General features: G+C 61.7%; 53 protein-coding genes (1 of these 53 running past the window's edge). 33 read left to right on the top strand and 20 right to left on the bottom strand.

The window, feature by feature from the left end:
* From ACQR3T_RS23680 to ACQR3T_RS23655, 6 genes are all read left to right on the top strand, one after another.
* Positions 1 to 378 carry the final stretch of an NAD-dependent epimerase/dehydratase family protein gene (locus tag ACQR3T_RS23680; protein WP_428695029.1) on the top strand. It extends 606 nt beyond the left edge of the window, so 378 of the gene's 984 nt are visible here — the last part of the coding sequence; its start codon lies beyond the left edge, outside the window; it ends in the stop codon at positions 376 to 378.
* Complete coding sequence (locus tag ACQR3T_RS23675) at positions 375 to 1,178, top strand: alpha/beta fold hydrolase (RefSeq protein WP_428695028.1); 804 nt, start codon at positions 375 to 377, stop codon at positions 1,176 to 1,178. The genes ACQR3T_RS23680 and ACQR3T_RS23675 overlap by 4 nt, the downstream gene beginning before the upstream one ends.
* A gap of 96 nt (positions 1,179 to 1,274) precedes the next feature.
* Complete coding sequence (locus ACQR3T_RS23670; RefSeq protein WP_428695027.1) at positions 1,275 to 1,904, top strand: cysteine hydrolase family protein; 630 nt, start codon at positions 1,275 to 1,277, stop codon at positions 1,902 to 1,904.
* 33 nt (positions 1,905 to 1,937) lie between these two features.
* Positions 1,938 to 2,849 (top strand): 3-carboxyethylcatechol 2,3-dioxygenase, encoded by a 912-nt coding sequence (locus ACQR3T_RS23665; RefSeq protein ID WP_428695026.1) that lies wholly within the window; start codon positions 1,938 to 1,940, stop codon positions 2,847 to 2,849.
* Entirely contained in the window at positions 2,846 to 4,309 is a 1,464-nt protein-coding gene (locus ACQR3T_RS23660) for an aldehyde dehydrogenase (NADP(+)) (RefSeq protein ID WP_428695025.1), read from the top strand. The genes ACQR3T_RS23665 and ACQR3T_RS23660 overlap by 4 nt, the downstream gene beginning before the upstream one ends.
* 145 nt (positions 4,310 to 4,454) lie before the next feature.
* On the top strand, positions 4,455 to 5,852 hold the full coding sequence (locus ACQR3T_RS23655; protein ID WP_428695024.1) for an MFS transporter: 1,398 nt from the start codon (positions 4,455 to 4,457) through the stop codon (positions 5,850 to 5,852).
* A gap of 210 nt (positions 5,853 to 6,062) precedes the next feature.
* Here ACQR3T_RS23655 and ACQR3T_RS23650 read toward each other — a convergent pair whose 3' ends face one another.
* Together ACQR3T_RS23650 and ACQR3T_RS23645 are read right to left on the bottom strand one after the other, a co-directional pair.
* Positions 6,063 to 7,217, bottom strand: a complete 1,155-nt coding sequence (locus ACQR3T_RS23650; protein ID WP_428695235.1) for an alcohol dehydrogenase catalytic domain-containing protein — start codon at positions 7,215 to 7,217, stop codon at positions 6,063 to 6,065.
* A gap of 113 nt (positions 7,218 to 7,330) precedes the next feature.
* Complete coding sequence (locus tag ACQR3T_RS23645) at positions 7,331 to 8,254, bottom strand: LysR family transcriptional regulator (protein WP_428695023.1); 924 nt, start codon at positions 8,252 to 8,254, stop codon at positions 7,331 to 7,333.
* 117 nt (positions 8,255 to 8,371) lie between these two features.
* On the opposite strand from ACQR3T_RS23645, the gene ACQR3T_RS23640 reads away from it, so the two are divergent.
* From ACQR3T_RS23640 to ACQR3T_RS23630, 3 genes are all read left to right on the top strand, one after another.
* Positions 8,372 to 9,682 carry an aconitase X gene (locus ACQR3T_RS23640; RefSeq protein WP_428695022.1) on the top strand — a complete coding sequence of 437 codons (1,311 nt, stop codon included), beginning with the start codon at positions 8,372 to 8,374 and terminating at the stop codon, positions 9,680 to 9,682.
* Positions 9,683 to 9,732: 50 nt separating this feature from the next.
* Entirely contained in the window at positions 9,733 to 10,113 is a 381-nt protein-coding gene (locus tag ACQR3T_RS23635) for an aconitase X swivel domain-containing protein (protein WP_428695021.1), read from the top strand.
* Positions 10,114 to 10,176: 63 nt separating this feature from the next.
* Positions 10,177 to 11,532 carry an MFS transporter gene (locus tag ACQR3T_RS23630; RefSeq protein ID WP_428695020.1) on the top strand — a complete coding sequence of 452 codons (1,356 nt, stop codon included), beginning with the start codon at positions 10,177 to 10,179 and terminating at the stop codon, positions 11,530 to 11,532.
* A gap of 23 nt (positions 11,533 to 11,555) precedes the next feature.
* On the opposite strand, the gene ACQR3T_RS23625 is transcribed toward ACQR3T_RS23630, so the two are convergent.
* The 4 genes from ACQR3T_RS23625 to ACQR3T_RS23610 are packed head-to-tail and all read right to left on the bottom strand — an operon-like array spanning position 11,556 to position 16,306.
* Complete coding sequence (locus ACQR3T_RS23625) at positions 11,556 to 12,965, bottom strand: MmgE/PrpD family protein (protein WP_428695019.1); 1,410 nt, start codon at positions 12,963 to 12,965, stop codon at positions 11,556 to 11,558.
* Positions 12,962 to 14,122, bottom strand: a complete 1,161-nt coding sequence (locus ACQR3T_RS23620) for a CapA family protein (protein ID WP_428695018.1) — start codon at positions 14,120 to 14,122, stop codon at positions 12,962 to 12,964. Before ACQR3T_RS23620 ends, ACQR3T_RS23625 begins: the two co-directional genes overlap by 4 nt.
* Positions 14,123 to 14,153: 31 nt before the next feature.
* The gene (locus tag ACQR3T_RS23615; RefSeq protein ID WP_428695017.1) at positions 14,154 to 15,077 is read right to left on the bottom strand and encodes a PaaX family transcriptional regulator; all 924 of its coding nucleotides are present in this window, start codon (positions 15,075 to 15,077) and stop codon (positions 14,154 to 14,156) included.
* Complete coding sequence (locus ACQR3T_RS23610) at positions 15,074 to 16,306, bottom strand: cytochrome P450 (protein ID WP_428695016.1); 1,233 nt, start codon at positions 16,304 to 16,306, stop codon at positions 15,074 to 15,076. The genes ACQR3T_RS23615 and ACQR3T_RS23610 overlap by 4 nt, the downstream gene beginning before the upstream one ends.
* 232 nt (positions 16,307 to 16,538) lie before the next feature.
* Here ACQR3T_RS23610 and ACQR3T_RS23605 point away from each other — a divergent pair, with 232 nt between their 5' ends.
* From ACQR3T_RS23605 to ACQR3T_RS23575, 7 genes are all read left to right on the top strand, one after another.
* Positions 16,539 to 17,603: an ABC transporter substrate-binding protein gene (locus ACQR3T_RS23605; RefSeq protein WP_428695015.1), complete on the top strand. Its 1,065-nt coding sequence runs from the start codon at positions 16,539 to 16,541 to the stop codon at positions 17,601 to 17,603.
* 28 nt (positions 17,604 to 17,631) lie between these two features.
* Positions 17,632 to 18,480 carry an ABC transporter ATP-binding protein gene (locus tag ACQR3T_RS23600; protein WP_428695014.1) on the top strand — a complete coding sequence of 283 codons (849 nt, stop codon included), beginning with the start codon at positions 17,632 to 17,634 and terminating at the stop codon, positions 18,478 to 18,480.
* Entirely contained in the window at positions 18,477 to 19,289 is an 813-nt protein-coding gene (locus ACQR3T_RS23595) for an ABC transporter permease (RefSeq protein WP_428695013.1), read from the top strand. Before ACQR3T_RS23600 ends, ACQR3T_RS23595 begins: the two co-directional genes overlap by 4 nt.
* Positions 19,274 to 20,065: an ABC transporter permease gene (locus ACQR3T_RS23590; protein ID WP_428695012.1), complete on the top strand. Its 792-nt coding sequence runs from the start codon at positions 19,274 to 19,276 to the stop codon at positions 20,063 to 20,065. Before ACQR3T_RS23595 ends, ACQR3T_RS23590 begins: the two co-directional genes overlap by 16 nt.
* A 287-nt stretch (positions 20,066 to 20,352) precedes the next feature.
* Positions 20,353 to 22,278 (top strand): FAD-dependent monooxygenase, encoded by a 1,926-nt coding sequence (locus ACQR3T_RS23585; protein ID WP_428695011.1) that lies wholly within the window; start codon positions 20,353 to 20,355, stop codon positions 22,276 to 22,278.
* Positions 22,279 to 22,320: 42 nt separating this feature from the next.
* Positions 22,321 to 23,235, top strand: a complete 915-nt coding sequence (locus ACQR3T_RS23580) for an alpha/beta fold hydrolase (protein WP_428695010.1) — start codon at positions 22,321 to 22,323, stop codon at positions 23,233 to 23,235.
* Positions 23,236 to 23,237: 2 nt separating this feature from the next.
* A complete protein-coding gene (locus ACQR3T_RS23575) occupies positions 23,238 to 24,179 on the top strand; it encodes a 3-carboxyethylcatechol 2,3-dioxygenase (RefSeq protein ID WP_428695009.1) in 942 nt (313 codons plus the stop codon).
* A 139-nt stretch (positions 24,180 to 24,318) separates the two neighbouring features.
* On the opposite strand, the gene ACQR3T_RS23570 is transcribed toward ACQR3T_RS23575, so the two are convergent.
* Entirely contained in the window at positions 24,319 to 25,077 is a 759-nt protein-coding gene (locus tag ACQR3T_RS23570; RefSeq protein ID WP_428695008.1) for a GntR family transcriptional regulator, read from the bottom strand.
* Between the two features lie 668 nt (positions 25,078 to 25,745).
* Here ACQR3T_RS23570 and ACQR3T_RS23565 point away from each other — a divergent pair.
* From ACQR3T_RS23565 to ACQR3T_RS23540, 6 genes are all read left to right on the top strand, one after another.
* Positions 25,746 to 26,441: a cyclase family protein gene (locus ACQR3T_RS23565; RefSeq protein WP_428695007.1), complete on the top strand. Its 696-nt coding sequence runs from the start codon at positions 25,746 to 25,748 to the stop codon at positions 26,439 to 26,441.
* A gap of 226 nt (positions 26,442 to 26,667) precedes the next feature.
* On the top strand, positions 26,668 to 27,741 hold the full coding sequence (locus tag ACQR3T_RS23560; protein WP_428695006.1) for an LLM class flavin-dependent oxidoreductase: 1,074 nt from the start codon (positions 26,668 to 26,670) through the stop codon (positions 27,739 to 27,741).
* A 30-nt stretch (positions 27,742 to 27,771) separates the two neighbouring features.
* Complete coding sequence (locus tag ACQR3T_RS23555; protein ID WP_428695005.1) at positions 27,772 to 28,392, top strand: cysteine hydrolase family protein; 621 nt, start codon at positions 27,772 to 27,774, stop codon at positions 28,390 to 28,392.
* Between the two features lie 59 nt (positions 28,393 to 28,451).
* Entirely contained in the window at positions 28,452 to 29,558 is a 1,107-nt protein-coding gene (locus ACQR3T_RS23550) for an alcohol dehydrogenase catalytic domain-containing protein (RefSeq protein ID WP_428695234.1), read from the top strand.
* A gap of 82 nt (positions 29,559 to 29,640) precedes the next feature.
* The gene (locus ACQR3T_RS23545; RefSeq protein WP_428695004.1) at positions 29,641 to 31,029 is read left to right on the top strand and encodes an MFS transporter; all 1,389 of its coding nucleotides are present in this window, start codon (positions 29,641 to 29,643) and stop codon (positions 31,027 to 31,029) included.
* Positions 31,030 to 31,066: 37 nt separating this feature from the next.
* Complete coding sequence (locus tag ACQR3T_RS23540; protein ID WP_428695003.1) at positions 31,067 to 31,834, top strand: SDR family oxidoreductase; 768 nt, start codon at positions 31,067 to 31,069, stop codon at positions 31,832 to 31,834.
* 16 nt (positions 31,835 to 31,850) lie between these two features.
* Here the strand turns inward: ACQR3T_RS23540 and ACQR3T_RS23535 are convergent, their stop codons facing one another.
* On the bottom strand, positions 31,851 to 32,597 hold the full coding sequence (locus ACQR3T_RS23535) for an IclR family transcriptional regulator (protein ID WP_428695002.1): 747 nt from the start codon (positions 32,595 to 32,597) through the stop codon (positions 31,851 to 31,853).
* A gap of 47 nt (positions 32,598 to 32,644) precedes the next feature.
* Here ACQR3T_RS23535 and ACQR3T_RS23530 point away from each other — a divergent pair, with 47 nt between their 5' ends.
* Genes ACQR3T_RS23530 through ACQR3T_RS23515 form a run of 4 tightly spaced genes read left to right on the top strand, consistent with a single transcriptional unit; the run spans position 32,645 to position 36,381 of the window.
* Positions 32,645 to 33,436, top strand: a complete 792-nt coding sequence (locus ACQR3T_RS23530) for a 2-keto-4-pentenoate hydratase (protein WP_428695001.1) — start codon at positions 32,645 to 32,647, stop codon at positions 33,434 to 33,436.
* 40 nt (positions 33,437 to 33,476) lie between these two features.
* Positions 33,477 to 34,424, top strand: a complete 948-nt coding sequence (locus ACQR3T_RS23525) for an acetaldehyde dehydrogenase (acetylating) (RefSeq protein WP_428695000.1) — start codon at positions 33,477 to 33,479, stop codon at positions 34,422 to 34,424.
* Positions 34,421 to 35,470, top strand: coding sequence for a 4-hydroxy-2-oxovalerate aldolase (gene dmpG, locus ACQR3T_RS23520; protein WP_428694999.1), 1,050 nt, complete (start codon positions 34,421 to 34,423; stop codon positions 35,468 to 35,470). The genes ACQR3T_RS23525 and dmpG overlap by 4 nt, the downstream gene beginning before the upstream one ends.
* A 44-nt stretch (positions 35,471 to 35,514) precedes the next feature.
* Positions 35,515 to 36,381 (top strand): alpha/beta fold hydrolase, encoded by an 867-nt coding sequence (locus tag ACQR3T_RS23515; RefSeq protein WP_428694998.1) that lies wholly within the window; start codon positions 35,515 to 35,517, stop codon positions 36,379 to 36,381.
* Between the two features lie 576 nt (positions 36,382 to 36,957).
* On the opposite strand, the gene ACQR3T_RS23510 is transcribed toward ACQR3T_RS23515, so the two are convergent.
* The 7 genes from ACQR3T_RS23510 to ACQR3T_RS23480 are packed head-to-tail and all read right to left on the bottom strand — an operon-like array spanning position 36,958 to position 43,804.
* Complete coding sequence (locus ACQR3T_RS23510) at positions 36,958 to 37,536, bottom strand: (2Fe-2S)-binding protein (protein ID WP_428694997.1); 579 nt, start codon at positions 37,534 to 37,536, stop codon at positions 36,958 to 36,960.
* Entirely contained in the window at positions 37,536 to 38,375 is an 840-nt protein-coding gene (locus ACQR3T_RS23505; RefSeq protein WP_428694996.1) for an FAD binding domain-containing protein, read from the bottom strand. Before ACQR3T_RS23505 ends, ACQR3T_RS23510 begins: the two co-directional genes overlap by 1 nt.
* Before the next feature lie 6 nt (positions 38,376 to 38,381).
* Complete coding sequence (locus ACQR3T_RS23500; protein ID WP_428694995.1) at positions 38,382 to 39,113, bottom strand: enoyl-CoA hydratase; 732 nt, start codon at positions 39,111 to 39,113, stop codon at positions 38,382 to 38,384.
* Positions 39,110 to 41,452: a xanthine dehydrogenase family protein molybdopterin-binding subunit gene (locus ACQR3T_RS23495; protein WP_428694994.1), complete on the bottom strand. Its 2,343-nt coding sequence runs from the start codon at positions 41,450 to 41,452 to the stop codon at positions 39,110 to 39,112. Before ACQR3T_RS23495 ends, ACQR3T_RS23500 begins: the two co-directional genes overlap by 4 nt.
* Positions 41,449 to 42,216: an SDR family NAD(P)-dependent oxidoreductase gene (locus tag ACQR3T_RS23490; RefSeq protein ID WP_428694993.1), complete on the bottom strand. Its 768-nt coding sequence runs from the start codon at positions 42,214 to 42,216 to the stop codon at positions 41,449 to 41,451. The genes ACQR3T_RS23495 and ACQR3T_RS23490 overlap by 4 nt, the downstream gene beginning before the upstream one ends.
* A 5-nt stretch (positions 42,217 to 42,221) precedes the next feature.
* Positions 42,222 to 43,025 (bottom strand): MBL fold metallo-hydrolase, encoded by an 804-nt coding sequence (locus ACQR3T_RS23485; protein ID WP_428694992.1) that lies wholly within the window; start codon positions 43,023 to 43,025, stop codon positions 42,222 to 42,224.
* Positions 43,022 to 43,804, bottom strand: a complete 783-nt coding sequence (locus ACQR3T_RS23480; protein WP_428694991.1) for an SRPBCC family protein — start codon at positions 43,802 to 43,804, stop codon at positions 43,022 to 43,024. The genes ACQR3T_RS23485 and ACQR3T_RS23480 overlap by 4 nt, the downstream gene beginning before the upstream one ends.
* A 176-nt stretch (positions 43,805 to 43,980) precedes the next feature.
* Here ACQR3T_RS23480 and ACQR3T_RS23475 point away from each other — a divergent pair, with 176 nt between their 5' ends.
* A complete protein-coding gene (locus tag ACQR3T_RS23475; protein WP_428695233.1) occupies positions 43,981 to 44,394 on the top strand; it encodes an acyl-CoA thioesterase in 414 nt (137 codons plus the stop codon).
* 62 nt (positions 44,395 to 44,456) lie between these two features.
* Here ACQR3T_RS23475 and ACQR3T_RS23470 read toward each other — a convergent pair whose 3' ends face one another.
* Both ACQR3T_RS23470 and ACQR3T_RS23465 read right to left on the bottom strand, forming a co-directional pair.
* Positions 44,457 to 46,004: a solute symporter family protein gene (locus ACQR3T_RS23470; RefSeq protein WP_428694990.1), complete on the bottom strand. Its 1,548-nt coding sequence runs from the start codon at positions 46,002 to 46,004 to the stop codon at positions 44,457 to 44,459.
* Complete coding sequence (locus ACQR3T_RS23465) at positions 46,001 to 46,372, bottom strand: DUF485 domain-containing protein (RefSeq protein ID WP_428694989.1); 372 nt, start codon at positions 46,370 to 46,372, stop codon at positions 46,001 to 46,003. The genes ACQR3T_RS23470 and ACQR3T_RS23465 overlap by 4 nt, the downstream gene beginning before the upstream one ends.
* Before the next feature lie 204 nt (positions 46,373 to 46,576).
* Here ACQR3T_RS23465 and ACQR3T_RS23460 point away from each other — a divergent pair, with 204 nt between their 5' ends.
* The 3 genes from ACQR3T_RS23460 (at position 46,577) to ACQR3T_RS23450 (ending at position 50,833) form a co-directional block, all read left to right on the top strand.
* On the top strand, positions 46,577 to 48,157 hold the full coding sequence (locus ACQR3T_RS23460) for a class I adenylate-forming enzyme family protein (protein ID WP_428694988.1): 1,581 nt from the start codon (positions 46,577 to 46,579) through the stop codon (positions 48,155 to 48,157).
* 77 nt (positions 48,158 to 48,234) lie between these two features.
* Positions 48,235 to 49,347, top strand: a complete 1,113-nt coding sequence (locus ACQR3T_RS23455; RefSeq protein ID WP_428694987.1) for an alcohol dehydrogenase catalytic domain-containing protein — start codon at positions 48,235 to 48,237, stop codon at positions 49,345 to 49,347.
* 7 nt (positions 49,348 to 49,354) lie between these two features.
* On the top strand, positions 49,355 to 50,833 hold the full coding sequence (locus ACQR3T_RS23450) for an NAD-dependent succinate-semialdehyde dehydrogenase (protein ID WP_428694986.1): 1,479 nt from the start codon (positions 49,355 to 49,357) through the stop codon (positions 50,831 to 50,833).
* Here ACQR3T_RS23450 and ACQR3T_RS23445 read toward each other — a convergent pair.
* The gene (locus ACQR3T_RS23445; protein WP_428694985.1) at positions 50,814 to 51,488 is read right to left on the bottom strand and encodes a TetR/AcrR family transcriptional regulator; all 675 of its coding nucleotides are present in this window, start codon (positions 51,486 to 51,488) and stop codon (positions 50,814 to 50,816) included. The two genes, ACQR3T_RS23450 and ACQR3T_RS23445, sit on opposite strands and share 20 nt — an antisense overlap.
* Positions 51,489 to 51,592: 104 nt before the next feature.
* Between ACQR3T_RS23445 and ACQR3T_RS23440 the strand changes: the two genes are divergently transcribed.
* Complete coding sequence (locus ACQR3T_RS23440; RefSeq protein ID WP_428694984.1) at positions 51,593 to 52,702, top strand: XdhC family protein; 1,110 nt, start codon at positions 51,593 to 51,595, stop codon at positions 52,700 to 52,702.
* A 771-nt stretch (positions 52,703 to 53,473) separates the two neighbouring features.
* Here ACQR3T_RS23440 and ACQR3T_RS23435 read toward each other — a convergent pair.
* Entirely contained in the window at positions 53,474 to 54,841 is a 1,368-nt protein-coding gene (locus tag ACQR3T_RS23435) for a cytochrome P450 (RefSeq protein WP_428694983.1), read from the bottom strand.
* A gap of 212 nt (positions 54,842 to 55,053) precedes the next feature.
* The gene (locus tag ACQR3T_RS23430; RefSeq protein ID WP_428694982.1) at positions 55,054 to 56,307 is read right to left on the bottom strand and encodes a PucR family transcriptional regulator; all 1,254 of its coding nucleotides are present in this window, start codon (positions 56,305 to 56,307) and stop codon (positions 55,054 to 55,056) included.
* Between the two features lie 238 nt (positions 56,308 to 56,545).
* On the opposite strand from ACQR3T_RS23430, the gene ACQR3T_RS23425 reads away from it, so the two are divergent.
* A complete protein-coding gene (locus tag ACQR3T_RS23425; protein WP_428694981.1) occupies positions 56,546 to 57,373 on the top strand; it encodes an SDR family oxidoreductase in 828 nt (275 codons plus the stop codon).
* A 103-nt stretch (positions 57,374 to 57,476) separates the two neighbouring features.
* A partial coding sequence (locus ACQR3T_RS23420; protein ID WP_428694980.1) for an FAD/NAD(P)-binding protein occupies positions 57,477 to 57,671 on the top strand: 195 nt, incomplete at its 3' end.

Here is a 57,671-nt window from a genome sequence, read left to right as displayed (position 1 = left end):
CTGACCGGAAGCGGCTTCGACGTCTACAACGTCGCATCCAAGAGGTGCAACACCTCGCTCCAAGGGTTCGTCGATGTGTGCGCCGAAGTCGTCGGCCGCTCGGCCGACACCCGAACCGTCGGTGGTGGACCGACCGGCGAAGACCGCGACACGTTCAACAACGTCGACTGTGTCTTCCCATTCAGCAACGAGAACACTATTCTTGCGATCGACAAGGCCGAGCGTGCTGGACTCCTCTCTCCGTTTCTCGACATCAGGGAAATGATCTCTGCCGCGTACCAGGCGTTGCTCGAAAATCCAGAACGCCGCAAGTGGGAACGTACACCTGCTGAAACTCGCGTTCTGGCCAGGCTGGAGAACACCGGAGCACGCCGGTGACGAACCATGTACTTGTCGGTGGGCGCACACTTGCAGTCGCCGACTCGGGCACAGGGGCGCCGGTGCTGCTACTGCACGGAGCAGCACCCGGAGCGTCGTCGGAGGGAACGTGGGCTTCCCTGACACCCCAGCTCGCACGCACTCACAGGGTCGTAGCTCCGGACTTTCTCGGTTTCGGCGGTTCGGACAAGCCCGAAGGCGAAGACTACGGTATCGGACTGTGGACCACTCAAATGGTAGCTCTCGCAGACGAACTGGGGCTCGAACGGTTCAGTGTCATCGGGAATTCCTTGGGTGGCAGGGTAGGGCTACAGCTCGCACTCGACGCGCCTGAACGAATCGACAGCTTGGTCCTGATGAGTACCCGGGTGGCACCGTCGACGTCGCCGGCACAGACTCTGCTGCGCAACTATCGGCCGGACCGATCGTTGATGCGGGAGCTGTTGCACGAGTGCTTCGCCTACGACTCCGACACTGTGACTGCCGATCTCGTCGAAAAGCGCTACGCCCTCAGTGCGCTTCCGGGTGCGCACGAGGCGATCCAGGCCTTCTTTCGCGACGGTTCGCGTGTGCCGCGGACCCCTCTCCAGGAGCAACTCCCTCGGATCGATCATCGCACACTGGTTCTGCATGGCCGGCACGACAAGGTTGTTCCTGTTTCCAACGCCATCACGTTGGCCGAACTGATACCCCACGCGGAACTTCACGTGTTCGCCGACACCGGACACTGGTTTCCGCAGGAACGAGCCGACGAATTCAACGCAGCGGTTTCGACTTTCCTTTCCCATCGGCTCCCCTGAACGTGGAGCCCCGTATTGTGGCGACGTTCTGTCTTGTGGTGACGTTCTGTCGCACAACAGGACTCGCTTCTTCAACCCTATGCACAGGAGTCTGAGATGGAGCTCGATCCCCGCACTACCGCGATCGTCGCAGTTCATTGCCAGGGCGACGTAGTCGGTCCGAACGGCGCGCTCGCCGGAGCGTTCTACGAGCAAGTACAGCTCCGAAACATTGTCGGGCGAATCGCCGATCTGCTCGACGCAGGCCGTGAGGCGGGGTGCACAACGATTTTCACCCGCATCGCGTTCGCGCCGGACTACTCGGACCTCCTTGCCAATTCTCCCATCCTTGCCGACATCCCGGTCCTCGGGTGCATGAAAGACGGTTCGGAAGCAGCGAAGATAGTCGACGACGTTCGGATGCAGCCCACCGACATCGTTCTCACGCACCAGAGGGTCGGAGGCTTCACGGAGCGGATGAGTCTCGAACTCACCGCACGCGGCATCACCACGATCCTGTTCTGCGGCGTCGCAACGAACGTTTCGTTGGAGAGCACCGCCCGCGCAGCCACTGATCTCGGGTATCGAGTCGTCGTCGTCGAGGACGCGTGTTCGGCGGCCACTCTCGAGATTCACAATGCAGCCGTCGCCTCGCTCGGGGCTCTGGCCACCATTACCACTATCGACGAGGTGACTGGTGCCCTGAAAAAACCTGCCGGACTGCGGTCCGTGCATCAGACCAACTGAGCCACATCGATATTCACGAGCCCAAGGAAGCACATGACAACACTAGAATCAGGTGCGCGACTGGCAGGTGTCGCACTCTCCCACAGTCCCCAGATGCTGGCCGACGTCGAACACACTCAGGGAGTGCACTTCCGTGCCGCGGTGGAGGCCGCAGCGCTGGCGGTGCGTGCCTACGACCCGACTCTGGTCGTGTACTTCGGCCCCGACCACATGCGTGCACTCGCCGGCATCGCGCCCGCATTCACAGCGGTCGAGGCCGCAACCGGATACGGCGATTGGAACACCGCGAGCTCCCGTTACGACATCCCCTCCCAGCTGGTACGTGACTATGTTCGATTCACGACCGAGAACGGCGTCGAAGTAGCGCTTGCTCCCGAGCTCAAGCTCGATCACGGATTCGGACAGTCGACCACCGATCTGTTCGGGCGACTCGATGCGGTGCCGATGCTTCCGGTCGTCGTCAACTGCATCGATCGTCCACTCGCAACCACAGCACGGGTGATCGAACTGGGCCGAATCACCCGTCGCTTTCTCGACACGTCCACGTCCTCGGACGATCGAGTGCTGGTGATCGGATCCGGGGGACTGTCGCACTCGCCGCCGTCGCTCATCCCAGGTGCACACAAGCTTCCGGAGGCGGAACGTCAGGCGCTGATCACCGACAACATGGGCAAGGCGATCGATGCCATCCGGCCGAAGTGGGACGCACGGATGCTGCAGCTTCTGGCTGACGGTGACCTCGATTCGATCTCCCGGATGTCCCACGAAGACATCCAGACCGCCGGAACGGGTGCGCACGAGGTCCGCACCTGGATCGCAGTGGCGGCCACGGTCGGCGAACCACTGGGAACCGTCGGTTACGAGACTGTCCCCGAGTGGATCACCGGTATGGGCATCGCGGCCAACAGCGAGCTCGGTATCGAGACGTCGAGGGTGACGGTATGACGGGGGCAGATCGGGTTCTGGAGTCCTCGTCCGAGGACGTGGCCGTCGCCGTCGACGCGGCAGTGAGTGCGTCGTCGGCGTGGGCGGCTACCTCGCGATCAGCACGAGCGTCTGCACTTCGCGCGGTCGCGGACGCGCTGCACGCGTCGTCGGCAGACCTCATTCCGGTTGTCGACTCCGAAACATCGCTCGGCACAGTCCGATTGACGGGTGAGCTGGCTCGAACGGTGCACCAGTTGCGAATGTTCGCGGACGTGGTCGAGGAGGGTGCCTATCTGGAGGTGGCGATCGACCATGCGAACCCGGATTCGCCTGTCCCCATCAGCGGCGACATTCGCCGATGGCTCATCGCCATCGGGCCGGTCGCGGTCTTCTCGGCGAGTAACTTCCCGCTTGCGTTCTCAGTCCTCGGTGGCGATACCGCCTCGGCGTTGGCGGCGGGCTGCACGGTGGTTGTCAAGGCGCACCAAGGACATCCCAGAACGTCTGACATGGTGCTCGGCATCGCGCGCAACGCTCTTCGTGCCTGTGGTGTGGCAGAGGATGTCATCGGTCTGGTTCACGGCCGAGAGGCCGGTCGGTTGCTTGTTTCCCATCCGGCGATTGCCGCGGCCGGGTTCACCGGCTCGGTGGCAGGCGGACGAGCGCTTGCCGATCTCGCTCACGCCCGCCCGCACCCGATTCCGTTCTTCGGCGAATTGGGTAGCCAGAACACCTTTGTCGTGTCAGCGGGAGCCGCGGACGCACGAAGTGAAGCAATTGCCGAAGGACTGGCGAACTCTGTTCTGCTCGGCAACGGTCAGTTCTGTACCAAGCCGGGGTTGGTATTTCTTCCCGACTCGGCATCGGGCCAGCAGATCGTGGACGCGCTGTCGGACCTCATCGGACAACGTCCTGAGTCGCCATTTCTGACCCAGGCGGTTCGTGACGGCTTTGTCGTCGGAACAGAGCGTTTGGGTGACGCGAGTGGCGTAACACAGCTGAGCCCAGCAAGAACCGCGACGGCTCCTTCCTTGTGGGAGTGCGATCCGGGAAAGCTCGGCAGCGCCGTTCTCGAAGAATGCTTCGGGCCGACTGCAGTCGTCGTTCGCTACCGCGACCAGGACGAATTGTCAGGGCTGCTCGACCGTGTGGATCCTGCGCTCACCGCCACCTTCCACACCGAGCCGAACGAAAAGGACTTCACTACCTGGCTTCTCGGCACTCTGAGCTCCAAGGCAGGGCGAATTGTCGCGAATCAGTACCCCACCGGAGTGGCGGTGACGGCCAGCATGCACCACGGCGGACCGTCCCCGTCCACCACCAACTCGCAACACACTTCGGTGGGCGCGACCGCCATCCGGCGGTTTCTGCGTCCGATCGCGTACCAGAACGTCGCGCAGGAGCTCCTTCCGGCCGAACTTCAGGATGGAGCCGGTGCCGGAGTGATCCGCCGAATCGATGGTTCCCTGTTCTTCTAGTGCTACCAGCTTGGACCTCACATTCTCGGTGCGGCCGCCCCGGCACAACCGCGATGCGGCCGCACTCGAGGCGGGTGCGAACCCGCGAACCGTTGACACCCACCTTCGCGGATCCAGAACGACCCGCGCCTCGAAACGAGACAACATGACAGAACCGACAGCCACTGCACCGCCGGCGAGCCCACACAAGACCTCGCCGTTGCGTGTGGCGGTGGCCAGCTTCATCGGCACCACGGTGGAGTACTACGACTTCTTCATCTACGGAACTGCAGCGGCCCTGGTGTTTCCGAAGTTGTTCTTCCCCGACGTCGATGCAGCGTTGGGAATCCTGTTGTCCTTCGCGACGTTCGGCGTGGGCTTCCTGGCCCGCCCGCTGGGCGGCGTGGTGTTCGGGCACTTCGGAGATCGAGTCGGACGCAAGAAAATGTTGGTGCTGTCTCTTGTAGGGATGGGTCTCGCGACCATGCTGATGGGCCTGCTTCCGGGATACGAGCAGATTGGGATTGCCGCACCGATCCTCCTGACCGTGCTCCGGTTGCTGCAAGGCTTTGCCGTCGGAGGTGAATGGGGTGGTGCCACCCTGATGGCCGTCGAGCATGCCCCGCAGGCCAGAAAGGGATTCTTCGGTGCGTTTTCACAAATGGGCGCGCCCGCGGGTACCAGCGTCGCGACACTTGCCTTTCTGCTGGTCGCCCAACTCCCGGACGACGACTTCATCGCTTGGGGTTGGCGGCTCCCGTTCTTGTTCAGCGCGGTCCTGATCGGTATCGGTCTCTTCATTCGGCTCTCGCTAGCCGAGAGTCCTGATTTCGCTGCGGTTCGTGATCGGAACGCCGTTGTCGCTCTACCGGTGGTGACTGCGGTGCGCCGGCACTGGAGAGAGATCCTGCTCGTTGCCGGAACTTTTCTGAGTCAGGGAGTTTTCGCATACATCTGCAGCGCGTATTTGATCTCCTACGCGACCACCAACACGGGAATCAGCCGCACCTTCGCGCTGACAGGGGTGTTTCTGGCAGGCGTCGTCGCAGTGATCCTCTACCCGATCTTCGGATCGCTCTCCGACACCTTCGGGCGTAAGACGCTGTATCTGATCGGCGCAACGTCTATGGCGGTGGTTATCTGGCCGGCATTCGCATTGATCAACACGGGAAACCCCTGGAATTTTGTGCTCGCGTTGATCCTGATCTTCGGGATCGCGATGGCTCCCGCTGCCGGCGTCACTGGTTCCCTGTTCACGATGATTTTCGACTCCGACGTGAGATACAGCGGAGTTTCCCTGGGATACACCCTTTCTCAGGTACTCGGATCTGCCTTCGCCCCGACCATCGCGACAGCGCTGTATGCCTCGACGAAGTCCAGTGATTCCATTGTTCTGTACCTCTTGGGGGTCTCTGCTGTGTCGATCGTGTCGGTCGTCCTCCTGCCGGGCGGGTGGGGTCGAAAGGGTGCCGCTCGTCAGCTGGTCACCGACCAGGAGAACAACACCATGAAAGGCTCCGATACAGCTGTTGTTCAGTCTGTTCCGGTAGCACCCGAAGGCTGACAACGAGAGAGTTATGTCCTTGCACCTCGGTCACCGTGACCGAGGTGCAAGTCGTGTGTGTGGGAGCGGTCTCCGCCCGCTGGCCGAAGCGGAATTGCGCACGGCGCGTGTCCGACCATCGGACCGAGCAGTACTCAATCGGCACAGCGTGAAAAGGGTGGCTCGGGCATGTCGCCCGAGCCACCCTGCACCTGACGGAGTGTGGCGTGGTCAGCCAGCCGTCGACGAGGCTGTGGCCAGCTGCGAGGCCGAATCGGGCTCGGCCATGGACGGATTCACCACGACATTGGTGAATCCACCTTTTCTGTTTTCGACAGCGTCGAGGGCCTCGTTCACTGCTGAGAGAGGGAATACCTCGTTCTCGAATACCGATAGATCGAGTGTCCCGGCTTCGGCCATGCGCGCCATGTCCTGACCGTCGGCAACACTGAACCAGTTCGATCCGATCACACTGATCTGGAAGCACATGAGTTTGAACATGTTCAGCGGCAACGTCTCCGACATACCACCGATGTCGACCATCCGTCCACCGCGACGTAGCGCGTCGATTCCGGCCAGGGTGATCTCGTGTGGTGCACCTGGGCCGACAGCGTCCACGAACGCATCCGCCCCGAGCCCGTCGGTGTGATGCCGAACCCATTCGCCCACGTCTCCGTCACCATGGGAATGCACTTGTACACGTCGTGGGTCGAGCTGTCGAACGCGCTCGAGTAGCGCGCGGTCTCGTGCCATCACCAGCACACGGGTGGCACCCATCGCCAGCGCATTGAGCACCGCTCCGACCCCGAGGGTTCCCGTGCCGCCGTTGATCAATACCGACGTTCCCGCCTTCACATCGGCCTTGCGAAGCGCGGCGTAGGAAGTGCCCAGATAGCCGAAGCGGCAAGCCTGCTCGAACGATACGGAGTCGGGCAAGGTGACCAACGCGTCGACCGGTGTCGTGATATATTCACCGAAGCCACCGTGCGGGTAGTCCTCGTAGATTTGGTGCGAGTCGGGACCGAATCCGAAGTAGCCCTGAAAGGTGAAGCTCGGATCGTTCAGTGGATCACCACCTCTCGACGCATATGAATCTCCGGAATGACGACCGGGATTGACGTAGACACGTTCGCCGACCTTCACGTTGCGAACCTGCGAACCCACGCGGCTGACCACGCCTGCGGCATCGAGACCGAAGATTGCAGGGAGCGCCGGCAAGGGCAGGTACGGAAACCACTCCGGCCACGAGGTCACTACATTCCGCAGGTTTGGAATCACGTTGCAGGCCCGCACCTCGACGAGCACATCCCGCGGTCCTGGTTCGGGGATCTCCACCTGATCGATCCGAAACGGTTGACCCACCTCGTGCAAGCGGGCGGCACGCATGAAATTCATTTCTGCTCCTTCTTCGATCATGGAGCCCAATTGTGTGACGCGCGCCTCATGCTCGTCCAATAGTGATCCGGCAGCCGGCGATAGGCTTTTGCTATCGCCACTTCCTATCGAGGATCGGTAGGTATGAGTCCGAGTGACGCGTCTCGGCCGAACTCGCTCCAGAATGCCGTCATCAGAGGCGAAACTCGCTCCCTATGGCGGGCGATGGCGATGGACCAGGTCAGTGCCTCGCCCCTGACGTTCAAGATCCGCACATCATCTCGCGCCGCAGCGATGAAGTCCGGCACTATGGCAATGCCGATTCCGGCGGCAACGTAATTGGGAACCTTCGAGGGTTCGGCGACTTCCAGGTTCACGATTCGCTCCAAGCCCGCGCGGTCGAAGGCCTCGTCAGTGATAGTCCGATTCGTCTGTCCTGCAGGGGATTCGATCCAGGTTTGGGTTGCGACCTCGGGAAGCGTCAGAGCGGTTCGCTGTGAGAGTGGATGGTCGGGTGATGCGATGAAGACGAGTACTCCTTCGGCGAGGATCGTCATTGTCAGCCAATCTGTCTCGGTCCGGACCCGATCGGGTAATCGGCTGGCGATGAACGCAATGTCGATCTCGGAGCGGCGTAGGCGTTCTACGAGCCCCGCTGTACCGACGGAGTCCGACAGGACCTCCAGAGTGGCGTAGGGGTTGGCATCGCCGAACCGCTTCAGGACGGCCGGAAGTGCGATCGGCTCGATCGAGCCGATCGTGCCTACTCGAAGCTTGCCCCCGAGACTGTTGTCCACGTCGTGCAGATGTTCGCGAGTGAGCGCCAAGTCGTCGAGAAGCTTGCGTGCTCGGGGAACCAGGGCGTGGCCTGCCGAGGTCAAGACCGCGGTACGGGCGGAGCGATCGAAGAGTCGAACGCCGAGTTCTTTCTCCAGTGTCTTGATGGTGGTGCTGACGGTCGACTGCACGGTGTTCATTTCCTCGGCAGCGGCGGCAAAAGTCCCCGCCTGCACAACGCTCGCGAATGTCTGAAGGTGTCTGAAGTCCACCCACAAATCATCGCATAATCCGATGAATCATTTCGGAAAACATCGTTGGACGAAATCATGGGTACCGGCCATGCTGTGTGTGTGAAGAGAGACTTGGATCACAGTCCCATGACATCTATGACGCTCACTGCGGAGGAACGCGCGATGCTGGAGGGCCGTTCGGGCGAGGCCATGAGCAAGGTCATGGAAACGCTCGTGCGGTACGGCGAGCTGTTCGGTGCGCAACGTCTCGTTCCGCTCGATGGCCCGACGCACGTGGTTACCTCGATGGGCATGGCAGGCCTCGAAGCCGCGTTCGACCTCCTCGACAGGCTCATTGCGGCGGGCGCGACAACGGTCGAACCGTTCACCGTCGATCCGCGCCCGTACGATTTCGACGCGGTCCCGTACACCGACGACGAGGTACGCGACATTCGCGCGTTGTATCCGCACCAGGACCGGTACGAAACGCAGTTACGAGCGCTCGGGCTGAAAGACGAGGACGCGTTCTCGTGCACCGCATATCTACCCGAGACGGGCAACACGCCACGAGAGGGAGACGTACTGTCCTGGGCCGAGTCCTCCGCCGTGGTGTTCGTAAATTCCGTACTGGGCGCGCGTACCAACCGAAATTCCGGTCTGATCGAGTTGATGGGGGCGATCGCCGGGCGCGCACCGGAATTCGGACTGCTGCTCGACAGCGGCCGGGCCGCCACGTGGAAGATCGATGTGCGGACCACAACGCTGCCACCGGCCACTGTCCTGGGCTCGGAGATCGGCCGTCGCGTCGTCGAAGGCGTTCCCTACATCACCGGCCTCGACAGATTGTTGGCCGACCTGTCTCCCGCGGCGGCCCGCGACTATCTGAAGGACTTCGGTGCTGCGACAGCATCGAGCGGTGCCGTCGGGTTGTTTCACGTCGAGAAGGTGACACCGGAAGCGATCCGCTTGGGGGCCACGCTCATGGCAGACGGGTTCTCTTCGGTCGTGATCGACGACGACATTCTCGCGCCCCCTGTTGTGCCCGGTCGGCCGGCGGAAGCGGAGGTGGACATCGAAGCGGACACAGCGCTGATCGGATGTCCGCACCTGTCGCGCGAGCAGCTGGGCTCTGTGGTCGATTCGATCCTCGACTCCTTGGAACGAGCAGGGCGAGAGCGAGTTTCGATGCGCACCATACTCAGCACCGCTCCGCGTGCCGTGTGCGCGTTTCGCGCCGAGCAGCCAACGCAATACGAACGAGCGATCGCTGCGGGCATTTCGATTTCCACGTTCTGCCCTGCTCTGCACATGAACTGCCCGTCCTCGGCGGGAAGCGCTGTCATCACCAATTCCAACAAATTGCGCACCTACACCACCAGTCGATTCTTCGAAGACGACATCGTTCTTCGCCGAATAGTGCACGGCCACAACCCAACGATGCAAAGTGAGCGGGAACCCACATCATGAAGACCTTCACAGGAAGGGTGGTCACTGCAGGCTCCACTCGAGGAGAATGCGTGGTCACCAGGCAGGGGTTCAACACTCTTGCAACGTATTTCAAGGGAATTGCTGCATCCGACCCGTTCTGTCACGACCGGAACAATCCCGATCTCTACCGCAAACACATCGGCGGCAAAGTCCTGTGCCTGACGCAGTCCATCGGGTCCACCACCGGCGGAATGATTCTCCAATGCGCGGCTCAGCTCGGTATCGCACCCAAGGCGATGCTGTACTCGGGCCACATCGACTCGATCTCCGCGGCCGGAATTCTGCTTGCCGACATCTGGGACGGAAATCGGATAGTGGCCATCGATCAACTCGGCGACGAATTTCTCGACTCAGTACGCGATGGCGACAACGTCGAGATCGGATCAGACGGTTCGGTCGTCGTCGGTTAGCACGACCTTGCGTTTCACGGCCCGCCGTTCGGCAGCCGAACCCATCAAGACAAAGGATGCTCGATGACAACTCGATCACCACACGTTCACGAGGCCAACGACGCAGACTCGAAACGGACCTCGCCACTTCGGGTCGCACTTGCCAGTTTCATCGGAACCACGGTGGAGTACTACGACTTCTTCATCTACGGCACAGCCTCCGCACTGGTGTTCCCGAAACTCTTCTTTCCTGACGCCTCTCCGCTGATGGGCGTGCTGCTGTCGTTCGCAACGTTCGGTGTCGGTTTCCTCGCAAGACCGATCGGCGGCGTCGTCTTCGGTCATTACGGCGACCGTCTGGGCCGAAAGAAGATGCTCATCATTTCCCTGGTGGGGATGGGCGCGGCCACGATTCTGATGGGGCTTTTGCCCGGCTATGCGCAGATCGGTGTCGCAGCACCGATTCTTCTCACAGTGCTCCGTTTGGCGCAGGGCTTCGCTGTAGGCGGTGAATGGGGAGGTGCCACCTTGATGGCCGTCGAACACGCACCGACAGCACGCAAGGGGTTTTACGGATCGTTCGCGCAAATGGGTGCACCAGCCGGAACTGCGACCGCGACGATGGCATTTCTGGCAGTTTCGCAGCTTCCCGACGAGCAGTTCCTTTCGTGGGGATGGCGGATTCCCTTTCTCTTCAGCGGGGTGTTGATCGTGGTCGGACTGATCATCCGACTATCGCTGTCCGAGAGCCCCGACTTTGCCGCGGTGCGGGCAAAGAACGCCGTTGTGAAAATCCCTGCAGCCGAGGCCTGGCGAACTCACCGACGGGAGATCCTGCTCGTGGCGGGCACTTTCCTGAGCCAGGGAGTGTTTTCCTACATTTGTATGGCCTACCTGGTCTCGTACGGAACGACGGTGGCGGGTATCGATCGGACGTTCACACTGCTGGGTGTGTTTGTGGCCGGAGTCGTGGCGGTCGTGCTCTATCCAGTGTTCGGATCTCTGTCGGATCGGCTGAGCCGCAAGTCGATGTACCTGACCGGTGCGATCGCAATGGCAGTGACGATCTGGCCCGCATTTGTGTTGATCGAGACCGGCAACCGGTGGCTGTTCATGCTTGCGCTCGCGCTGGTCTTCGGTGTTGCCATGGCTCCGGCGGCGGGGGTGACCGGATCGCTGTTCTCGATGGTGTTCCGATCGGACGTTCGGTACTCGGGTGTGTCCATCGGCTATACGCTCTCGCAGCTGATCGGGTCAGCATTCGCACCGACCGTTGCAACTGCGTTGTATGCCTACTCCGGATCGAGCTCCTCGGTCGTGGCGTACCTGCTGCTCGTATCAGCGATCTCGATCGTGTGCGTCATCAAGCTGCCAGGTGGATGGGGCCGGGCCGGTGCGCGTGCGCAGCTGGCCAGTGACGACGCGCTGAACGGCCGTTGACGTCGTGTCGAGGCTGCAGACCTTCAGTCGCCGACGCCTGCAGGCCCGTGCAAGATGCTCTTGCCCTGTCGGACTTGGACATCCGACGATCGCCACCGTGCGACTGTGTTCAGAATCGACTCGATGGTCACGGTGTCGACGGAACCCGCGGTACTGCGGCGAAGTTTGTCTGCAACGTCGTTCCACTGGTACGGCTCGGTCGGTCCGCCGGAGGCGCTTCGGGTGGCCTCGATCGTCGAGCCGTCACGGCGTGTCACCACCACGCGAGCCGACGGTGCCGTTGTGAAAGTCGATTCCTGTTCTGCGCCGACAACGACAGTGATGCGCTCAGCGATCTTCGTGACGGCGGGTAGCTCGAAGTTCGCCGACTCGAACCGGTGGTAATGGAGGGGATCGTTTCCTCCGAGCACCAGGCTCATCGCAAGCGATACATGCAGGCTGAACTGCGCGCCGGTGAGGTCGGAAACTCTTGGACCGATGTGTCCGCAGTGTTCGGCGGTCGTGCGGTCGGTGTAGACGGTGATCGCCTCGACGTCGGACGGATCCAATCGCTGCTCCCGCAGCGCCGTCATCGCGGCGATCGGGGCATGGTTCCCGGTACACGTACTCCATGCTTTGATGCCCAAACCCGCCGTGTTCCATATTGTTCCGAGTCCGTCGGTGAGCGAGTGCAGATCGATTCTGGATCCGCCGAAAGCCGTGGCAAATCCCCGCGGTCCTTCGATAGCCTGTGCTGGGCCGGAAACTCCTCGCCGTGCGAGGTCTGCGGCGCGGATTCCGCTCGCTGCGGCGAATCCGGCGTGGAGTCTTTTCACTTCGCCGCCGGATCGTGTGTATTCCGTGGTGCCGCCGGCCTGGGATGCGGCCAGGCCGAGTGCCCAGGAGGTCTGTGCGGGCGTCATCCGATACAGATTGGCGGCTGCGGCAGCGGCACCGAACGGTCCGAAAGCGCTGGTGACGTGAAAGCTGCTGTCGAGCGTCATTTCCGGCGACATCGCCAGGCCCAGTCGAATGATGGTTTCGTACCCGACCGCCATCGCGGTCAAAAGCTGCCGAGACGTGAGGTCGAGATGTTCACTGATTGCGATCGCCGTCGGCACCGTCACACAACCGGCGTGCACTGCGGCCGGTACGTGGTAATCGTCCAGTTCCAGACCGTGCATCGCGGTGGCATTGACGAACGCTGCCATCGTGGGGCGGGCGCGCTGTCTATCACCGACGACAGAGGCCAGACCGGGTGGTCCTTCCTCTCGGGCGTAATCGCGAGCTGCGACGGTCCACGTTCTGTCTTGGCCTGCAAGCATGGCTCCGATGCCGTCGATCGTGTGCAGCGCGAGCTTGTCCAGCACCACGTCCGGGATGTCGGAGAATGTCGTCTCGGAGATGAACGAACTGAGCTCGGCCGTGACGGTGTTCGGCCGCACGGAAGTCATACGACGAGGTCTTCGTCGCGTGCAACCGGGCGGACCAGGTCGCCGTCGGGTTCGTAGGTGGTGGTCAAGCCGGCTTCGAGGGAGATTCTCTGCATGTAGCGCACGACCGTGTCGTATCGCGGATCGACATTGTCCAGGACTTCCGTCTGCGAATTGTCGTTGATCCAACCGGGTCGAAATCCGTAATCCACCAGTCGGCCGTCTTCCACCGTCAGCTGCGCCAGAATTGTCATCCTCGAGTCGGGCGGAAAGTTGAACGTGGACTCGAAGTTGGGTATCCAGTCCGGATTCAGGCTCATGATCTCCTGAAAGCCTTTGGTTTTCACGTGTTCGGGTGTGACGCGGGTGTCCATCGCGAAGTTGGCCAGGCTGTAGTAGACGGGAACCCCTCGGTAGATCTCGATACCTTTGAGGATGTGGGAGTGGTGCCCCAGAATCACGTCTGCTCCCGCGTCGATCAGAGCGTGTGCGATGTCGCGTTGATAGTCCGCGATCTCGGCAGGGATGAAGTGGATTCCCCAGTGCACGGACACCGCAACGAAGTCTCCGGCGGCCTTGAGTCGGCGGACGTCCGAGACGAGTCGAGCCAGGTCTTCGCGATGAGCGAAGGTATGGATGCGCGGTGGGGTACCCGGCTGGTCGTGTTCGATCTGCTCGTACACGGTGAAGGCCCGCATCGGGGCGCACCCTGGTCGGTTCTCGGTAGCCCAGAAGCTGTGCGGCAGAATCGAACTGCAGGAGAGGAAGCTGATGCGTGTCCCGCGTACGTCCAGCGAGGTCGGTCGACGCGCGTCGGCCAGGTTCGCCCCGACTCCGACCGCGAGCATCCCTGCTGCGGTGATGTTGTCGATCGTGTCGAGCATGGCAGCGGCACCGAAGTCCATGCAATGGTTGCCGGCAAAGGAGATCACGTCGAAACCCGCGTCGGCGATCTCGGCCGCATCTGCAGGCTTGGCGCGGACGGTATGGCGAACCTGGGGGAGTCGTGAACCTTGTTCGGAGAGAACGAATTCGAGTTGGCCGAAGGTCACGTCGGAATCCTGTAGCACCGTCCGATTGATCTCGAACAGCTCACTAGCGTCGTCGCGGTCGGGGCCGATATCTCCTACGGCTGTGATCGTGATCGGGCCTGCGTCACGTTGGGTGGGGTCGTTCACGGTGAGTCTCTCGTTTCGATGTGGCAGAGCGTCACGGCATCCCGGTCAACGGACCCATGCCCTTGGCTGGAATGTTCATTCCTGCAATCTGGGCGCTGGTCGGGGACCGGACGTCGTCTGCGAGGTCGGGTGCGAATTCGGTGAGCAGGCTTCGCAGCCTCATGTCGGCCAGCTCTGCGAGTCCGTCGTAGATGCTGATGAACATCTTTCGTGCCTGTTCCAGCGGCCACGGTTCTGGCCGAATACCTTTGGGTAATGCAGGGTCGTGGTCGGGGAAGTACCGCCACCTGTCCATCACAGATGTGCGTTGCAACAGCGCGTCCGCTGCGCCGATCTCGCCGGCCTCCATACGCTGTTTCAACGGTGCGAAGTCGGCAACGAACTCCTCGTAGTGTTCGCGCAGCTTCTCGGTCGAGAAGGCGTGGACCGGATCGCCGGAACCGAAGACGCTGGCGACGTCGGCGTGGGTGAGGACTGTCGCCTTCTGCAGTTCCAAGATTTTCAGCGCAGCCGCAGCGTGCTCGGGTAACGCACCTGGTTTCACCCACACCCCGTCGTACAACATGGCGAAGCGCATGCTGGCCAGCCGATGTCGAACCAAGTGACGTTGTGCACGGTCTTTCTCCGCCACCGAGAACAGCACCATTGTCCAGGTGCCGTCCCATCCTGGTTCGGTGTCACCGAAGTTGACGATTTCGCTGAGGCGTTCGGCATGGTGGTCGTGTGCGTCGTCGCTCAGTCTGTAGAAGGTGTTTCGTCCTGGTTTGCTGACTTCGAGCAGGCCACGTTTCGCAACTCGGCTCAGACCGTTTCGAGCACCGACTTCGGTGACATCGAACTCCTGCAGTAGACGGACCAGAAATGCCGACGGGATAGGCGCGCGCTGACCGTAGAAGTAGGTACCGAGGAGTGTGATGAGCAGATTTTGAGAGCTCGGCTGCGGCGGCGAGCTCACGCCGACTCTCTGGTCGTCGACCGGACGGGAACCGAGACGGGTCCGAATTCGAGCCAGTTCATCATCTCTACCTCTCCTGCGAGCGAAAATTCCTCGATTCCGCGAACAAGCTCTTCGATGGCGATGCGAAGCTCCATTCGTGCGAAGAAAGCGGCGGGGCAAGTATGGACCCCGACCCCGAACGCGATGTGCTGATTCGGCATGCGGTCGAGCTTGAACTCGTGTGGATCGTCGAAGACGTCGGCATCCCGGTTCGCGGAGGGAAAGATCATCGCAATCGGTTCACCTTCCGTAATTTCGCGGCCGCCTATCACCACGTCCTCCACCGGCGTTCGTGAGAACACTCGGTAAGGAGAATACAAGCGTAAGAACTCCTCGACCGCTGCTGGGATGAGTTCCGTGTGCTCACGAAGCCGTTTGTGCAGCTGCGCATCGCGCGCCAAGTGAACCGCGGCGCTGCTCATCACCGCATGCGGCGCGGCCATTGCTGCGACGAGCATCTGACGAATGGACGCCACGACCATCTCTTCGGTGATCGGGTCGACTTCGGCCTCGCAGGCGGCGAGCAAACCGGACACCATGTCGGCGTTGCTGTCGAGTGGTTCGGCTTTGCGTCCTTCCACGATCTCGCGTGCGACGTCGTACAACTCGAGCGAGAGACGGCGGACTTCGACGTGGTTCATGGCTTGCACCTCGAAGTTGTATGCGACGGAGAGCTTTCTGACACGCAAGACCAATTCGTCGGGCAGTGAGAGCAGGCGTGAGAATCCGTGTGCAGCGAACGGGAGTGCGAAGTCGGTTGCGAAATCGAACGAGTTTTTGCCGCGTAGCTCCGCGATGAGATCACGCGCGTAGCTGCGCATATCGCCCTCGAGTTTGGAGGTCTGCGCCGATCGAAGCGGACCACCGAGGGGGCGTCGGTAGTACTTGTGCTCGGGCGGATCGAAGTGAAGGGGTGGGCGACGGCCGGTGAAGGAAATTTTCGGAACGACATTCTGCACCGTGGTGGTGAATGTCGTGTGATCCGAGGCCATGTCCACAACATCCTGGTACTTGAACAGCGCCCAGAAGCCGCCGAACTGCTCACTGTGAGCCACTGGGCACTCACTGCGAAACCGTTCGTACACCTCATGTGAACTGTCGAATGTCTCCGGCTGTAGCGGGTCGAATTCGAGATCCTTGCCCACTGGACAGCGGTCGCGGTCGTTACCTGCCGAATGCGGGGTCATGTGATGCTCCTCTCAATGTATGGATGGCTTGAAGCATCGCACTAGTAAAGACGACCGTCAAGCTTGATGAGGAATGAATCGAATCCGACCTCCGCTACGACTGCTCTTGGGGCCTGTGTTTTCACCTAATTACGAAAAATAGTCGTCGGTAAGGTTGACGTACGTCACTGTGATTGCGAGTATATTGGCATCGCACCGTAATGTGCATCACATCTTCGATCTAGGGGTCCCCATGCACCTCCGTTCCACAATTGCCGCCGCGGGCGTCGCGTGTGTTGCCGCCGCAACACTGACGTCTTGTTCGGGAGGGTCTGCCGAGGAGCTCACCGACTTCCGTGTGGGCGTGTTCTCCGCCGACGTGACGTTCGGGGCGTTCTACTCGGCGATCGGCGAGGGCGGGGCATTGTCGAAAGTCCTCGACGACGCCGGCGTCGAGCTCAGCATCGAGACCATTCCGTCCGGATCCAACTTGGTAGCCGCATTAGCGGGTGGATCGGTGGACGCCGCCATAGTGCCCGGTGCCTCCGTGCTCGGGGTCGACGCACAAGGTGGTGATCTGGTGCCACTGATGAACATGTTCGACGGCCCCTCTCAGCAGGTCATCGCCAACTCCGCCTCGCAAGCGGCGAACGGTGACGACGTCCGGGCATTCGACGGGCAGCGCTGGGCTTTCACCAGGCTCGGATCGATTTCTGAGATCAGCGCCCGTCTGACGGCGGAGAACGCGGGGTTGAATTGGTCCGATCAAGAGCAACTGCCACTGGGTAGCGGTTCGGAAACCCAGGCCGTTCTCGAATCCGGCCGGGCCGACATCCTCTCGACATCGCCTGTGAACGCCTCGCAGGCGGTGGCCTCGGGCAAGGCCTACTTGATTTCCAACCCACAAGCAGACGAGACGCTCCCCATCGCCGACCAGCTCAATTCCGTGTTCACCACCTCGACGAAGTTCGCCGAACAGCATCCCGACTTCGTCCAGCAGGTTGTCACTGCGTTGGTCGGTGAACTGTCCGGACTCGCGACGACGCCCTCCGCCGCCGAGGCGCTGGAAACGATGTCTCCCGCATTCGTCGACGCTGTCGGAGACACATGGGAACTGCAGTGGGACTATTCGATCACTGGATTCGCCAGAGCCTCGGGTGGGTTCTCGCCCGCCGAAATCGAGCAAACTCTGACCGGGGCAACACTTGTCGACGTAGTCGAGGACGGCTACGAACCCAGTGGCGACCTCTTCGACAACAAATACGTATTGGCTGCGTACGACGAGCTCGGCGTGACCGTGCCTGCCGCGCTCTCCTGAGTTACGACTTTCGATGAAAAGGATCGACATGACACCTTCTCAGCTGACAACCTCCGAGGATCTCACCGGCACGCGCATCACACATGCGGTTCAACTGTCCGCAGTGGCTCAGACGTACACGAGCAAACGTGGAACGCATACTGCGGTGTCCGGCGTGGACCTCGTCATCGACGAGGGCCAGTTCGTCTCCGTCGTCGGCCCATCGGGATGCGGGAAGTCGACGTTGCTTTACATGATTGCGGGGCTGCGTCCGCCGACCTCGGGGCAGGTCTCGGTTCTCGGAAGGACGGTCGACGCCCGGAGTGGGCCACACCCGGATGTCGGCTTCGTCTTCCAGCGCGACGCGCTGCTCCCATGGCGCACAGCGCTTCAGAACGTGGCGCTCGGCCTAAGGTACCGTGGCGAATCCAAGACCGATGCCGCGGCGGAGGCGAAGGATTGGTTGGCTCGCGTCGGCCTGGCCGGCTTCGAGGATTCCTATCCGCACCAGCTCTCCGGTGGCATGCGCAAACGCGTGTCCATCGCAGCCAGTTTGGTCCTCAAGCCACGCATACTTCTGATGGACGAACCTTTCAGCGCCCTCGACGCGCAGACCCGAAACCTCATGGAGAACGACCTACTCGAATTGTGGGCCGAAACCCGTCAGACCGTCGTGTTCGTCACGCACGATCTGGAAGAAGCTGTCGGACTCTCGGATCGTGTCGTCACGCTCACGCGCGGACCGGGCACCGTCCTCACCGATCGAATCGTCCCGATCTCACGGCCGCGCAATCTCCTGGAACTGCGTTTCGACAGCGAGTTCACCCGCATGCACGAACAGCTGTGGAGCGATCTACGCGACCAGGTGACGCCGATAGCACCGGGAAGTGAACGATGACGGTCGTAGAAGAGGCTGTCCTGGCACCCGATCGCTCGACGCACGGGACCTCCAGACGATCCTGGCTCGTTCCGATCGCGCAAATTGCTCTGTGGGTCTCACTGCTCGGAGCATGGCAGCTCGCTGCTGCGTTCGGCACCAGTGTGGAAACACTGATCGGATCGCCGGTCCTGGTGTTCGAGCAGCTGGTCGAGTGGATACCCGACCCCGGCTTCTGGACCGACGTCCTCGTGACGTTGCGAAGCGCACTGCTGGGGTTTGTAATCGGAACAGTCGCGGCCTGCGTGGCTGTGACTTTGTCCTGGCCGTTCGAGTTGGTGCGCCGGTTTCTCGCACCGTTCCTGGTCGTAGCAAACGCAATTCCGCGAATTGCACTCGCTCCGCTGTTCATCTTGTGGTTCGGCATCGGAACAACGTCCGCTGCTGTGTTCGTGTCCTCGTTGATCTTTCTCATCGTGTACCTCAACGTCTTCAACGGGTTGTCCTCTATCGACCCGGTGTATGCCCAGAACGCACGAGTGCTCGGTGCCGGTGCCGGGTGGTTGGCGTCCTCGGTCTACGTACCGGCTGTCGCTGGTTGGCTGGTTACAAGCCTTCGCCTCGCTGTGATCTGGTCGGTCCTGGGTGCCGCACTCGCGGAGTACCTCGCGGGGTCGTCCGGGTTGGGGTCGTACCTGTCGCGGGGAAACATACTCGGTGAGCCGGCATTGCTGGTGGGTGCCGCAATAGTCATAGCCCTGATTTCTTTGGTCGCAGATCGACTTCTCGCATCGATAGAACGGAGATACTCCCAATGGCGACTGTTCTGAGTTCTCGTCGGCGCGGCACCTATCGCGACTTCGCCATGGTGGTCTGCCAGATCGGCTTCGTAGCTGTGGTGCTGATCGGCTGGGAGCTGATGTCGACCGCGGGAATCATCAACTCGTTCGTGGTCGGGACACCATCGAAAATTCTCGATTACCTCGGCACTTGGCTCGTCGACGGCACGCTGCTCGACAACACTCTCACCACGGTCTTGGTCACCACAGTCGGGTATGCGTCCGCCCTCGCGCTCGGCATCGTCATCGGTACCGTCGCCGGAACCTACGACACGTTCGGAAAGATCATCTCGCCGTTCGTCTCGTTCTGGCAGGGCTTTCCGCGCTTGGTCTTCTATCCGTTCTTCGCTGTGGCTCTGGGATACTCGCTCGGATCGAAGATGATCCACGTGGCCTTCGTGATCGTATTCATGATTATCACCAGTACTGCGGCGGGGGTGGCCAACGTCGATCCCGATGTCAAGAACCACGTCCGAATTCTGGGTGCGAACAGGTGGGAAACAATCCGGGACACGCGATTGCCCGCCGCAGTGCTGTGGGTGGGCACATCGGCACGGATCACGTTCGGGTTCGCCATTCAAGCCGCCATCGTCGCCGAGTTCACCGGCTCCAGCTCCGGCCTCGGATACTTGATGGTTCTGGGGCAGAACAGCTTCAACGTCAATATCGTGTGGGCTGCGACGTTCGCCGCCGTGGTGGTAGCCGTCATCGTGGATCTGCTGCTCACGCGCGTGCAGTCACACTTCTCGCGATGGGAAGCGGGCTGACCGACGGGTTGCGTGCTCGGCCCGGCTCCTGAGTAGCGGAGCAGACGTCCGCGCCTTCTGGCGTTCTAGAGTTCCTCTTTCGGCTCTGCCGCGTGATCTGAATCACTGATAGAGATGAAGGCGTGTACAGCCGTGGGCGTCTGACCAGGACTGGATCGACCGAATCAATTCAAGTTCCGCGAAACCCTTTCTTTGTGCTCATGCAACTGGCATGCTAGTTGTAGTGATGCCGATCACCCACGGAGGCCGATGTGGCCTCGGGTCCATCAACGTTCTGAGAAGGTGCCATGCAGACTTCAGACTTGCCAGCCCCGGGATTCCTACCGTTTCCCGATGACGGCAGCGGTTATGACACGGACGTCGTCATAGTCGGGCTCGGCCCGGCGGGCGGTACGGCCGCCCTCGCACTCGCGACCTACGGGGTCCGCGTTCACGCCGTGTCGATGTTCCCTTGGGTCGCGAACTCGCCTCGTGCACACATCACGAACCAGCGGGCGGCCGAGGTGCTACGCGATCTCGGTGTCGAAGAAGAAGCGCGTCGCTACGCAACTCCGTGGGATCAGATGGGCGATACCCTCTTCACCACCAGCTTGGCAGGAGAGGAGATTGTCCGCCTGCAGACCTGGGGGACGGGCGATCTGCGCTACGGCGATTACCTGAACGGTAGCCCCTGCGCGATGCTGGACATTCCGCAGCCGCTGATGGAACCGGTGATGGTCAAGAATGCTGCCGAGCGTGGCGCGATCATCAGTTTTCACACGGAGTACATCGACCACGTCCAGGACGACAACGGTGTGACCGTTCGGCTCCGAGACGTGCGATCCGGTCACGTCTTCGAACAACGAGCCCGTTACCTGCTCGGCTTCGACGGTGCCCGGTCGAAAATTGCCGAGGAGCTGGAGCTGCCCTTCCAGGGAGAGCTCGCGCGGGCGGGAACTGCGTACATCCTGTTCAATGCCGATCTGAGCAAATACGTAGCCCACCGCCCCAGCATCCTGCACTGGATCATGAACTCCAAGGCCGGATTCGGTGAAATCGGCATGGGCCTACTGCGAGCGATCAAGCCTTGGAACCAGTGGATTGCAGGCTGGGGATTCGACATGGCCGACGGTCAGCCCGACGTTTCCGACGAGACCGTCGTCGAGCAGATCCGAACCTTGGTCGGTGACCCGGAACTCGACATCGAAATCGAGGCGCGTTCGTTCTGGTACGTCAATCAGCAGTACGCCGAGCACTACCAGTCGGGCCGCGTCATTTGCGGCGGCGACGCCGTTCACCGCCACCCACCGAGTAGCGGACTGGGCTCCAACACCTCCGTCCAGGACGCGTTCAATATCGCCTGGAAGCTGGCGTTCGTCGTGAAGGGGTATGCCGGGACGGATTTGCTCGAGACCTACTCACCGGAAAGGGTGCCCGTCGGCAAGCAAATCGTGGCCCGGGCGAATCAGTCACGCAAGGACTACGCGGGCCTGCGTGAATGGTTCGCGAACGACAGCGCCGACCCCGTACTCGACGGACTGGCCAAGCTCAAGGAGCCGACACCGGAAGGAGTCGCACTTCGCGAACGCCTCTACGAGGCACTCGAGCACAAGAACACCGAGTTCAACGCCCATGGCGTGGAGCTCAACCAGCGGTACGAGTCCACGGCTGTCGTCCCGGGTCCAGACCTCGCTGAGGAGCAGTGGCCGAGAGATCGGGAGCTCTACTTGCAGGCGACGACGCGCCCCGGTGCCAAGTTCCCGCACGCATGGCTGGTCGGCAGCGACGGCTGCAGGATCTCCACTCTCGACGTGGTCGGCAAGGGCATGATGACCCTCGTGACTGGCATTGGCGGGCAGGCGTGGAAGCACGCCGCAGCCGGACTCGATCTGCCGTACCTGCGCACCGTCGTGATCGGCGAACCGGGAACCATCGACCCGTACGGCTACTGGCGTCGAATCCAGGAGGTCCACGAGGCGGGCGCGATCTTGGTGCGGCCCGACGGCTATGTCGCTTGGCGACACGTCGAGCCCATCTGGGACGACGCCGAGGCGCGCACGAATCTGGAAGATGCCTTGAGCAGCATTTTGAGTAGCCCTGTCGGGAAGGCCGGCATCGGTGACTCGTCGGACGGCACGGCTTCGACGGCTCCGCAGTACGACACCACTCCTGCGCCGATCACCGTTCCTCAGGCAACGCCCGAGGACGCTATGGCCAACGCACAGGGAAGCTGATTTGTTCAGCGTCGGAACACAATCGAAAGTAGACGAATTCACATGACGCATCCGTACACCAGCGTGTGGAACGACCTGAATCAGGTCGAGTTCTCGCAGGGATTTCTCCAGGCCGGGCCCTACCGGACCCGTTACCTGCATGCAGGCGACAGCTCGAAGCCCACACTGCTTCTGCTGCACGGCATTACCGGCCACACCGAAGCGTACGTCCGAAATCTCCAGGTGCATGCCGAGCACTTCGATGTCTGGGCTATCGACTTCATCGGCCACGGCTACTCGAGCAAGCCGGATCATCCGTTGGAGATCAAGCACTACATCGATCAGGTGCAGCACGTCTTGGACGAGCTCGGCACGGAGAAGGCTTACTTCAGTGGCGAGTCGCTCGGCGGCTGGGTCACGGCGCGTCTGGCAGCTTCTCATCCCGATCGCGTCGAGCGGATCGCCCTGAACACCATGGGCGGCACCATGGCCAATCCCAAGGTGATGGAACGGCTGTACACGCTGTCGATGGAAGCGGCGAAGGATCCGAGCTGGGAGCGAGTGAAGGCTCGACTCGAATGGCTCATGGCCGACCCGACGATGGTGACAGACGACCTGATCAGGACTCGACAGGCGATCTTTCAGCAGCCGGACTGGCTCGAAGCGTGCAAGATGAACATGGCACTGCAAGATCCCGAGGTGCGTGCCCGCAACATGGTCACGGACGACGAGCTGCGGTCCATTCAGGCAGAAGCCCTCGTGATCTGGACGACCAAGGACCCCTCCGGTCCGGTGGACGAGGGCCGGAGAATTGCCTCGCTGCTCCCGAACGGGCACCTGGAGGTCATCGAAAACTGTGGCCACTGGCCGCAATACGAAGACGCAGCCACCTTCAATCGAATCCATCTCGATTTTCTACTGGGACGCGCCGAGAACACCACCGCCGGTGACATTCGCGTCTCGGCCGGGCGGGAGTGACTGTGGCACTAGCACTATTGGCCATGAGCCACAGTCCGCTGCTCGAGCACGCAGTACTCCCCGCCGATGTCGCGGCAGAGCTGGAAGCCGCGTTCGACACGGCGCGTACATTCGTGCACGATTTCGATCCCGACATCGTCGTGAACTTCGCACCCGACCACTACAACGGCTTCTTCTACACGCTGATGCCGGCGTTCTGTATCGGGTACGCAGCCGAAAGCATCGGCGATTACGGTAGTCAGGCCGGCCGACTGGACGTTCCCGAGGATTTCGCCCGTAGCATCGCCGAACACGTCTTGGCTGACGGAATCGATCTCACCGTGTCACTGGACATGCAGGTCGATCACGGCGCAGTGCAACCGATGGAGTTGATGTACAAAGATATCGCGGCCAAGCCGGTCGTTCCGGTGTTCATCAATTCCGTTGCACCTCCGTTCACTCCTGTCGAGCGAATCCGGCTGTTGGGTGAATCCATAGGTCGCTACCTGTCGACTGTCGACAAGAAGGTGCTGCTCATCTCGTCCGGCGGTCTCTCGCACGATCCACCCGTCCCGAGGCTGACGACGGCAACACCGGAACAGCGAAAGGCGTTGCTGGGCAAAGGAGGACCGATCTCTGCCGAGGCCCGCGACGCGCGTCAACAACGGGTGATCGATGCGGCGCGAAACTTTGCAGCCGGCACCGCGGACATCCAGGAACTGGCACCGGAATGGGATCGAGAACTGATGCGAATCCTGGCCTCCGGCGATCTGACACCGCTCGACAGTTGGTCGCCGATGGAGATGACCGAGATCGCCGGAAACTCGTCTCACGAGGTGCGCACGTGGATCGCCGGTTACGCTGCGCTCTCGGCAGCAGGCGGTTACGAGGTCGAGTACAGCTACTACCGGCCCATCAAAGAGTTGATCGCAGGATTCGGATTGACCACGGTCGTCCAACGCTGAGCTGAGCGCGGCACGCTGTCGTCCGATCGGTGTCATTCGAGAGCGATACCGATCGGACGAGATCCGATCCGATCATGACACGGTCTTGCAGCGAAAGCCGTTGCCGCCCATGCGCCACAACCTACAGCGCGGTCGCGGATCAACCTGCGACGTTTCGATTCTCCGATTCGTTTCGGATCACCTCGACGGTACCCACGATGTGGTGCTCCATTGCCTCACGGGCCCACCGCTCGTTGCCGGCGCGGATGGCGTCCGAGATGCTGCGGTGGTCGTGCTGGCGGTCGTTCAACGCAGTCGAGAGTGGGTTGTCGACTCCCGTGGTGTTGATCAGGAAGTCCGACAGATCCCACATTCGCTGTGATGTCTCGGCCATGATGCGCGAGTGCGCCATCCTGTGAATGACGGCATGGAACTCACGGTTCTGCAGTCGGTAGCCGTGTGCGCGCACTGCCGCGTCATCGGATGAGATCAGGCCGTCGACGTTGGCGGAGACGGCATCGAGGTCTCGAAGTTGGGCGTCGGTGCGCCTGAGGGCAGCGACGCCGGCGATAGTGCCCTCGAAGCCGCCGAACAGTGTGAAGAAGTCCTCGACTTCCTGACGCGTGTACGAGACGACCTGTACGCCGACTTGAGGAACGATATCGACCAGCTTGTCGCTCGACAGGTGCCGTAATGCATCCATGACCGGTTGTTTACTGACACCGAATTCTTGTCGGATCGACTCCACGACGATCTTCTCGCCGGCGGCGTAAGCGCCCTCGAGTAGGCGTCCCTTGAGCGTGTCGTAGAGCACGGCGGAAAGCCTGGCACCGGTCAGTCGAACATTCACATGACCTGGCGTGCCGGGGTTGTCGGTCAGATCCCATGCCGTACTCGCTGTCCTGACGTGATCGGTCATGCAGACGACCTTCTCTCTCTAGGCCGATGGCGGACTCGATTTTAGCCGTTGTGGTTCGGGTCACTTTCGCCTAGGTTCGCTAACAGGCTAGCATTCCACCCCAGCGTGGTGTGGATCTTTCTCGCTCTCTCGGGTCATCGTCCCGTTCCACATTCAGGAGTCGCACATGCGCGCAATCACAGTCGCTCAGGCCCTCTCGCGTCGAGAGATGCTCGTCAGGGCCGGCCTCGTGCCGACCGCTCTCGCACTGGGCGGACTCACCGCGGCCTGCTCGACGACGCAAGACACGCCTCCGTTCCCTGGGCAAGCGACTGGACCCCAACCGATCGGCACAGTCGAGGAGCTGGATTTCGACGACACCGTGATCGATGCCGCATTCGTCCGAGGGGGTGGGTGGGGGCCGTCGAGATACGGATCGGGCGACGAGCGAGGGACGCTGAACGAAGTGACTCCGGAAAGACTGCCTCCGCACTCGCGATGCTCGGCGGATCGGCGGTGCGGACCTACGATCTGTCCGAGCGGCTGTTCAGTGGGTTCCCGGCACTCGCCACCCCGGCTGCGCCCCGAATCTACGAACAGCGTTTGTTCGTCAGCGGATTCGACCCCGGCCCTGGCTTCGAGGGGATCCTCGGCCGACGACACCGAGAGATTCGAACGAGTTCAGTTCGGTGGAAGAGCGATTCCCGCTGGGAGGTACCTATCAAATAGGTACTCAGCTCGACAATCTGAACCACATTGCGGTGGGGGACTACTTCTACAACGGGTTTCGAGGTTCCGACATCGCCGTCACTTCGGGTACTACCAAGCTGGGCGCTGAACATATCGGTCCGGTCATCACTCGCGGAATTCTGCTCGATGTCCTCACCGACAAGCAGGAGCGCTCCAGTAGTGGCGATCTCGTCCAAGCACCCAACGGCCGGTTCGCCCTTCGCGACGACTACCGCATCACCGTCGAGGACCTGAAGAAGGCTCTGGATCGATCCGGAGTCGAACGAATCGAACCGGGGGACGTGGTGCTGATCCGAACAGGGTGGAATCAGATGCTCTACAGCGATCCGACGCGTTTCACAGGGTTTCATCCGGGCCTGTACCTCCGCGAGACGCGCTGGTTGTCCCAGTTCCGGCCTGCGATCGTCGGAGCCGATACCTGGGGCGTGGGGCTGCTGGCGGGCGCGGATGTGGAGGGATTCGCCCAATGCCACCAAGAGTTCATCGTGCACAACGGGATTCGACTGCAGGAAAGCGTGATGCTCGATGAATTGGCACGGGACCGGGTGTACCGATTCGTGTATGTCCTGACCCCGCCCAAGGCGTCCGGGGCCACAGCGATCAATGCCGGTCCGGCAGCGCTGACGCCTGCATGACGGCAGGAGTAGTGCCGCATCACCGATTCGTGGTCGTCGTGCTCGAGCCTGGTGTGTTGCGCCGTACTGCAGCCCCTCCTTGTGGTCCAGATCACCGTCGGTTATGGTGATCTGGAACGCTAGCATTCCAGGTTCCCGAGTCTGAGTGACTCGCACGTGCTGTCGGAGCGGGCGTCCCTATCTCGAACCCATTCGGCAGAGCCGCCGAGTCGCAAGGAGAGCCATCATGGAATTCAGCATCGGAACCTGCGCCAAGATCGACCAAGTATCGATGGTCAAGCAGGCAGAGGACCTCGGCGTCACCCACTTCGGAGTAGGCGAGGGGCCACTGTTGTTCAGTGACCCGTACCAGTTCCTGGCGTTGGCCGCCCGCGAGACGAGCACCATTCAGCTCGGCACCATGGTCACCAACCCACTCACCAGGATTGCCCCCGTCACCGCGAATTCGATGGCAACTCTCAACGCACTGGCACCGGGTAGGACCTATCTCGGTATAGGCACCGCCAACAACGCGCTGCGTTCAATGGGCAATCGCACCGCCAAGATCTCGGAGCTCATGCACGCCATCGAGGTCTCCCGAGATCTCATGGCAGGAAAGCGAACAGTCCACAAGTGGCTTGGGCAGGACCGCGAGGTCGAGTTTCTCGACAAAGAAAGTGGTTTCTACAACGTCAAGGACCACATCCCGATCTGGGTTGCGGCAGGCGGGCCGAGGGGATTGGCAGAGGCCGTCAAATACGCCGACGCCATCGTCTACTGCCTCGGCCCCAACCCCGACATGATCAAACTGATTCGGACCCGTCTCGACGAGGCGGTCGCCAACGCGGGCCGCGCACCGGGGTCGGTGAAACTGGTGTCTCTGTCGTGGTTCTACCAGCTCGAGAACGGCGAGACCTGGGAAGACGGCGTCACCAACGGTTTCGGCTCCGGACCGATCAGCTCGTGCATCACCAACTCCGGCCTGATGAACGAACACCGGGACGTACTCGGCGACGCCATCGTCGACGCGTCCATCACCGCCGCCCAGCAGTACCTCGGCGACCCGACAGCTGCGGACCAGCCGCACTATCTCGACACCTGGGCGAAGTACCTGCGCGGACTCGACCCCAAGCACCGCCCGATCATCACCAAGGAACTCGTCGACTACTGGTGCCTCTACGGCTCGCCCGCCGAACTGCGGGAGAAGACGGCGTTGATGCTCGAGTCAGGGGTCGACATCACTCAGGTGTTCTTGTCGAACCCATTTACCGCGCAACGGGATATCGACAACATCGGCCGTTCCATCCTCGCTCACGCCTGAACCCCATCCGACCGAACACAGGAGACCCTCATGGAGCTCGATCCCAGCACCACCGCTCTGATAGTCGTACACGCCCAAGGCGACGTCGTCGGGCCCGACGGCGCGTTCGCGGACTTCTTCTACAACCAGGTCGTCGAGCGTGATGTCATCGCCAAGATCGCCGGTCTGGCCGGCGATGTCCGCAATGCGGGCGGCACCGTCATCTTCACCCGTGTCGCCTGGAAGCCGGATCTGTCGGACCTCGAGGTCAATTCACCGATCCTCGGCATCGTGCAGCAATCCGGTTGCCTGCAGGAAGGCGCTCCGCTCGCCGAGATCGTCGAACCGCTCGCTCCGAAAGACGACGACATCGTCGTGACGCACCAGCGTGTCGGCGGCTTCCAGAACAGCAATCTAGACGAGACCCTTCGCGCGAAGGGCATCACTACAACGGTATTCGCCGGCGTCGCGACCAACTTCTCCGTCGAAGGAACCGCCCGAAACGCAAGCGATCTCGGGTATCGCGTCGTCGTCGTCGACGACGCCTGCTCGGCCGCCACGCCCGAGTCGCACTCAGCCAGCATCGAATCGCTCGGACTGTTGGCAGAGATCGTCACCATCGCGGACGTCACCTCCGCACTCACCACCCACTCCGTGAGCGGTTCCGTATGACCGTCACGACCGAACCCGCTACCGCAGTATCCACCGACGACACAGGAGAAAGCCCCGTGATGACCAACATGCTGGTAGCTCGGCTGCACGACATCGGTGAGCCGATGAAACTCGAGTATCTGCCGGTGCCGACCCCTCGACCGACCGACGTCGTCGTTCAGGTGAAGGCGTGCAACGTCGTTCCCAACCTGGGAAATGTTCTGGCCACCTACGCAGAGTGGTTCCCGTACCTGCCGCTACCGAAGTTGCCCGCCGTATTCGGTCTCGACTCGGCCGGCGTCGTCTCCGCAGTAGGAGAGCACGTCACCGATGTCGCCGTCGGTGATCGCGTGTACGTCAACCCGGGCCTGTCCTGCGGAGGGTGCCGCGCCTGCCGTGAGGGCAAAGACCAGAACTGCGACAAGTACACGTTCATGGGCTATTTCGCTTTCGGGCAGGACGGCCAGAAACTGTTCGATGCATACCCGTACGGCGGGTTGGGTGAGTACCTGACCGCACCTCAGCGAAACCTGGTGAAACTGCCGGATTCGGTGAGTTTCGAGGAAGGGGCGCGCTTCGGCTACCTGGGCACGTCGTTCTCGGCGCTCCGTAAGGCGGGGGCCGGACCGGGCAAAACTGTTCTGATCGACGGCATCTCGGGCACCCTCGGCCTCGGTACGTGTCTGAACGCCCTGGCCCTCGGTGTCACGAAGATCTTCGGAACCGGCCGCAACGCCGAACTTCTGGCGGACGTCCGAGCCATCGCTCCCGAGCGAATCGAAGTCCTGCCCATCGGCGAAGGAAACCTCAGCGACTGGCTCCGCGCACACAACGACGGCGACGGCGCCGACATCGTCATCAGCTCGGTCGGCCCGGGTGCTCCGGCCGAGTCGATCACCGACGCACTGGCAACACTGCGCCGCGGGGGAATCGCGGTCGACATCGGCGGAATGATGGAAAAGCCTGCACTCGATCTGTTTTCGATGATGTGCTCGCAGATCTCGGTGCTCGGCAGTCTGTGGTTCTCGACGGGCGAGGCACAGGACATGGCAGACCTGGCCGCTACCGGCATGCTCGATCTGTCTGTGCTCGAACATCATTCTTTCCCGCTGGAGAAGATCAACGAAGCTCTCAGCAGCCTTCCTGAGCGACACGGTGGGTTCACCAATTTCATCAGTGTTCCCTGACCCCCGTGCCGAGCACTTACCTCGAACTGCACACCGCCCACCGGCCAGATAGATGAGCCGGAATCTCCAGAACGGAACGACAATGACCGAACGGTCGACCACCCCGTCAGCAAAGCCGAAAGCCAGCTCGCCGCTGCGCGTCGCGATGGCCAGCTTCATCGGCACAACCGTCGAGTACTACGACTTCTTCATCTACGGCACGGCAGCCGCTCTCGTCTTCCCCAAGTTGTTCTTCCCCGACGCATCCCCGCTCATGGGTGTGTTGCTGTCGTTCGCCACGTTCGGTGTCGGTTTCCTCGCCCGACCGCTGGGCGGAGTGGTGTTCGGCCACTACGGTGACCGTCTCGGGCGAAAGAAAATGCTGGTTCTATCTCTGGTCGGAATGGGAGTCGCCACCTTCCTGATGGGCTTGCTACCCGGTTACGCGAGCATCGGAATTGCCGCACCGATCCTGCTCACGCTGTTGCGACTGCTCCAAGGCTTCGCGGTGGGCGGAGAGTGGGGTGGTGCCACCCTGATGGCAGTCGAACACGCCCCGAAGGCACGAAAGGGCTTCTTCGGATCGTTCTCCATGATGGGCGCACCGGCCGGGGTCAGTCTGGCGACCCTGGCATTCTTCGCCGTCTCACAGCTGCCGGACGATCAATTCCTCAGCTGGGGTTGGCGCATCCCGTTCCTGGTCAGTTCGATTCTCATCGTCGTCGGACTCGTCATCCGGCTCACCCTCGAGGAAAGCCCGGATTTCGAGAAAGTCAAAGACACCAACGCAGTCTCACGCATGCCGATCGTCGAAGCCTTCCGTAAGCACCGCAAAGAAATCCTTCTGATCGCAGGCACCTACCTGAGCCAGGGTGTGTTCGCCTACATCTGCATGGCGTACCTCGTCTCGTACGGAACGAGCGTCGCCGAGATCACCCGTACGCAGGCACTGGCGGGCGTATTCGTCGCGGGAATTGTTGCCGTGGTGCTGTATCCGGTCTTCGGATCGATGTCAGACACGTTCGGCCGTAAGACGATGTACCTCGTCGGTGCCGTGGCCATGGGCGTCGTCATCGGACCCGCATTTCTGCTCATCAACACCGGCAACCCATGGTTGTTCATGACAGCGCTGGTACTGGTGTTCGGCATCGCAATGGCACCCGCAGCCGGCGTCACCGGATCTCTGTTCTCGATGATCTTCGACGCAGACGTGCGCTACTCCGGTGTGTCGATCGGCTACACCATCTCCCAGGTCGTGGGCTCTGCATTCGCACCGACCATAGCTACTGCCCTATACGCGGCCACGGGTTCGAGCGTCTCGATCGTCGTCTACCTCGTCGTCGTCTCCCTCATCTCGATCGTCTCGGTGATTCTGCTGCCGGGAGGGTGGGGCAGAAACGGTGCCGCGATGCAGTTGGTGGCAGACGGGGCCCATTCGAATACCGCCGTTGCTTCTACGAGGAACAACTCTTCGGAGATGGACACTGTATGAAGGCCGGACGGAGGCCCCGTTCCGAGAGTCGGTCGAGGTGACCGCACTGGACGGCAAAGTCGCGCTGGTGACCGGTGCGAGTAGGGGATTGGGTGCCGCAATCGCCAACGCCCTCGCCGCCGACGGTGCGCTCGTCCTGGTCCACTATGCCGTCGACCATCAGGCAGCGGTAGGCGTCGTCCTCGACATTCAGCACAGGGGCGGCAGGGCAGCAGCGATCCGAGCTGACCTTGCCGCCCCGGACGGCCCGGGGCAACTGTGGGCCGCTGCAGACGAGGCTCTGCGACATTTCGATCTCGACAACCGCGTGGACATCATTGTCAACAATGCCGGGATCAACGAGCGTGGCTCCATCGATCAGGCGACCCCGGCGAACTTCGATCGACTCGTCGCGCTCAACCAGCGGGCACCGGTGTTCGTGACGCAGCTCGGGTTACGGCGTATGAGCGATCGTGGGCGCGTCATCAATATCTCTTCGGGTACAGCGCGCTATGCACGACCGGACGTTCTGGTCTACTCGATGACCAAAGGTGCTCTCGACGTGTTCACTCGCACTCTCGCTGCCGAGGTGGGCAGTCGTGGCATCACCGTGAATGCGGTTGCACCGAGTGCCCTCGACACGGATATGAACGCGTCTTGGTTACGGGGCAACATCGACGCACATGCCGGTGCTACCAGGAAGGCAGCACTGGGGGAGTTGGCAAGTCCGGCTGATATCGCCGCAATAGTGAGGTTTCTTGCGTCGCCGGACTCCCAATGGATCACCGGTCAGATTGTCGATGCGACAGGGGGCAACAGTCTGTAGCACGGCCGAATCGAGGTCACTCGGTCGAAGCACGCGCGAGCAGTCGTCCCAACGCCAGAGCGGCGGTACGAACTGCGGGGGCGAGCAACTCGGGTGCGAATCGGTCCTTGGGTACCGAGACCGACAGCGCAGCAATCGGTTCACCGGCAAGGAGCACCGGTGAAGCGAGGCAGCATCCACCGAGTGCGGCTTCTTCGCGTTCGATCGCGATACCGGTTCGTCGTATCGAATCGAGTTCGCGAGCAAGGGTTTTTGGATCCGTGATGGACTGGGGAGTGTAGCGGCGCAACGGCCGCGCCAGTATCTCGTTCCGGATCGTTGGATCTTCCAGGGCCAGCAGCGCTTTTCCGACTGCAGTACACGTCAGAGGCAGCCGTCCGCCGATCGACGAGGGTAAGGGAAGTGATGAGTGTCCGTGAATTTTTTCCACGTACACCGCGTCGTGACCGTCTCGCACTGCGAGGTGCACGGTTTGTTCGGTCACCGCGAACAGGTCCTGCATGAATGGGAGTGCTGCCGAACGCAACCGGTGTTTGAGACCCACACGTTCTCCGAGCTCGAACAGCGCCATCCCGAGCTCGAAGGTGTTCCCTCGGCGAGTGAGCCAGCCGAGCTCCGCCAGATCGACCAGCAATCGGTGCGATGTGGACCGGGGTAAGCCCGTGCGGGTCGCTACCTCGGCCAGGGTCAACGCCGATCCGCCGGGAAACGCGTCCAGGATCAACGCGGATCGCTGCAGTACAGACAGTGCGTCCCGTTTCATGGGACAGATCCTATACACCCCGACATGCCGATAATAACGTGAGGAACATGACCACAGTGGATCAGCACACGATCAGCGAAGCAGCCGACCGTCTCGCCAATGCGGCCAGGACGAGCACGCCTTGTGCCCCGGTCCGCGATCTCATCGGGCGTGAAGACATCGATGCCGCCTACCGCATTCAATCCCGAAACATCGAGGCGCAACTCGCGTCCGGTCGGACTGTAGTAGGCCGAAAGATCGGCCTGACGTCGCCGGCAGTGCAGAAGCAGTTGGGTGTCGACCAGCCCGATTTCGGAGTGCTGATGGACGATTTCGACGTCTCCGGGGAGGGCCCGGTCGATTCCGCACGACTGCTGCAACCGCGCATCGAAGCCGAGATCGCGTTCGTGCTGTCCGCCGATATCGACGAGACGATCACTGCCGATCAGGCGCCGTCGTTCGTGAACCAAGTGTTCGCATCGTTCGAGATCGTCGACAGCCGGATCGCCGGCTGGGATATCAGCTTGGCCGATACCGTCGCCGACAACGCATCGTCGGGCCTGTACGTGTTGGGGGAGAGCATCTCTCGCGCCGATGCACCCGATCTCGCCGAGGTCACCATGACCATGACCGCGGATGGTGAACAAGTTTCTGTCGGCAAAGGCTCGGACTGCCTGGGAAGCCCGTGGGAGGCGCTGGTGTGGTTGGCCAACACCAGCATGTCCTACGGATCTCCGCTGCGGGCAGGCGAAGTGGTCCTCTCCGGTGCCCTCGGCCCGATGGTCGCCGTCACGCCCGGCTCGACCTACAAGGCCTCGATCTCCGGAATCGGCGACGTCACAGCAACATTCACGGCCTGATTGACCCGAGAAGAACCTCGAAACAGAATCGAAGGACATCATGAGCAAAACCAAAGTAGCGGTGATCGGGTCCGGAAACATCGGTACCGACCTCGTCATCAAACTGAAGCGCGTAGCCAAGAATGTCGAAATCGCGGTGCTGGTCGGTATCGATCCCGCCTCCGACGGGCTCGCTCGTGCTCGGCGCCTCGGAATCAGTACGGTCGATTCCGGTGTGCAGGGCTTGATCGAGCACCCCGAGTTCGCAGACATCGACATCATCTTCGACTCGACCTCCGCCAAGGCACACGTCGCCAACGAGGAGGCCCTGCGACCGCACGGTAAACGGCTCATCGATCTCACCCCCGCAGCCATCGGGCCGTACGTCGTCCCCGCGGTCAACCTGGACGAGCACCTCGGTGCAGCAGATGTGAACATGGTGACCTGCGGCGGACAGGCGACCATCCCGATCGTCGCCGCGATCTCGCAGGTGACGCCGGTTCACTATGCAGAGATCGTCGCGTCGATCGCGTCGAAATCGGCTGGTCCCGGTACTAGGGCGAACATCGACGAGTTCACCGAAACCACCTCCGAGGCAATCGAAAAGGTGGGCGGTGCTGCGCGAGGAAAAGCGATCATCGTGCTCAATCCTGCGGAGCCGCCGTTGATCATGCGCGATACTGTCCTCGCTTTGGTGTCGAATCCCGATCAGGATGCAATTCGCCAGTCCGTTCTGGATATGGTCGACAAGGTTTCGGCCTACGTCCCCGGCTACCGGCTCAAGCAAGAAGTGCAATTCACCCAGCTCGACGACGCCGAATCCGTCGCCACCTTGACCGGCGGCGTCGACAAAGGGCCCGGCCTGTGGAAGGTCTCGGTCTTTCTCGAAGTCGAAGGTGCCGCGCACTACCTTCCCGCGTATGCCGGCAACCTCGACATCATGACTTCCGCTGCCCTACAGGTAGCGGAGAAAATCGCTGAGAACAAGACTCTGGAGGCGGCACGATGAGCGACACGACGACCACTCGCCCGAACGCGGCCGACGGTGCAGCTCTGTACATTCAGGACGTCACCCTCCGCGACGGCATGCATGCCATGCGGCACCGCATCAGCCCCGACAATGTCGCTCGCATCGCCAGCGCCCTCGACAGTGCAGGTGTGGACGCCATCGAGGTGACCCACGGTGACGGGTTGGCCGGCCACAGCCTGACGTATGGGCCGGGGAGCAACACCGACTGGGAATGGATCGAAGCAGCCGCCTCGGTGGTGCACCGCGCCAAGCTCACCACGCTGCTGCTGCCGGGGGTGGGGACGGTGAAGGAACTCGAGCATGCGTTCAAGCTCGGTGTCACCTCCGTCCGAGTGGCGACACACTGCACTGAAGCCGACGTCTCCGCCCAGCACATCGGCAAAGCCCGCGAGCTCGGCATGGACGTGTCGGGATTTCTGATGATGTCGCACCTCGCAGAGCCCGAACAGCTTGCTGCGCAAGCAAAGTTGATGGAGTCCTATGGCGCACACTGCGTCTACGTCACCGATTCGGGCGGCCGACTGACGATGAACGGCGTCCGCGATCGAGTGCGTGCCTACCGAGACGTCCTCGACGCCGACACCCAGATCGGTATCCACGCTCATCAGAATCTTTCTCTGTCGGTTGCGAATTCTGTTGTGGCGGTGGAAGAGGGTGTGATGCGAGTGGATGCGTCGCTCGCCGGTCACGGTGCCGGTGCGGGTAATTGCCCGATCGAGCCGTTCGTAGCGGTAGCAGATCTGCACGGATGGAAGCACAATTGTGATCTGTTCGGTTTACAGGACGCGGCCGACGACATCGTTCGCCCGCTGCAGGACCGGCCTGTTCAGGTCGATCGCGAGACACTGACCCTTGGGTACGCAGGGGTGTATTCGAGTTTCCTACGTCATGCCGAGGCTGCCGCCAAGCAGTACGGATTGGACACGCGCGCAATTCTGCTCGCCGTCGGAGAACGCGGATTGGTTGGGGGACAAGAAGATCTGATCACCGACATCGCGCTCGATCTGGTGGCATCGAAGAACTGAATCTTCGAGTCGAGCACATCCGCCATACAAGCACAGGAGCAGCAGTGACCAGCACAGTCGAGACCCCGGATTACACGACAGACAGCTTCTTCGGCCTGGAAGACAAGTGGCTTCCCACAGCGGAGGGAGAGCTCACTCACTACCACGAACTCGGCGAAGGAACTCCGATTCTGTTCTTGCATGGCTCTGGAACCGGCGTGACCGCTGCTGCGAACTGGTGGTTGAACTTGCCGGAACTGAGCCAGTACGGTCGCTGTATAGCGATCGATTCGATCGGCTACGGCCAGAGCGTCGTCGCCGACGGAACGAAATACGGGATCCGCGAATGGGTTCGGCACGCCGTACGCGTCCTCGACGCACTCGGAATCGAGAAGACCTGGATCGTCGGCAATTCTCTCGGAGGTTGGCTCGCATTCCAGTTCGCGATCGACTTCCCGGAACGGTTGCTCGGGGTCGTCTCCATGGGTACCGGTGGCGCTCAGTTGACGAGCGCGCTGAAGGGGCACTCCAATCCGACATTGTCGGAGGAGGGCGTGCGAAAGACGCTCGAGCAATTCGTCGTCGACAAATCGCTCGTTACCGACACCTTGGTGTCGCTTCGCTACGCGTCGGCGCTGAACGACACCGCCACAGACAGATTGGCGCAGGTAGTAGAAGCTCGCGATCGAGACCGAAACGAACTGCCTCTCGACTTCGACGTCCTGGCGAAACTCGAGATCCCGGTCCTGTTGATTCACGGAGTCCAGGACGTGGTCATTCCCGTCTCGCGCACGTGGGAATTGCTGAATGTCATTCCCCATGCCGATGCACACATCTTCAGTCAGTGTGGACACTGGTCGCAGGTGGAGCGAGCCGACGAGTTCAACGAGGTCCTTGGGCGCTATCTGAGTCGGCACATCGCCAAATCCTGATGTGCTGCGGGTAATGTGCGAGCCAACGGGGATGGACGGTTCTGTCGACGCGAGGCGGTCGCTGACTCGGTGTCCTGATCGTCAGGGACGCGAGTGTCTCAATACGCCGCCTCTATTGTGGCCCGCGGCCGCGCGTTCGACAGGTCGGGGCCATGCGTTGCTGACAACAGGCTCGGCCATGACATACCCACCCAAAACCGGGTTTCGAGGAGAACGATGATCAAACGTCCACCGGCTGAACCGAGCAGGGCTGATATTGCACTGACGACGATGTTTATTCTCAGCTGTGGATATGTCTCGATCAGCCGGTTTGTCTTCGGTGCTACGTGGGATCGATCGCTTTTGGTTGGGGCCGCAGTTGCCGCAATCGTATATACCGCAGTGCGATTTCAGCCTCGTGGTTAAGATTCGACCGCTTTGCGCGCAGTTTTCGCCGGTGCGGCGACTGTTGTTCTGGACCGATCAATCTCATTGGGCAAGCTCCGTAACAGCATGGCTCGCCGCGAGCCAACGCGATGATCCGCGAGGTATTGAAAAATCGCACATCCGGTTCGAGCTACGACGATCACTCGTCGTTCATACGGTTGGATCTGCCGGTTCGCGGGACCTTGGTGTCAGGAGGGTTTCATTGGTCGGTACGTCGAAAATCGACCCGGTCGGTGTGTCATGGTTCTGTACCGTCGAGTCCAACGAGTGAAGTTCCGCAGCTGCCTCCTCGACTGCATCGACGATGCCGACGTACCCGGTGCAGCGACAGATGTTGCCGGACATCTCTTCGCGAATCCGTTCGCGGCTCGGCTTGACTTCGCGATGCAACAGATCGAGTGCCGTCATCAACATTCCGGGGGTGCAGAAACCGCACTGGAGGCCATGGCGGTCGCAGAAGGCGCGTTGGAGCGGATGCAAAGTGCCATCGTCTCCGGCCATACCTTCGACAGTGGTGATCGAGGATCCATCGGCCTGGACGGCAAACATGAGGCACGCGCGTACCGGCCCTCCGTCGACCAGGATGGTGCACGCGCCGCACACCCCGTGTTCGCAACCCAGATGAGTCCCGGTCTGCCCGAGATCTTCACGGAGAGCATCGGCGAGTGTCTTGCGGGGCTCGACGTCGATCGACGTCCGGTTGCCGTTAAGGGTGAATTCGACATGCATCAGGATGCTCCTACTGTGGTGCCGATGGCGCGGGTGAGAGCGCGATACGTGTACTCCTCGGTCATAGCGATCCGGTAGCGCGCGGAGGCGTGGATATCCGAGGAGGTGGTGATCGCTTCCGATGCCGCCCGCGCAGCGCGCGAGAGGGTGGTGTCGGTGAGCTCGCTGTCGGCGAGAATGGCCTCGGCTTCGAGCGGGCGAACCGGAATGCTTCCGACCCCACCGATCGCGATCCGGATGTGTCCCCGAACTTGCGCGACGGCGACCGTCACCAACCCGAAATCGCCGTGTCTGCGTGCGAACTCGGCAAATCCCGCCACTTCGGGAATCGGGAAATCGATGGCCGTGACAATTTCGCTGTCGCACAGAGACGTTTCCAGCGCTCCCACGAAGAGGTCTTCCGCGGTGATCGTCCGCGGTCCCACTGGCCCTCGGGCATGCACGACTGCTCCGAGAGCAACCGCGACGACAGGCAGTTCCGCGGACGGATCCGCGTGAGCGATGCTGCCCCCTGTCGTCCCTCTGGTCCTGATCGCGCTGTGTCCGATCCATCCGGCGGCCTCGGCGAGCAGAGGTAGTTGCGTCTGCCGCGTCAGTGCGACATGCCTGACGAGAGCACCGACTCGAACAGTGTTCTCGTCGAGGGTCTCGATGGAGTGCAGGCCGGGCACGCGGTTGATGTCGACGAGGATCGACGGCCGCCCCAGTCGCATTGCCATCACCGGAACCAAGCTCTGGCCGCCCGCGATGACTTTGCCGTCGCCTTCTGCCGACTCCAGGGCGTCGATCGCCTCGGCAATGCTCGATGGGCGAACGTAATCGAACGGTGCGGCTTTCACGGGTTCCTACTTTCCAACGAATCTTGGTGCCCGGTTCTCTGCTCGGGCAATCTGGCTCTCGGCGAAGTCCGCACTGTTCCAGCACCGCTCGAACTGTTCGTCGAGCTGGCCGTCCCAGGATGCGGGTTCGGTCAGCATTCGGATCGCGGTCTTCGAGTACTGCAAGGAAAGCGGTGCGAACGTGGCGATCTCGAGGGCGAGCACGCGGGCATCCTCCACAGACCCGATGCGATCCGCGAGGCCACGACTGTGCGCGTCGAGGGCATCGAGGGTGTCGCATCCGAGCAGGAGTGCTCGGGTTGTTGCTCCTCCCGCGAGGCCGTTCAGTCGTTGGATCGTCCATGGGTCCACGGCCAGGCCGTTACGAGCGGTCGGGACGGCGAACACCGCCGTCGGCGCTGCCACACGGAGGTCGCACGCGATTGCGAGCTGCGTGCCGGCTCCGATGGCCGGTCCGTTGACCGCCGCGATCACCGGGATCGGGGCATGAGTGATGGCGTCGATCGCGGCGTAGAGGGCGCGCCGGAATCCGTCACCGTAAACCCCGTCCAGATCGGCGCCTGCGCTGAAAGCCGAGCCCGATCCTGTGATGAGGACAGCGCGTGCACCGGAGGCAACGGACGCCTCGACAGCCGAGGCGATCTCGTCGAGATGCGCTACGTCGAGTGCGTTGCGTTTGTGGTGACGATCGATGGTTATCTCGGCGAATTCCGCACCACCGATTTCCACGGTGATCATTGCATGGCCTCCCACAATGTGGCGGGTGTGATGGGCAGGTTCAGGATTTCGATACCGACCGCGTCGTGTACCGCTCCGGCGAGAACCGCGTTCGGGCCGAGCGTGCCGCCCTCACCGACGCCGCGGACACCGAGGGGGTTGTCTGCGGGAATCGAGATGTGTTCGATGATCATCTCGGGCACTTCGTGACTCGTGGGCATCAGGTAGTCGAGCAGGCTGCCGGTGGAGAGGTTCCCGTCGTCGTCGTAGATCAGGTGCTCGTACATCGCTCCGCCGATCCCTTGCGCGATCGACCCTACGATCTGTCCCTCCACGATCATCGGGTTGATCACTGTTCCGGCGTCCTCGGTGCAGACCCACTTCAAAATCTTCAGATCCCCGGTTCGGCGGTCGATCTCGATCGTCGCAGCTTGCGCACCTGCGGCGAAGGCCCCCCTGATCGGGTCGTAGAAACGCGTGGCCTGTAGCCCCGGCTCGATTCCTTCGGGCAGCTTGTTCGACTCGAGATACGCGATGCGCGCCAACTCGGCTAGGGTCGCAAGGGGTTTCGTGTCGTCAGGACCCCATACTTCACCGTCACGACAAGCCAGATCACCCTCGTCGAAATTGTGGAGAGCTGCAGCGAGGCGCAGGATCTTCGCCTTGACGGCTTCGCCTGTGCGGTGAGCAGCACCACCACCTATGACCGCTTGACGTGAGGAGAAGGCACCGAAGCCCCACAGGGATTCGTTGGTGTCTCCGATGCGAACGTTGACGTCGTCATACGCGACTCCGACCGCATCCGCCACGATCTGCGCAATGGTCGTCTCGGATCCCTGTCCCTGACTGGTCACTCCGCTGAGCACGGTGACCTTGCCGTCGGGGTCGACTCGGACGGTGCACGCGTCATGGCCGGTTCGAAACGGCATTCGAGGGCCCGCTGCCGCGGCGCGGCCGAGTCCGGTCAGCTCGTTGTAACACGCGAAGCCGATGCCGATCGGATTCTCTCCCGTCTCACGGCGTCGACGTTGTTCCGCGAGGAATCTGGGATAGTCGATCGCGTCGACGCATTTGTCCAGGCAGGCTCCGTACCAACCGGAGTCGTCCACCAGACGGCTGGGCATGCGGTACGGGATCTCCTCGGGCGTCACCAGGTTCTTCCGCCTGATTTCGAGGTCGCTCATTCCCAGTTCGGCGGCTGCGGCTGTCATGACCGACTCCATCGCGAAGACTGTCGCGGGTCGGGCTACTCCACGGTAGGGGCCGGCGTAAGCGGTGTTGGTGGTGACACCGCGGGTTATGCAACGGTAGTTCTCCAACCGGTATGGTCCGGACAGCAACCCGCCGGCCATGAGGGGTTCGATGCCCGCAGTCCACGGATACACCGAGTACGCGCCGACGTTGCAGGTGATGTCGGCATCGAGTGCCAGCAGGGTCCCATCGTCGGCGAAACCAGCTTTCATGAGGTAGCGATGGTCTCGCGCATGAGCGGCTGCGAGCAGATGCTCGGCGCGGTCCTCGACCCATTTGATGGGGTAGCCACGCATCTCACGGGCCATGACGCACAGTGCGAGATCCTCCGGATACAGCACAGCTTTGGTGCCGAAGCCACCCCCGACGTCCGGCGCGATGACGCGAACATTCGATTCGGCCAGCCCTAGCAGTTCCGCAAGCATATTGCGCACGAGGTGAGGAATTTGAGTCCCGGACCAGAAGGTCAGTTTGTCGTCGGCCGGATCCCAAAGCGCAACTCCCGCGCGGCATTCCATCGGATTGCCGGCATGCCTGTTGGTGGTCAGTTCACGTTCGACGACAACGTGAGAACGCGCGAACGCATCCGCCACGTCGCCGGCGTCGAAGGTCCGTTCGAGCAGGACATTGTCCGGAGCCTCCGCATGGACGGGAACTACCGGTTTCTTCCATGCGGAGACGGTGGCCGGCAACTGCTCGTAGTCGATATCGATGCGTTCGATGGCGTCCTCGGCGACGTATCGGCTCTCCGCGACCACGGCCGCGACCGCTTCGCCCGCGAAACGAACCTTTTCCCACGCCAGGATGGGCTGTGCTGTTTCGACGTACGACGGCAACGCCGATTGGGCGCGGAGCGCGATGGACCGGAATGCCGGCATGGCACCAGTGAAGACGCCGTGCACTCCGTGTACCGAGTTCGCCTCCGCGCCGTCGACCTTCAACAACGTGGCATGCCCATAGGAGCTTCGGAGGAAGGCAACATGCCGCATCCGCGGTAGCTCGAGATCGGAGACGTAGCGGCCATTGCCGGTGATGAGGCGGGCATCTTCCTTCCGCCGAACCGACCGGCCGATCGCGCCGCGGGGCGCTTCCCCATGTGCGGCCGTCATGGCATCGCGTATCCGCCGTTGACCGACACGATCTGGCCGGTGGTCCACGACGACAACGGTGAGGCCAATAGAAGGATCGTGGGCGTGACATCTGCGGGGGTGCCCAGTCTGCGAAGCGGGTACGCCGACAGAATTTTCTTCATCTTCGTGTCGTCGGCGTTACCGGTGTGCGCTTCGAGGCTTCCGGTCTGCACCAGCGCGATCGACACGGCGTTCGCGCGGATCTTGTATCGTGCCAACTCCTTGGCGAGAGACTTGGTGAGACCGACCGTTGTGGCTCGAGTGGTGGCGGTGACGAGAAGGCGAGATTCCCCGACACGGCCCGAGTCGCCCATGAGGTTGATGATGGCACCCTCGACGTTGCAGTCGACCATCTGTTTGGACACCGCGTGGGTGACCCGCAAGGTTCCCGTGACGGTGATCTCGATCTGCGGTGCCCAGTCCTCTTCTGTCGTTTCCAGGAACGGCTTACTCTGGGTAACGGCTGAATTGTTGATCAAGACGTCGATCGGGCCCAGCTCGGCCTTGACTGCGTCCACGGCCGCGGTGACGGCTTGGCCATCTGCGAGGTCGGCACCCACAGCCATGGCGCGCACTCCGAGGGCCGCCGCCTCCTTAGCCGCCTCCTCGGCACCTTTGGCAGAGGAGTTGTAGTGGAACGCAACGTTGGCACCCTCATTGGCGAACGCCATACCGATGGCACGTCCGAGGCCCTTACCGGCACCGGTGACGAGGATTGTCTTGTTGGTCAGGTCGAGTTTCACAATTACTACTCCTTGTTGTAGGTCCAGCGCGGCGCGCCGGCTCTGGTCTGCAGACGCCCCGCACGCAAGTCGGGAAAATGAGCGGCGAAAATGTCGGTATCGGTGTCGGTGAACTCGTCGACGAACGCCGCGCGTACTGCCGCGGCCCCGGTCGAGTCGAAGTCGTGAACGAAGTGCCAATCCGGTTCCACGAGCTCGACGGGCGTATGAGCCAGATCCCCGATGAGCGCAGCCCTGTGGCCCTCACTCGACACGATGATCGCCGTGTGTCCCGGGGTGTGCCCCGGCGTGTGGCGGGCATCGACTCCGGGTGCCAACGTCGGGTCGCCCGAAAAGAGTTCGAGTTGGTCCCGCAGCGGGTTCAACTTGCGGACCGCTCCTGCCTCCGCTGACTGACTATCAACGAAATACGCCCAATCCTGTTCGTGCACGAAGTACGTCGCGTTCTCGAAAACGACTGCACCCTTTTTCGTCGTCCATCCGACGTGATCGAAATGAAGATGGGTGAGGACGACATCGGTGATGTCCGCAGGTTCGAGCCCGTTCAGCCTGAGGCTCTCCAAGAACTGTCCGCCGCGATACTTACCGTTGTCGATCGTTCCGACACCGGCATCGATCAGGATGTTGCGGTCGCCGGAACGGATCAGATACCCGCCGACCGCGAGCTCCAGCTCGCCGTTCACACCAAGCACATCCGAGTGCTCCTCCCATGGGTCGCTTTCCGCGCCGGGACGAAACAGCACCTCACGGGGATCTTCCCGCCCGGACCCATCCGGGAGTGCAATCAATTGAAGTGCGCCTACCCTCATCGCGCATCTCCTGTCGCTGCGTCGACAATCACACCGAGACCTCGATCGCTGGAAAGCGATGCTGGACGGCGTTCACCGGAAAGCACGATGTTGATCACGATCGGCAGCCCGGTGCCATGACCGGTGCCGAAAACGTTCGACGGCGCAGCCTTGACTCCGCCGCGTCCGAGGCGAGCGACAACGACACCGAATGTGACGACGGCCGCGAGCACTCCCACTCCGGGAAGAGCCCACTTGAGCACCGTTCCGCTCATGCTCCCCATGACGTCGAGAGGCTCGACCTCGTCGATCGTCTTGGGTCGCGCCTGCGAACCGCTTCCCGAGGCATCGGAGCCAGACCCCACAATCTCGGCTTCGAGGTTCTTGGCGAACTGTCCGAGGATTTTGCCCGACACGTCGGCGATCACACCTCGCCCGAAACTGGCAGCACGGCCGGAGAGGGCGAGGTCGGTCAGTACGTGTACCGCTGTTCCCGATCCCTGGCCGGTGAGAGTGGCCGTGATCGTCGCCTTCGCACCGCCCTGCCCCCCGACGTCCTTACCCTCGGCTTTGATGACAGCTCGGTAGTTCTCTCGGTCTTTCTCCACGAACTGCCCCGCACCCCTGTACTGCGCGGAGACTGGTCCGACCTTGATCTTGACGGCTCCTTCGAACTCGTCGCCGTCCAGGCTCAACACAGCTGCGCCGGGCAAGCAGGGGATCACTCGTCCCAGATCGAGCAGCGCGGACCATGTCTGATCGACGGGCAGATCGACGGTGAACGTATTGGTCAGTTCCACAACATCATTCCTAACTAATATTCGTTAGCCGTAGGGTAGGTGGGTGTGATAGTCAGTGTCAACAGGGTGGCTGCCCTTCTCGCCGAACACGTTCTTACCGGTTACACCCGGCCGAGCCCAGGAGGACATTCTTGAACAGCACTACCAGCGACCGACCCCGTCCGAGCACTGTCGCGATGTACGTCGAGCGTCGAGACGCCACAACGCGATGGTCGGACAACGATATGTATGGCCACCTCAACAATGCGGTGTATTACCAACTGTTCGATGCCGCGATCAACGGTTGGCTCATCGAGCGAACCGGCGTCGACCCGTCGACCTCACAAGAGCTGGCGGTGGTGGTGGAGTCCGGGTGTCGTTTCCATCACCAGTTGGCTTTCCCGGACCGGTTGCAGGTCGGCCTGAGGGTCGTACGCCTCGGTCGGACGAGTGTGACGTACGAGCTCGGGTTGTTTTCAGCGAGTGCTTCGGAATCCACCAGTGTCGCGGCGGTGGGAACGTGGGTGCACGTCTACGTCGACCGCGCCACCCGTCGTCCGACCGACATCCCGAAAGACACAAGGGCGCTGTTCGAGTCCGCGTTCGGGTGAATCCGGCGTCGCGACACCGGTTCAGTAGCCCGCAGGATCACGCGGGCTACTGAACCGGATCGTCAGGACGTCTCTGCGCCCAACCCCACCTGAGATCGGACCCGAAGCTCAGTGAATGCTTCGGCTTGGCGGCGGTCGGGTTTGCCAATCATCGTTCCGAGCCAGCACGCCAGGAATCCGGCAGGAATCGAAACCAGTACCGGGAAGGTCAGGGGGAACGGTGCGGCCCCCGCGCCTCCCGGCCACACCTGCGGGCCCAGGACGATCAGCACGACCGAGGTCACCAACCCGACACCAATACCGATCACTGCCCCTGTCGTGTTGAAGCGCTTCCAGCTCAGGCTCAATGCGAGTGCGGGGAAGTTGGCACTGGCGGCGATGGACAACGCGAGCCCTACCAGGATGGCGACATTGATGCCCGGGCCGAGCATGAGCGTCAGCACTATTGCCACAACACCGACTCCGCCGGCTGCCATGCGGGCCACCACCGCGCCCTCCCGCTCGGTTGCGGCACGCTTTTTGACGACGTTGAACCACAGGTCGTGTGAGAGTGCACCCGAAGCGGACAACACCAGACCGGCCACCACGGCGAGAATCGTCGCGAACGCGACCGCACTGACCAGGGCGATGAAGACGTCTCCACCGAAGGTCCCCTCGCCACCTCCGAGATGTTGAGCGAGCAGCGGCGCGGTCAGGTTGCCTCCTGCGGTGGCTTTCTCGGAGCCGACCGGTAGCAACGCTCGCGCGCCGTATCCGATGATCGAGGTCATGATGAAGAAGATCCCGATGATTCCCACGGCCCATCCCACCGATTTACGCGCGGCCCGCGCGTCGGGCACGGTGAAGAACCTGATCAGAATATGGGGAAGAGCGGCCGTTCCGATCGCATAAGCGACAGCCGAGGACAGGGTGTTGAGCGGGTTCGCACTCGCGCCGCCCGGTGCCAGGTACGCGTCGCCCTTGGGATGGTTGTCGGCGGCCGCCTGAAACAGCGACAGCGGATTGAAGTCGAATTTCCACAGCACACCGACGCACATCGCACCGCCGACGATTAGCAACAACACTGCCTTGATGATCTGCACCCACGTGGTGGCGAGCATTCCGCCGAAGACTACATAGATGAGCATGGCCACACCGGTGATGATGACTGCTGGGGTGAAGCTCATTCCGGTCAGCGCGCGAATGAGCACCCCGGCACCGACCAGCTGAGCGATCAGATAAAAGACCACGACGACAAGGGTCGCCACCGACGTTGCGGCTCGTACCGGACGTTTGCTGAAGCGGAAAGACAGGACGTCGGCGATGGTGTATTGACCGGCGTTACGCATCTTCTCAGCGAACAACAGCAGGATGAGCAGGAACGCGAATATCGCCGCCGTCGCGAGGACCCAGCCGTCGAAACCGGTCAGGAAGATCAGGCCCGTGAAGCCGAGGAACGTCGCAGCCGACATGAGGTCACCCGAGATCGCGAACCCGTTCTGTGCGCCGGTGACGCTTCGTCCTGCGGCGTAGAAATCGGATTGGGTGCTGGTCCGTCGTGCGGCCCAGAAGGTCACGACGATCGTGATGGCGAGTACAGCTGCAAAGAAGAACAAACGAGTTAGGTTCATGCCCGCTCTCCTGCCGGCGTGCCGTCGACGAGTACCGCCAGCGCTCGATCCTCCAGTGGCGCGAAGGTTCGTGTCGAGGTACGCAGATACGCCGCGGTCACTACCCAGACGAGTACGAACTGTGACAGTCCCAGCGCGTAGGCGACCGTCAACCCCGGAACCAAGGCATGAGCCATGAAGTCGTGGGCATATGCGGTCAACAACAGAAAGGTACCGAACCACAGGCCGGCGACGATCAGAGCCGTGCGGACAAATCGTGTTCGGCGATACTCCAATTGGACGAAGTCGTCGGAACTCGCGACCGTCTGGACGGCTGGTTCCACCGGTGCCTCGTGCGAGTGCCCTTGGCTGGGCCGGACGAATGACATGAAATTCCTCTCGTGGAACGCCGCGGACCGGCGAGTATATGAACTAACTAATATACGTTAGTATCAACTGTGATCGACCTCACGTCAAGCGGTGCCATTTCGGCCTCGCTGGGCGGTCGTCGTCAGCCTCCGCGTCTGAGCAGGCTTCCGTTGGCGCACCGCGGGGAGTACGCTAACTAACGATCATTAGTACAAGGAGGAACCGTGCTTCACGCCGATGTGATTGTGCCCATTCCCGAGCTCCTGGCCAGGCACAGCGCCGAGCGACCCGACACGATCGCCTTCAGGGATCAGTTCAACGCGGTGACCTACGCCGAGCTGGATGTACGTACGCGGCGTCTGGCGGGCCATCTACTCGAGTCGGGCCTCGCGTCCGGGGACCGGCTCCTGATGTATCTCGACAATTGCGTCGAGGTGGCAGAGGGCTACCTCGTCGCGCCGCGATCGGGCCTGATTACTGTGTGTGCCAACCCAGGTGGTACCGCATCCGAGTTCGAGCACATTCTCGAGGACTCGGGCGCTAGGGCGATCCTCACCGACCACGCACACGTGGAGGCGGTACTGGACCTGATCGGCCGGACGTCGATCGAGGAGTCGGCAGTCGAGCTCGTCATCGTGACCGGCCTCCCTTCTCAGCCCCTCTTGAACACAAGCTCCGTCCGCGTGGTCGCCTACGCCGATCTCGTGTCGACGGAGTCGTCAGTGGCCGCACCCGATCACCTCGGTCTCGACTCGTGGTGCTGGATGCTCTACACCTCCGGTACCACCGGGAGACCGAAAGGCGTACACCTGACCCAGCGCGGGTGCCTGTGGGTGGTCGCTGCATGTTGGTCGCCCATCGCTGGCCTGAGCAGTTCCGACGTGGTCTTGTCGGCGCTACCGCTCTTTCATTCTTACGCACTCGTGCTGTGTGTCGTGGGTGTCGCCGCAACCGGAGCGACCGAACACCTGTTGCCGCGATTCTCTCCGACACAAGTCCTACGGATGCTCGCCGACGACGAGATCACCGTTCTCCCTGGTGTTCCGACCATGTTCCGCTACCTTCTCGACACCGCAACAGAGCCGAGACTCGATGCACCGGCATTACGGCTGTGCGTCTCGGCAGGCGCTTTGATGGCGACCGCCCTCAACGACGCTTTCGAGGAGTTCGCACAGGTTCCGTTGCTGGACGGATACGGCATCACCGAGACATCGACCATGGTGACCATGAACTCCCCCGAGGGAAGCCGAGTCGCAGGATCGTGCGGACTGCCCCTACCAGGGCTCACCGTAAGACTGATCGACCCGGCGTCCGGAACCGACGCCGCCGCCGGCGGAGAAGGCGAATTGTGGGTACAGGGCCCCAATGTCATGCAGGGCTACCACAACCTCGTCGCGGCCACCGATGACGTGCTGACCAACGGCTGGTACCACACCGGAGACCTGGCACGGCGTGACCCCAACGGCTTCATCCGCATCACCGGCCGTATCAAAGAGCTCATTATCCGCGGCGGAGAGAACATCTATCCCGCGGAGATAGAGGACGTCCTCATCGAGCACGACGGCATCGCGGATGCAGCTGTCGTTGCAGCACCACACGACGCCCTCGGCGAGGTTCCGATCGCGTTCATCGTCTCGGCACATGGCCATGTCGACATCGAATCCGTGCGCACGCATTGCGCAATACTGTTGTCTCACTTCAAGATCCCCGATGATTTCATCATCGTTCCAGAAATTCCCCGCACCGGGTCGGGAAAAATTCAGCGTCACCGCTTGCACCGTCCTTCGGCTGCAGCAGTCGAATGATCCGCTAGGGGACGGCTCTGCGCGACGAATTGGCACCCGGAGCACCCCTGGCCGATCAGGAACATCGAAAGGAAAGTATGAACATCATCGGTGCTGTTTTGGAATCAAGCGGATCCACACGTCCGTACAGGAATTCCGCACCCATCTCGATCAGCGAACTGAGCCTCGACCCACCTGGGCCCGGTGAAGTTCTCGTACGGATCGAAGCCGCCGGCGTCTGCCATTCCGATCTGTCCGTCGTCGACGGCAACAGGCCCCGTCCCACCCCGATGCTGCTCGGACACGAGGCCGCGGGACGCATCGCGGCGCTCGGGGACAACGTGGACGATCTCAGTGTGGGTCAGCGAGTGGTCATGACCTTTCTTCCCCGGTGCGGGAAGTGCACTCAGTGTATGACCGATGGCAAACTGCCCTGTTCGCAAGGAAGTGCGGCCAACAACGCCGGACACCTCCTGAACGGAGATATTCGGCTGCACCGCAACGGACTCGACATCAAGCACCACCTCGGCGTCTCGGCGTTTGCCACACACGCGGTAGTCGATCGCCACTCCATCGTTCCTATCGGCGACGACGTACCGCCCGACGTGGCCGCTGTGCTGGGTTGTGCGGTACTGACCGGTGGGGGAGCGATCCTCAACGTTGCGCCCCCGCAACCCGGCGACACCGTCATCGTCGTCGGGCTCGGTGGCGTCGGCATGGCAGCACTCATCACTGCGCTCTCACTCGGGCAGGGCGACGTCATCGGTGTCGACTCCAATTCCGACAAGGTCTCACAAGCGATCGAGCTGGGTGCCTCAGCGGGATATTCGCCCGACGACGCGGTTCGACTCGCCATCAAGGCACCCATCGTCATCGAAGCCGCAGGACATCCGGTGGCATTCGAAACGGCTGTCACCGTGACCGCCCCCGGCGGCATCACCGTCACTGTCGGACTACCCCCACCCCATGTACGTTCGTCCATCTCCCCGCTCGGAATGGTGGCGGAAGCGCGCACGATCGTCGGCAGCTATCTGGGATCAGCCGTCCCGGCCCGAGACATTCCCGTGTATGCCCAGCTGTGGCGCGAAGGCAAGCTGCCGGTCGAGAAACTGATCTCCTCACGCATCGACCTCGCCGGCATCAACGCGGCAATGGACCAACTCGCCGACGGCAACGCCGTCCGGCAAGTCATCATGTTCGATCAGAATTGAGGCAGAAGTGTCCACGAAGAACGAATCGACCCTCGACATCCTGCGCGGCGTCCCGACCGGGGTGTTCATCAACGGAGGTTGGCGTGATGCTGAAACGAACGCAACCTTTCAAGTGCACGATCCTGCTACCGGACAGACAATTGCCGACGTAGCCGATGCAACCCCGGCCGACGGACTCGAGGCCCTGGATGCATCAGTGGCAGCCCAGAAAGGTTGGGCTGCCACGGCCCCACGCGATCGCGCGGAACTTCTCAGAGCTGCGTTCGATGCCGTCATCGCCCGCACCGACGACTTCGCCGCGCTGATGACACTGGAGATGGGCAAGCCACTGGCTGAGGCCCGCGGTGAAGTCGCCTATGGTGCCGAATTCCTGCGGTGGTTCTCAGAAGAGACGGTACGGATCTCGGGTCGGTACGCCACTGCGCCGGATGGTAAGACTCGCCTGCTGGTTCACAAGCGCCCGGTCGGACCGTGTTTGTTCATCACCCCATGGAATTTCCCCTTGGCCATGGCAACCCGAAAGATTGCTCCCGCAATCGCTGCCGGGTGCACCATGACGATCAAGCCCGCGAAGCTGACGCCCCTGACAACCCTTCTGCTCGCGCACGTTCTCGATGAGGTTGGCCTGCCCCCCGGCGTCCTCAACGTGCTGCCGACTTCGAACGCAGAAGCGGTAACCGGGCCACTTATTGCGGACCCCAGGCTGAGGAAGCTTTCCTTCACCGGATCTACGGACATCGGAAAAAGGCTCCTCGCGGACTCGGCCCAGAGCGTCTTGCGTACGTCCATGGAGCTTGGGGGCAACGCCCCGTTCGTCGTGTTCGCCGACGCCGACGTAGACGCCGCGGTCGCCGGTGCCATGACCGCGAAGATGCGCAACATGGGAGAAGCCTGCACGGCGGCGAACCGCTTTATCGTCCATCGGTCCCTCGCCACGGAGTTCGCAACGAAGCTCGCCGACACTATGGCAAAGCTGACGTTGGGTCCGGGCAACGAGACGGGCGTCGAGGTTGGGCCACTCATCGACCAACAATCCCGCGACAAGGTCCACGAACTCGTCGAAGATGCACGCCGAGCAGGGGCGACTGTCCTCACCGGAGGTCACCAACTGGATCGAGACGGGTATTTCTACGCCCCGACCGTGTTGTTCGACGTTCCCGAGGATGCTCGAATTCTACGGGAGGAAGTCTTCGGACCCGTCGCCCCGGTCATCACCTTCGAGGATGAGGCGGAGGCAATCCGGCTCGCCAATGACACCGAGTACGGTCTGGTCGCGTACGTCTTCACTCGAGACACTGCTCGCACACTGCGTCTGAGTGAGGAACTGGAGACCGGAATGTTGGGAATCAACGTCGGTGTCGTCTCGAACCCAGCAGCCCCGTTCGGCGGGGTCAAGCAGTCCGGACTCGGACGTGAAGGCGGAATCGAGGGTATCGAGGAATACCTCGATACGCGTTACGTCGGGATCAGCGATCCGTATTCGTGATCGTCGTCATCGCTCGCTCACGCGCTGTGGACCGCCGCGCCGACGGGAGGATCTGCACACCGACCATTTCCAACGCATAATTGCTGTACTGGCGGGCGACATCCCCAGCTGTCAATTCGCCACCCTCGTGGAACCACCGAGCGATGCTGACACACATCTCACGAATAGCGAACGACGCCAGCTTCGGGGTTTCGACCACGAAGTCGCCGGTCCTCTCCCCATCGATGATGATCTGCCGGAAGGCCCGCTCGTGCTCACGTCTGATGCGCTGGACTGTCGTCCGGTCAGGCTCATCGAGATGCACCGAGTCCTGGTTGACCACCAATGCCTCGCGCGGATGGGTGGCATGATGCAGCGCATACACCTCGGTTGCTCGCTGAAGCCGCTCGACGGGCTCGTGAACCTCAGCGACCACCTGGTCGAAATCCGACACCACCTTGCCGAGCGTGGAGAGGACGATCTCGGTCAGGAGAGCGCTTTTGGACTCCATATGGTTGTAGAGGCTCGGGGTCCTGATTTCGAGCCGTTCGGCGACGTGCTTGAGCGAGGTGCCGTGGTACCCGCGCTCCGCGAACAAACTCAGCGCGCTGTCGAGTACGTCGGCCCTCGTCACAGACGGTCCGGGGGCAGAGCGCCTATCTGTGTGTGCAGCCATGATCCTCATGATTCCCAACGGGGCCAGCGCCCCCACCGACAAGGCTGATTTTTCGCGATTTACTAGTGTTAATTAGTCTACGATACAGGGCTCAAGGAGGCAGGATGCGCGAGATCCTCGACCATCTCGTCCGATGGCAGCGAGACCACGTCAAGTACGCCCTTGCCACCGTCATCGACACCCACGGCAGCGCACCTCTCGGTGCCGGTACCACCATGGCGATTTCCGACGACGGCGTCATTGTCGGCAGCATCTCGGGAGGGTGCATCGAAGGAGCCGTAATAGACATCGCCCTCGATGTGATCGCTACCGGTCACGCCTCTCGTCAACGCTTCACCATCTCGGATGACGACGCGTTCGGTGTAGGGCTCACATGTGGCGGGACGCTCGACGTGTTCATAAACTCTCCCAGCCCCGCCCAGCAACAAATGCTCGAGACGGTTCGAGACGCTACCCGTCAGCGGATCCCCGTCGGTATTGCGACGGTAATCGATGAAGAAGAAGAGACCATCAGCTTCGTGTTCGACGGGCGGCTGCAGGGAAGCACCGGCGATCCTGGGCTGGACGCGCGGTTGGAGTCGCACATGTTCGCGATGCTCTCGAAGGGCGAATCCTCGCTGACGACAGCAACTGTCAGCCTGTCGAGCAAGTCTTCGGCTGAACTTTTCGTGCACAGCTTCGCGCATCCCCCACGCATGATCGTGTTCGGTGCCATCGACTACGCACGCGCCGTCACCCGAATCGGAAAGTTGATGGGCTACTTCGTAACGGTCTGCGACGCTCGGTCGCCGTTCGCCACGCAGGCCAGGTTCCCCGAAGCGGACGAGGTGGTCGTGGATTGGCCGGATCGCTACCTGACGACCCAGATTCTCGATGAACGCACGGTACTGTGCGTACTCACCCATGAAGAAAAATTCGACGTTCCACTACTTGCTCGAGCCCTCCGACTGGACGTGGCCTATGTCGGCGCGATGGGTTCTCGGTCGACATGCCTCAATCGCGAACGCGAATTGCGTTCGATCGGTCTCACCGACACAGAACTGGACAGACTTCACGCACCGATCGGCCTCGACATCGGTGGTCGTACACCGGCGGAGGCTGCAGTGTCGATCGCGGCCGAGATCGTTGCGTCCCGCGAGGGACGGCCCGGTACGCCTCTACGTGACAGCGCTGCGCCGATACATCCTCGATCGATTCGACTTTCGGCCGGATAGGTCATGCATCACACCCGAAGGTCGATGGGGTGGCTGGGGGATTGCTGAGTTCACACGACCCGCTCGCGGTTCATCGAAAGCAGGTGGAGGGATTCTTCGCCCCGTCGATCCCAGACGCGCCGAGGTCATCAATTCATTCGGCGAGAGTCAACGCCCACATCTCGCCCTCGGCGCGGATGACCCAGTCAGGCAGGAGCTTTCGATCGCGTCAAGTAGCCCCGACTGGCGCGGGCCGACATCAGCAGATAAACCCGGGCGATCAGTTCGAGGACTGATAGCCCGAACTCGCTCCACCCGAATCGCCAACGGTTTTCCCGGCAGCGGGGGAGCGAAACATGCTACCGCGCGGCACATAAAGACGCCTACCCGGCAATCGTGCATATGGCAACCAGCCGTCTTGCTTCCGCCTCGCAAGCCGACCCGTGAAAACGCTCGGCTTGTCCCTTTGGCAAGAGATGCTTCACATGCATTGCTTCCGAACAAGAATGCAGTCACTCCCTCGAATGTACAGAAATGATCGCAACGGTTTACCTCCCCGCTAGCGCGGAGGGCTCCGACGACTTGCGTGGTTTGTGCACTGGTCGAGCAATACATCAAACGGCAAGTAGGCTTCCATCTACGTGATTCCGAGTCGTCCTGCGACCGTGAGCCGATTTCTCACCTGGCGTCGATGTGCCTGCAAAGCTACCGATTCTGGGACTTGGACCGAGGTGCACTCGGCATGTTCGGTCTATTCGTGCCACCGCATGTCCGCCCTCTAAATGTTTCAGATCAACGGACTTCGGTATCGAGAAATTGTAGATCGATCGGCTGTCCGTCGGACGGGAAGGGCAGGGAGGTGAAGTTGAGCGGTGCCACGTACTCAGCTTCGACGTGCCAGTCGAAGCGAAGAAGTAGGTGGTGCATGATGGCTTTGATCTCCGCGCCTGCGAAGTGCATTCCCAGACATTTGTGCACGCCGCCGCCGAACGGCTCCCAGGCATAACGGTGCACCTTGTCTTCGCGTCGGTGCTCGGCGAAGCGCTCCGGATCGAAGTGTTCGGGGTCGGGCCAGTACTGCGACATGTGATGGGTGAAGTGCGGCACGACGGCCGCGTATGTCCCGGCAGGTACGTGGTGACCTTGTATTTGGGTGTCACGGGTCGCCAGTCGTGCCATCACCGGTACCGGAGAGACGATGCGGAGACATTCCTTCATCACCAGATCAAGGCTGCCGAGACCGTCGAGGTCGGCGTAGGTCGGTGACGTCGTCCCCAACGCCAGCGACTCGGCCCGGCATCGGTCCCGCCACTCCGGATACTGACCGAGATACTGCATCATCGTCGAAAGGGTGATGGTAGAGGTGTCATGCGCAGCCATGAGGAGGAAAATCATGTGGTCGACCACTTCGTCGTCGCTGAAGCGTTGTCCTCCATCCGATTCGATATGGCACAGCACTGAAAACAAGTCGTCCGTCTCGGCAGAACGCCGCGCCGGCAGATACTGTCGAAAGAATTTGTCCAAAATCTTTCGCCCATCGAGTCCTCGCTTCCATCTGGTGCCTGGAACGCGATACCGGATCAGCGATGTTGCTGCTTGCACGCAGTCGATGAATGCGTTTTGGACAGCGAGGATTTCCTGCTCACTGGAGTTCTCCGCGCCACCCATGAAGATGTCAGTAGCGAGGTCGAGGGTAAGAGATTTGAGCGCGGTGTAGGCGTGGAAGTCGTTGGTGGGTGTCCAGCCGTCCAAGGCCGAGGCAATTGCAGGGTTGAGCGCATCAACGGTCTTCTGCAGACGTGAGTTGGTGAAGGCCTGCTGCATGATTCGGCGATGTCGCAGGTGTTCGTCCGAATCGAGAAGCATGAGTCCGCCATGGAAGAACGGTCCGATCAGAATCGACCAACCGTCGCCGTTGGCGAACGCTTTGTCCTTGTTCAGCAGCACTTCTTGGCATGCGTCGGGTCCGAGGACCGCCACCCAACGCTTGCCGACCATCGAAAACCAGGAGATCTCGCCGAAGGTTTCCCATTGCTTTTGCATCAGATTCAGTGGATCTCGGATGTATTCGAGGGAATGGCCGATTCCTGGAAGTCCGGATCTGCCGGAGATCGGAAGTAGCGTCGATTGTGATGGTGGATCGGCCAAGATTTTTGGCATGAACAGCCTCGACTTCCGCGGAGTATCTGACAGAGCGTCCTGTCAGATTTCGACTCGAGTTTGTTCTATGCCACCCCGATTTGTCAATGATGTTGCCGAATATTCCTGTGCCGCTTGACCGGACGCCGTGACGACCGTCGACCGCTTTGCACGGCGAACGGACCGATTGATATGGATAGTGGTCCATCGATCACCTGAACGGAGGCGTCTTGTCACCTGTCGACGTGCGCGGCTGCCGTGCCGTAGATCGCTGCGTAGCGCAACGCGAGTTCGAGCTCGAGTCGGTTGCGACCGATGGGACGCCCGAGCATCTCCTCGGCGCGCTGGATTCGGTACCTTACGGTGTTCTTGTGCACGCCGAGCGCACGCGCGGCCGCATCAGGACTGTGATTGACTTCGAGGTAGGTCGCCAGCGTACGACGCAGCTGGACGGAGGTCGAGTCATTACCGTCGAGGCCGTGTAGTTCTCGCGACACCAGCTCCCTCGCGGCCTCGGCATGGCCGTCGAGCAGATGGACAACTTCGACGTCGCGGTAGTAGGTAAGTGCAGCCGCGGGGGCCTGGAATTCCGAGATTTTCTGTGCAGCAATCGCTTCGGTGTGGCTTTGCCGGAATCCCCGAATTCCCTTTCCAGGGTTTCCCACCGCGATCGATACGCCGGTCGGTAGGTGTGTCTGGATATCGTCGGCAGCAAGAGTTGGTTCGTCGTGCGTCGACAGCCATGCCCAGAGTCCTCTCGATCCCGACGGTACGGTCAGCACCTGATGAGCGTCGATGTGTGCCGCGATCGCGCGTGCAACGGACTCCACGATGCCGATCACGTCCTCGACCTGCTCGGGCACCGCACCCTCGAATCGCAGCACCAGCGCAGTGTTGTGCCGAGTCAGCGGGTAGTTCTTCAGGTGACTCGACGCTGCCGCGGTGTCGATGATCTCTCCTCGGATGATCGCGTGCACCGTCTCCGCCTGACGGGCGAAAGCGCCGCTCAGGCCACGTTCTCGCTCCTCGGTGTAGGTATCGGTCAGGATTTCCATCGACACGTTGAGCCAGTGGTACGCGCGCTCGAGGAGCGAGATCAATACCGCCGATTCCAGGGCAGGATCCGTAATGCGTTCGCGTGCAGTATCCGCCGCAAATCTCAGTAACGACTTCTGCCCCACCCGGTAGATCTGCATCAGAACCCGCAAGTGCAAACCGCGTCGAGCTATCGTGCGCGCGAGATCATGGGCTGCATGAGGAAGGTCCACCTCGGTCGAGTCGCCGGTGAGCCAGATCAACAGTGCCCGCCCTTGATCCCGCGTGCTGGCTGTAAGGTCGCGGCGCAGCTCCCGATCAGTCGACACGTCGGCGACCTCTGTTGCTATCGCAGCGGCGAACCATGAGACGAACCCATCGAGAACGTCAGGGACCAGCGCCTCTGCGGAAAATTCCTGGATCCAGGTCGTGGCCTCATCTTCAACGGACATCTGTTACCACCTTCGTTTGGACTCAAAGTACAAAAAGTGACCATCGACTTGGTTGAACTGGTCAAGAAATTCGCAGCCGGTTGTGCGATTCTCATACAACGTAATGCACATCACAAGCGGTGCAGACTGCGTTGACCCGATGCGGACGAACACCGGTCGTGAGCGTAACGACTGCCGGTAGACCCCTCGTGCGGACTCACTCCAATCTCTTGTTTCTACGACAGAAGGACAGAAGACGATGGCACACTCTCTTCGCGGTCGCGTCGTTGCGATCACCGGCGGCGCACGCGGAATCGGTCTCGCGACCGCGACGGTCCTGGCCGATCTCGGGGCCAAGGTCGCTATCGGGGATATCGACGAGGTCAAGGTCAAGGAGTCTGCGACCAGGCTCGGACTGGCCAGCTACGGCAAGTTGGACGTGACCGACGCAGATTCCTTCAAAGCCTTCCTCGATGACGTGGAGTCCACGCTCGGGCCTATCGACGTCATGATCAACAACGCCGGTATCATGCCGACGGGACGTATCGCGGACGAACCCGATGACGTCACTCGGCGAATTCTGGACATCAATGTCCTCGGTGTGATCACCGGGTCCAAACTTGCGGTTCAGCGAATGCTGCCGCGTGGGGGTGGACATGTCATCAACATTGCGTCGCTCGCAGGCGAAATCTACACGCCCGGTCTGGCGACCTACTGCGCCAGCAAATATGCCGTTGTCGGCTTCACCGACGCCGCACGTGTTGAGCACCGTGGCACCGGCATCGAGTTCTCTGCGGTACTGCCGTCCTTCGTCAACACCGAGCTCAGTGCAGGACTCAAAGGCGTTCCAGGACAGAAGAATTGCGAGCCCGGGGACATCGCTCGTGCCATTGTTGCGTTGATCGAGCACCCCAAGTCCAAGGTCCGGGTGCCCGCGCTCGTCGGTGCCCTCGCCGCCAGCCAAAAATTCTTCCCCCACCAGGTGAGCGAAGCCCTCAACCGCAGACTGCACACCGACACAGCGTTTTTGGACGACGTCGACGCCGGCACCAGACAAGCCTACGAAGTGCGCGCGCGCCAGAGCTGATCACATCGGGTGATGTCTCACCGGCGCGGTGTCTGTGACAGGCAGGTCGACCGACGACGGCACGCTCATTTCGACCCATGACAAGAAAGCGCGGAAGAATTCCATGACCACCGGAGCTGTTGCTACTGCGGCACCAATCTCACTCGGCGAGAACGTTGTACGCCCTCTTCGCGTCGCCGTCGTCGGTGCCGGACCGGCCGGCATCTACGCCGCCGACGCGCTCATGAAGTCCGACCACAATGTCAGCGGACCGGGCGTGAGCATCGACCTCTTCGAACGGATGCCGGCCCCGTTCGGA

Origin of the sequence: Rhodococcus sp. IEGM1428, from assembly GCF_050321865.1 — a bacterium.
Lineage (GTDB): Bacteria > Actinomycetota > Actinomycetes > Mycobacteriales > Mycobacteriaceae > Rhodococcoides.
Note: the sequence above shows the minus strand (reverse complement) of the source record. Positions and strands in the feature narration are given on the sequence as shown.

What these genes read in the sequence shown, in the direction of transcription:
- ACQR3T_RS23570 (WP_428695008.1), bottom strand. Translation starts at nt 25,077, where the DNA reads ATGACCGATCACGTCAGGACAGCGAGTACGGCATGGGATCTGACCGAC.
- ACQR3T_RS23475 (WP_428695233.1), top strand. Translation starts at nt 43,981, where the DNA reads ATGTACGTCGAGCGTCGAGACGCCACAACGCGATGGTCGGACAACGAT.
- ACQR3T_RS23600 (WP_428695014.1), top strand. Translation starts at nt 17,632, where the DNA reads ATGACACCTTCTCAGCTGACAACCTCCGAGGATCTCACCGGCACGCGC.
- ACQR3T_RS23595 (WP_428695013.1), top strand. Translation starts at nt 18,477, where the DNA reads ATGACGGTCGTAGAAGAGGCTGTCCTGGCACCCGATCGCTCGACGCAC.
- ACQR3T_RS23605 (WP_428695015.1), top strand. Translation starts at nt 16,539, where the DNA reads ATGCACCTCCGTTCCACAATTGCCGCCGCGGGCGTCGCGTGTGTTGCC.
- ACQR3T_RS23430 (WP_428694982.1), bottom strand. Translation starts at nt 56,307, where the DNA reads ATGTCCGTTGAAGATGAGGCCACGACCTGGATCCAGGAATTTTCCGCA.
- ACQR3T_RS23580 (WP_428695010.1), top strand. Translation starts at nt 22,321, where the DNA reads ATGACGCATCCGTACACCAGCGTGTGGAACGACCTGAATCAGGTCGAG.
- ACQR3T_RS23500 (WP_428694995.1), bottom strand. Translation starts at nt 39,113, where the DNA reads ATGATCACCGTGGAAATCGGTGGTGCGGAATTCGCCGAGATAACCATC.
- ACQR3T_RS23555 (WP_428695005.1), top strand. Translation starts at nt 27,772, where the DNA reads ATGGAGCTCGATCCCAGCACCACCGCTCTGATAGTCGTACACGCCCAA.
- ACQR3T_RS23445 (WP_428694985.1), bottom strand. Translation starts at nt 51,488, where the DNA reads ATGGCTGCACACACAGATAGGCGCTCTGCCCCCGGACCGTCTGTGACG.
- ACQR3T_RS23530 (WP_428695001.1), top strand. Translation starts at nt 32,645, where the DNA reads ATGACCACAGTGGATCAGCACACGATCAGCGAAGCAGCCGACCGTCTC.
- ACQR3T_RS23495 (WP_428694994.1), bottom strand. Translation starts at nt 41,452, where the DNA reads ATGACGGCCGCACATGGGGAAGCGCCCCGCGGCGCGATCGGCCGGTCG.
- ACQR3T_RS23510 (WP_428694997.1), bottom strand. Translation starts at nt 37,536, where the DNA reads ATGCATGTCGAATTCACCCTTAACGGCAACCGGACGTCGATCGACGTC.
- ACQR3T_RS23630 (WP_428695020.1), top strand. Translation starts at nt 10,177, where the DNA reads ATGACAACTCGATCACCACACGTTCACGAGGCCAACGACGCAGACTCG.
- ACQR3T_RS23585 (WP_428695011.1), top strand. Translation starts at nt 20,353, where the DNA reads ATGCAGACTTCAGACTTGCCAGCCCCGGGATTCCTACCGTTTCCCGAT.
- ACQR3T_RS23640 (WP_428695022.1), top strand. Translation starts at nt 8,372, where the DNA reads ATGACGCTCACTGCGGAGGAACGCGCGATGCTGGAGGGCCGTTCGGGC.
- ACQR3T_RS23545 (WP_428695004.1), top strand. Translation starts at nt 29,641, where the DNA reads ATGACCGAACGGTCGACCACCCCGTCAGCAAAGCCGAAAGCCAGCTCG.
- ACQR3T_RS23660 (WP_428695025.1), top strand. Translation starts at nt 2,846, where the DNA reads ATGACGGGGGCAGATCGGGTTCTGGAGTCCTCGTCCGAGGACGTGGCC.
- ACQR3T_RS23525 (WP_428695000.1), top strand. Translation starts at nt 33,477, where the DNA reads ATGAGCAAAACCAAAGTAGCGGTGATCGGGTCCGGAAACATCGGTACC.
- ACQR3T_RS23610 (WP_428695016.1), bottom strand. Translation starts at nt 16,306, where the DNA reads ATGACCCCGCATTCGGCAGGTAACGACCGCGACCGCTGTCCAGTGGGC.
- ACQR3T_RS23470 (WP_428694990.1), bottom strand. Translation starts at nt 46,004, where the DNA reads ATGAACCTAACTCGTTTGTTCTTCTTTGCAGCTGTACTCGCCATCACG.
- ACQR3T_RS23590 (WP_428695012.1), top strand. Translation starts at nt 19,274, where the DNA reads ATGGCGACTGTTCTGAGTTCTCGTCGGCGCGGCACCTATCGCGACTTC.
- ACQR3T_RS23425 (WP_428694981.1), top strand. Translation starts at nt 56,546, where the DNA reads ATGGCACACTCTCTTCGCGGTCGCGTCGTTGCGATCACCGGCGGCGCA.
- ACQR3T_RS23535 (WP_428695002.1), bottom strand. Translation starts at nt 32,597, where the DNA reads ATGAAACGGGACGCACTGTCTGTACTGCAGCGATCCGCGTTGATCCTG.
- ACQR3T_RS23465 (WP_428694989.1), bottom strand. Translation starts at nt 46,372, where the DNA reads ATGTCATTCGTCCGGCCCAGCCAAGGGCACTCGCACGAGGCACCGGTG.
- ACQR3T_RS23440 (WP_428694984.1), top strand. Translation starts at nt 51,593, where the DNA reads ATGCGCGAGATCCTCGACCATCTCGTCCGATGGCAGCGAGACCACGTC.
- ACQR3T_RS23560 (WP_428695006.1), top strand. Translation starts at nt 26,668, where the DNA reads ATGGAATTCAGCATCGGAACCTGCGCCAAGATCGACCAAGTATCGATG.
- ACQR3T_RS23455 (WP_428694987.1), top strand. Translation starts at nt 48,235, where the DNA reads ATGAACATCATCGGTGCTGTTTTGGAATCAAGCGGATCCACACGTCCG.
- ACQR3T_RS23665 (WP_428695026.1), top strand. Translation starts at nt 1,938, where the DNA reads ATGACAACACTAGAATCAGGTGCGCGACTGGCAGGTGTCGCACTCTCC.
- ACQR3T_RS23550 (WP_428695234.1), top strand. Translation starts at nt 28,452, where the DNA reads ATGACCAACATGCTGGTAGCTCGGCTGCACGACATCGGTGAGCCGATG.
- ACQR3T_RS23670 (WP_428695027.1), top strand. Translation starts at nt 1,275, where the DNA reads ATGGAGCTCGATCCCCGCACTACCGCGATCGTCGCAGTTCATTGCCAG.
- ACQR3T_RS23625 (WP_428695019.1), bottom strand. Translation starts at nt 12,965, where the DNA reads ATGACTTCCGTGCGGCCGAACACCGTCACGGCCGAGCTCAGTTCGTTC.
- ACQR3T_RS23650 (WP_428695235.1), bottom strand. Translation starts at nt 7,217, where the DNA reads ATGCGTGCCGCCCGCTTGCACGAGGTGGGTCAACCGTTTCGGATCGAT.
- ACQR3T_RS23655 (WP_428695024.1), top strand. Translation starts at nt 4,455, where the DNA reads ATGACAGAACCGACAGCCACTGCACCGCCGGCGAGCCCACACAAGACC.
- dmpG (WP_428694999.1), top strand. Translation starts at nt 34,421, where the DNA reads ATGAGCGACACGACGACCACTCGCCCGAACGCGGCCGACGGTGCAGCT.
- ACQR3T_RS23435 (WP_428694983.1), bottom strand. Translation starts at nt 54,841, where the DNA reads ATGCCAAAAATCTTGGCCGATCCACCATCACAATCGACGCTACTTCCG.
- ACQR3T_RS23485 (WP_428694992.1), bottom strand. Translation starts at nt 43,025, where the DNA reads ATGAGGGTAGGCGCACTTCAATTGATTGCACTCCCGGATGGGTCCGGG.